Here is a 57,671-nt window from a genome sequence, read left to right as displayed (position 1 = left end):
TCGTCCGGTACGTACCCGATCCGCCGGGGCGTCCGATCGGCTTCGACGAGGCGGTGTCGCTGGCGCTGCAACGCGTGCGGGACGCGCAGGTCACCACGAGGTGGTCGTCGGCCTCGGTGCCCGGCGCGCCCAGCGATCCGCTCCCCACCGACCCCGACTGGGCGGGCGGCAGCCTCTACACCGACCATCGCGGGCTGGCCGTGGACGCGCCGCGCGAGGCGTTGTGGAGGGTGATCGAGGGCATCGGCGGTGACAACGGCTGGTACTCCTTTCCCCTCGCCTGGGCCGTCCGCGGCTGGCTGGACCGTCTGGTGGGCGGTGTCGGTCTGCGGCGCGGGCGGCGCGACGCCTCGCGGCTGCGGGCGGGCGACTCGCTCGACTTCTGGCGGGTCGAGGAGATCGAGCCCGGTCATCTGCTGCGGCTGCGCGCCGAGATGCGGCTGCCGGGGCTGGCCTGGCTGGAGATGTACGCCGAGACGGGCGACGACGGCGGGTCGCGCTACCGGCAGCGGGCCATGTTCCATCCGCACGGGCTGCTGGGGCACGCCTACTGGTGGAGCGTGTCGCCGTTCCACGCCGTCGTGTTCGGCGGCATGGCCCGCAACATCGCGAAGGCCGCCGTCAAGCAGGCGGCCGAGAGCACCCCGACGGCGAAGCCGGGATCCGCTCCCCCTCCCTGACCACCGAGCCGTGTCCGCCGACCCGTGTCCGCCGACCGGTCCCGCCCGGGTCCGGTTCCCGACGCTCCCGCGGTCTCCGCATCCGCGGGAGCCCGTCGGACCGAAGCGGGAGGCGTCGTCGCTCTCGCGACGGTGACCCTCGTACCCACGCCCGTCAGCCCAGCCGACCCCGGAGCCACACCATGAACGTCTCGGTCGTCCTGTTCACCTCGGACCTGCGTCTGCACGACCATCCGGCGCTACGGGCGGCCCACGACGGTTCGGCCGCGCTGGTCCCCCTCTTCGTGCGCGACGACGCCGTCGCCGCGGCCGGGTTCACGGCTCCCAACCGGATGGCCTTCCTCGCGGACTGTCTCGCGGACCTCGACGCCGGACTGCGCGAGCGGGGCGGCCGGCTGGTGGTGCGTTCCGGTGACGTGATCGCCCAGGTGTGCAAGGTGGTCTCCGAGGCGGACGCCGACGAGGTGCACATGGCGGCGGGCGTCAGCGCCTACGCGCGCCGCCGCGAGGACCGGCTGCGCGCGGCCCTGGAGGCCGAGGGGTGCCGGCTGCACGTGCACGACACCGTGATCACCGCACTCGCGCCCGGTGCCGTCACCCCGGTCGCTTCGGACCACTTCGCGGTCTTCACCCCGTACTTCCGGCACTGGTCGCGGCAGTCGCTGCGCGGCGCGGTCCCCGCCCCGCGGACGATCCGGGTGCCGGACGGTGTCGGCTCGGAACCGGTTCCCTCCCGCGAGGGCCTGTCCGGGGTCTCCGAAGGACTGGCGCGGGGCGGCGAGACGGAGGCCCGCAGGAGACTCGCCTCCTGGCTGCGGAGCGGGATCACGTCGTACGAGGACCGGCACGACGACCTTCCCGGCGACGCCACCTCCAGGTTCTCCCCGCACCTGCACTTCGGCTCGCTCTCCCCGGTGGAGCTCGTGCACCGGGCCCGTGCCGCGGGCGGGGCGGGCGCCGAGGCCTTCGTACGGCAGCTGGCCTGGCGGGACTTCCACCACCAGGTCCTCGCCGCGCGGCCGGACGCGGCCGTGGCCGACTACCGCACCCGGCACGACCGCTGGCGCTCGCAGACCGAGGCACGGGAGGACGTCGCCGCGTGGAAGGAGGGCCGCACCGGCTTTCCGGTGATCGACGCCGCGATGCGCCAGCTGCGCCACGAGGGCTGGATGCACAACCGGGGGCGACTGCTGACGGCGAGCTTCCTCACCAAGACGCTGTACGTGGACTGGCGGGTCGGGGCCCGGCACTTCCTGGACCTGCTGGTGGACGGCGACGTCGCCAACAACCAGCTCAACTGGCAGTGGATGGCCGGGACGGGCACGGACACCCGGCCCAACCGAGTCCTCAATCCGGTGATCCAGGCGAAGCGTTACGACCCGGACGGGGTGTACGTCCGGCGGTGGGTGCCCGAACTGGAGGGGATCGAGGGCGCCGCCGTGCACGAGCCGTGGAAGCTGCGGGGCCTGGACCGCGCGGACTACGATTACCCGGACCCCGTGGTCGAACTTTCGGACGGACTGGCCCGCTTCAAGAACGCCCGGGGCCGTGACTGAAGGAAGTCACCAGGGATTTTACTATTGGTAGAGATTTTTTCGTCGAACGCGTGCGTACTGGTGGGCGTCAGAATCAGTCGTCAACCGGATCCACTCGCACCGGATTCACCGTGCGGCACGACGGGGCTCCCCGCTCCGCGCTGCCGCCCCGCCAGGAGGCTCGATGCGCATTGCACGGAACGCAGGAACGCTCTTCGTGGCAGGTGCGTTGACCATGACACTCGCCGCGCTCGCGTACCCTGCCGTGATCGGCGTGCAGACCACATCCAGCGCCCCGAACCGCGTGATCGCCAACACTCCGACGGGCCCGCTGACCGAGGCCGACCGTGACTTCGTCGTCAAGGTGCGGGCGGCGGGACTCTGGGAGTACCCGGTCGGACAGCTGGCGCTCCAGAAGGGCACCATCCCAGCGGTCAGAACCGCCGGTGACCACCTGATCAGGGGCCACGCCGCGCTGGACGACACCGACCGCAAGGTCGCCGCCACGCTCGGCATCACCATCCCCAACAAGCCGTCTCCGCAGCAGCAGGGCTTCGTCGCGACCCTGAGCAGTGACACCGGCAAGCAGTTCGACACGGACTTCGCCAACATCCTGCGGCTGACCCACGGAACGATCTTCCTCACCGTCGCGAAGATCAGGTCCACCACCGAGAACTCCCTGGTGCGCCAGCTGGCCGACCAGGCCAACGACACCGTGCTGGACCACATCACGGTGATGGAGAAGACCGGGCTGGTCAACTTCGATCAGGTGTTGTTCCAGGAGACCACCCCGCCGAAGCTGCCCTCACAGAACGTCACGCCGCCCGCTCCCGTGCCGGGCGAGCCGACCGTCGTCCTCACCCCGCCCGCGGGGAGCTCCGCGTCACCCTCACCGACGGTGCGGTGAGCCGGGAACGTCGCCCCGGCCCGGGACCTCAGCCTCCCGGGACCGGGGCGGCGCCGTCGTAGAGGCCCCTCAGGGACCCCAGGGCGTCCCGCAGTCCCGGCGGCCTGAGCATGCCGCGCAGCGGGCGACCGGCCCAGCCGGGACCGCCCAGCACGACGGCCGGATGGTTGCGGGCGCCCTTGACACCCCAGTGCGTGCCGGCGACGTGCCGGGCGAGTGGGACGTCGGCCGTCGACCGGGTCTGGGCCCACAGCACGACGGCCGTCGGACCCAGCCGCCGTACCGCCGCGGTCAGTGCCTCGGTGGGCACGGCAGCACCGAACATCCTTGTGGGCAGCCCGAGTTCGGCGAGTCCGGCGTGCAGCGCCTGCAACGGCAGGCTGTGCTGCTCGCCGGGGACGCACGCCAGCACCACGGGCCCCGGACCGGTGGCGGGGGCGTCGGGCCGGGCCGGCCCGGTGGCCCGGTGGAGGGTCCGGGAGATGTGCCAGGACAGCAGGTGCTCCACCTCCACGTAACGGTCCCCCGAGGACTCCCACTTGCGTCCCACGGCGTGCAGGGTGGGCACCATCACCTCGTCCCAGGCGACGACCAGGCCGTGCCGTTCCACGAGCGAGGCCAGCTGGTCGTCCATCGCGGGCGCGTCGAGGCGTACCGCGGCGCGCGCGAGGCCCCTGCACTCCTGCCGGACGTCACCGAGCGGCAGTGCGCCGGCCGCCCGTGACCGCTGCCGGCCGAGACGGGCCCCCTCCGCCGGATCGGGGCCGTGGGGGATCCGCTCGACGCCCTTGCGCGCTGTCCTGGCCGCCTCGGCGGGCGGCACCCCCGCGGAGGTCAGCCGGCACATCTCCTCGAGCATCGCCACGTCCTGCGGCGTCCAGCGGCGGTGCCGCCCGTCGGAGCGGACCGCCGGTCCCACCCCGTACCGCCGGTCCCAGGAGCGCAGCGTGGTGGGCGACACGCCAAGCCGGCGGGCCAGCGCGCCCGTGGTGACGCCCGCCTCGGCGGGCTCCGCGGCCGGTTCTGACACCTGTGTCGGTCGGTCCTCGCCCATGGGACGACTATACGACGCAGAAACGATGCAAGTTGTCCCGGATGTCCTGCGGTTCACACGATGGAGCCCACAGCGCGCCGCACGGAAGGCGCCCCGTGAGCCCCGTCCGAACGGAGGAACCGTGGTCATGGCCGCAGATCCGACCTCCACGGGGCGTCCCGTGGAGTGGACACCCGTGGCCGAGACGTTCACCGACGCGCAGATCGCCCAGGGGCTCGCGGACGGTGACGAGCGCTGCCTGACCGCCGCGTACCACCGCTGGGGAAAACTGGTGCACACGCTGGCCCTGCGTTCACTGGGCGATGCTCGGGAGGCCGAGGACGTCACCCAGCAGGTGTTCCTGGCCGCGTGGCAGGGCGCTCACGGCTATCGCCCCGAGCGCGGCGCCCTGGCCGGCTGGCTCGTGGGCATCGGCCGCCGCAAGATCGCCGACGCGCTGTCCGCGCGCACCCGCCGCACCGAGCTGGTCGTGGCCGCCGGAGCCCTGCTGGGTCCCGCCGACGACACGCGCGCCCGCCCCGAGGCCGCCGTGCTCGACCGCGTCCTCGTCCGGCACGAGCTCGCCGGACTGCCCGCGCCCCAGCGTCAGGTACTGCACCTCACGTTCTACGAGGACCTGACCCAGACGCAGATCGCGCAGCGCACCGGCTGGCCCCTGGGGACGGTCAAGAGCCACTGCCGGCGGGGTCTGCGCCAACTGCGACGCTGCCTGTCCGCGCGGGTCGACGGGTGAGGGCCGGCGGCGCCGCCCGGCCTCGGGACCGGCTCTCCCGCGTCCCGCGCCGGCGCCCGGCCGCCGTACCCGGGATTTCACCCGTCCCGGGCCAATCCGCGGCCGGACCTGCTCCGGATCAGTCCCGTACCTTTCGCCCTGCTTGGAGGACCACCCCGTGAAGGAAGCCGTGGAAATCGGGAGAAACCCGGCGGCTCAACCAGGTCTGCCGGACCTGATGGCCGACGTCGCCCGCGGCGACCAGGAGGCTTTCTCCGCGGTGTACGACGTCGTGGCGGGTCCGGTGCTCGGCATCGTGCGCAGGGTGCTGCGCGACCTGGCCCAGTCGGAGGAGGTGGCCCAGGAGGTACTGGTCGAGGTATGGCGGACCGCCGCCCGCTACCGGCCCGAGCGAGGTTCGGTGATGAACTGGGTGCTCACCCTCGCCCACCAGCGGGCCGTCGACCGGGTGCGCTCGGCCGAGGCCTCCGCGGCACGTGAGCACAAGGCGGCCCTCCTCGACCGGACGCCCGAGTTCGACGAGGTGACCGAGCAGGTCGAGGCGCGGCTCGAGCGGGAACAGGTGCGGCGCTGTCTGCGGACGCTGACGGAGCTCCAGCGCCAGTCCGTGACCCTCGCGTACTACCGCGGCCTGACCTACCGCGAGGTGGCGGAGCTGCTGACGCTGCCGCTCGGCACGGTCAAGACCCGGCTGCGCGACGGCCTCATCCGCCTCCGTGACTGCCTGGGGGTCACCGCATGACCACGTCCGACCTGCACACCCTGACGGGCGCGTACGCGCTGCACGCCCTCGACGAGGACGAGCGCGGCCGGTTCGAGCGGCACGCCGCCGACTGCGAGGCCTGCGCCCAGGAGGTCCGCGAGCTGACCGCCACGGCCGCGCGCCTCGGCCTCGCCGAAGCCGCCGTCACGGCCCCCGAGCTCAAGACCCGGGTCATGCGGCACATCTCCACGGTCCGGCAGGAAGCACCCCTGACGGCGCCCTCCGAGCCCGCGGAGCCCTCCACGGCCGCCGCACCCCCCGAGCCGGCTATCCGGCGCCTGCGCCGTGGCCGCGGCCTGTCGCGCTGGGCCCTGGCCGCCTGTGTGGCCGCCGCGGCGGCGTTCGGCGGCACGGCGGTGTGGCAGCACGACCGTGCGCGGGAGGCCCAGAACCAGGCACGGGACGCCGAGCGCCGGACCGCCGACCTGACGGCGGTGCTGGCCGCCCCGGACGCGAAGAGCCGTACCGCGCGACTGGCGGGCGGCGCCGGCGGCACGGTGGTCGTCTCCGCCGGCCGTGACAAGGCCGTCTTCATCTCCTCCAGGATGCCGAAGCCGCCGAGCGGCAAGGTGTACCAGCTGTGGTTCGACGACGCGGGCACCATGCGCTCCGCCGGTCTGATGGACCCGCACCGGACCAGCGAGGCGGTCCTGCTGGACGGGAAACTGGCCAAGGCCTCGGGCATGGGCATCACCGTGGAACCGGCCGGAGGCTCGGCCCGGCCGACCTCGGCCCCGCTGGCGCTGCTGGACTTCCCGGCCTGACGGGGCCGGCCGTCCCCCCGCGCACTCCCTGAGGGACCAGCCGGTCCCCCCGGGTTTCGGACCGGCTCGTCCCTCTCCCGGGACGAGCCGGTCCCCCCGGCGTCGCCCACCGGTCCTCCCCCGGCGGGCGACGCCGAACGCGGCCCCGTCAGCCGCGCGACTTCGGCGGCAACGGAAAGAAGCCGCTGGTCCTCGCCGTGTACTCGGCGAAACCCGCGCGCCCCGCCAGGTGCCTCTCGAGCAGCGCCTTCCCGCTGCCGTTGATCAGCAGGTAGCTCATCACCAGCGGCGAGAGCACCGACACCGCGGCCGCCGCGCTCGAGTCGCAGGCGAGCAGGAACAGGCCCCACCACACGCAGAAGTCGCCGAAGTAGTTGGGGTGCCGGGTCCAGCTCCACAGGCCCCGGTCCATCACCCGGCCGCGGTTGGCGGGATCGGCCTTGAACCGGGCCAGCTGGGCGTCACCCACCGCCTCGAAGAACAGCCCGACCGCCCACAGCGCGGCGCCGGCCAGGGTGAGTCCCGTCAGGCCGGTGGAGACGTACTGCGCCGCCTGGACGGGCAGCGAGACCAGCCAGACCAGGGCGCCCTGCAGGAGGTACACCATGCGCAGGGCGTAGACGTGGCGGTTGCCCGGCGCCTTGGCGAGCATCGCCTCGTATCTCGGATCCTCCCCGTGACCACGGCCCCGCCGCGCGATGTGCAGGGCCAGCCGCAGCCCCCACACCGAGGTCAGGACGGTCACCAGGATCCTTCGCCCCTCGTCGCCCTCCCCCGCGGAGGCCAGGAAGGACACCACGGCCACCGCGGTGAACCCGATGCCCCAGGCGGCGTCGACGATCCGGTGCACACCCTTGCGTACGGCGACCGCGAAGGTGACGAGCATGACGGCGAACGCCGCGGCCGCCGCGAGGCCGAGGTTCTGGGCGAACGCCCCCCAGGGGAAACCACTCATCGCTCCTCCGCCTGCGTGTACCAGTCCGCCGGCACGGCGGGCATGCCGCTGCTTCCTCCGGGAGCGGGCCGCACGCTCAGGATCTGGTCGACGCCCATGCGCCGCTCCTGGAAGGCGAGAGCCCCGCCGACCAGGTACAGCCGCCACACCCTGGCCGTCTCCACCCCTACGAGCCGTACGAAGTCGTCCCAGCGTTCCTCCAGGGTGCGGTGCCAGGCCTCGACCGTACGTACGTAGTGCTCGCGCAGAGACTCCACGGACCGCACTTCCAGGCCCGCGGTCTCCAGCATGCCGACGGTGTCGCCGAGCGGCCTCATGTGCATGTCCGGGGCGATGTACGCCTCGATGAACGCGCCGCCGCCCGGGGCCACCGAGCCCCGCGACATCTGCTGTACGAGGACGCGCCCCCGTGGACGGACGAAGCGGTGCAGGGCGGCGGCGAACGCCGGGTACTCGGCGTCCCCCACGTGTTCGCCCATCTCGATCGCGGTGACGGCCTCGTACGCGCCGCCCGCGATGTCCCGGTAGTCCTGACAGACCACGTCGACCTGGTGTTCGAGACCTCGCTCGCGCACCTGCTCCCGTACGTACGCGGCCTGTTCCCTGGCCAGTGTGACCGCGGTGACCTGGGCCTTGTACCGCTCCGCCGCGTACAGCGTGAGGGAGCCCCAGCCGCAGCCGATGTCCAGCAGCCGGGCACCCGGGACGAGGCCGGTCTTGCGGCAGATCAGCTCCAGCTTGGCACGCTGGGCGTCGGCGGGGCCGAAGTCCGGTTCCTCGCCGGTCCAGTAGCCGCACGAGTAGGCCATGGTCTCGTCGAGGAGCAGGCGGTAGAACTCGTTCGACAGGTCGTAGTGGTGACTGATGGCCGCCCGGTCCCTGGACCTGCTGTGCAGGCCGCCGCGCAGTCGCGCCTGCGAGGCGGGCGTCGGGGGCCGCGGACCCACGGCTCCCAGGCGCAAGGCGGTGCCGGCGGCGCGGACCCGGTCGGCGGGCGTGAGCCGGGGCGCGTGCAGAGTGCGCTCCCGTACGGCACCCCACATGGCGCGCAGGCCCGCCGCCAGGTCGCCCTCGACATCGATCTCTCCGGTGATGTAAGCCTGGGCCAGGCCCAGTTCGCCGGGCTGCCAGAGCAGCCGTCGAAGGGCGCGGCGGGTGCGGACGACGACCACGGGGGCGTCCTGGGGGCCAGTCTCGCTGCCGTCCCACGCGCGCAGCCGCAGGGGCAACGGACCGCCGAGGGCGTCCTCGGCCAGCGCGGCGAGCCGGTGGGCGGCGCCGGGACCGCCGGGGCGGGCTGTGGTCACGGTGGTCACGGGGTGGAGCCCTCCTTGGTGAACAGGTACTGCTGGACGTCGAGGTAACCGGCGCGGAATCCCGCTTCGGAGTAGGCCAGGTAGAAGGTCCACATCCGGCGGAAGGTCGCGTCGAAACCGAGCCCGTCGACCTCGTCGGCGCGCTCGGTGAAGCGTTCGCGCCACAGCCGCAGGGTCTCCGCGTAGTGCGCGCCGAAGGGGTCCCTGCGGGTGATCCGCAGCCGGGTGTGCTCGCGGGTCACCTGCTCCACGGCCTCCACCGAGGGCAGCAGGCCGCCGGGGAAGACGTACTTCTGGATCCAGGTGAAGGTGTCGCGGCTGGCCAGCATCCGGTCGTGCGGCATCGTGATCGCCTGCAGTGCCGCGCGGCCACCGGGGGCGAGCCGGGCGTCGAGCGCCGCGAAGTAGACCGGCCAGAACTCCGCCCCGACCGCCTCCACCATCTCGACGCTCACCACGGCGTCGTACGTGCCCTCGGCCTCACGGTAGTCGCGGAGCTGGACGGAGACGCGGTCGGCCAGACCTGCCTCGCGCACCCGCCGGCGAGCCAGATCCCGCTGCTCGTGCGAGAGGGTCAGCGAGGTGACCTGGGCGCCACGGGCGGCGGCGCGTATCGCCAGCTCGCCCCACCCGGTGCCGATTTCGAGCAGCCGGGTGCCGGGTCCGACCTCGGCGAGGTCCAGCAGCCGGTCGATCTTGCGGTGTTGGGCGGCCGCCAGCAGGGGCCACGAGGCGGGGAACCCGCGGAAGAGGGCCGCCGAGTAGCTGAGGGTCTCGTCGAGGAAGAGCGCGAACAGGTCGTTGGAGAGGTCGTAGTGGCGGCTGATGTTGTCGCGGGCGCCGGTGGGTGTGTTGCGCTGCGCGTCCGGGCGGCGCGGCGCCCACAGGCCGCGCAGCCGCTGGAGCGGTTCCGGGATCAGCCGCGCCGCGTGGTCGGCGAGCACGGTGAGCGCGGCGACCAGGTCCGGCGCGTCCCATTCGCCCGCCATGTAGGACTCGCCGAAGCCGACCAGTCCATCGGTGCCGATACGGCGGTGGAAGGCCTCCGGATCGTGGATCTCGATCACCGGGCCGCCGGTACCGAGACGGCTCCCGTCGGCGAACCGTGCCCGCAGGGGCAGGCGTCCCAGCGCTCTGCCCAGCACGGCGCGGGTGACGGCGGTCCGGGTGCGCGAGGCCTCCGGCGGCGTCACCACGTCCGGCCAGCGGGCGGGATCCACGTCCCGGCGCTGCGCGGTGGCGGAGCGGGGCTCGGCTGTCCTCATGTGTCACTCTCCTGGCTTCGGTGGCGTGGGCGGGGCTGGACGGGCAGTCCCCGCAGGTACAGGCGGATGCCGTGGACGCGGATGGCGGCCGAGACGGCGACGGTGGACCACGGGTGGCGCAGCGCGGCACGCAGCAGCGTCCCGACGGTCGCCTCACGGCGGGTCCCGCGCACGGTCGCGGTGAAGGGCCGGGTGCCCTCGCGCTCCAGGCGCACCATGAGGTCGAGGCGGTCGTCGGGGAGGGGAAGGCGCATGCGGTACTCGCCGTCGACGGGGAAGAAGGGCGAGACGTAGAACTGCTTCTCCGTGCGGTAGAGCCGCTTCTCGGCCCGGCGGGTCTGCCTCCCGGGCGGATGGTCCACCCGTCCGGGAGGCTCGGCCCGGCGGCTCGTCGGCTCCGACGGCCGGGCGGGCTCCGCCGACGAGGCGGGCCCCGAGGGCTCGTGGGCCGCGACGGCGTGGTGGTCGTCCCGCCGCTCCCGCATCGTCCCGGCGTCGTCCGGGAGCAGCAGATAGCAGTGCCGTTCGCCGTACGTGTTGTGCACCTCGGCGACCACGCAGCGGGGTGCGCCGCCGGGGTCGTGGCACCAGTAGAGGATGAGCGGGTTGAAGACGTGACCGAGGACCCGCGCGTGGGCGAGCATCGTGACCGGGCCGCCGCGCAGATCGATGCCGTGCCCGGCGAGGAAGCGGTCGAGCCCCGCGCGGATGGTCGGCTGGTCCCCGTCGAAGTGGTCACGGGGGTCGAACCCGGCCAACGGGCGCAGCGGAAGGGGCAGTCGGGGCGGGTGATCGGGGTCGGTCAGCCACATGTACGTGCGGTGGCGCAGCGCGTACCGGGTCGGCGCGGTCCGCACGTGCGAGACCGTGCAGGGGTAGAGCGCGGGGGTGCCGCTCACCACGTCACCCCCAGGGCCGCGGCGGCCGCCGCGCCGGAGCGGCAGCCGTCCTCGTGGAATCCCCAGCCGTGGTAGGCGCCCGCGTAGGCGGTCACCGCGCTGTTCAGTCCCGGGAGCCGGGCCTGCGCGGCCACGGACTCCGGTGTGTAAACGGGGTGTTCGTACACCATGCGGGCCAGGACACGGTCCGGGTCGACGCGGTCCTCGCCGCCGAGGGTGACCACGTAGTTCTCGGGTGCGTCGAGGCGCTGGAGCCGGTTCATGTCGTAGCTGACGCGGACCCGGTCCGCGTCGGCGTCGCACGACGGCATCAGGTAGTTCCAGGAGGCCCTCGCCGACCGGGCGCGCGGCAACAGCGCGGTGTCGGTGTGCAGGAGGGTGGCGTTGCGGGAGTAGCGGAAGGCGCCGAGCACCTCTCGCTCGCGCTCGGTGGGGTCGGCCAGCAGCTTCAGGGCCTGGTCGGGATGGACCGCGATCACCACGGAGTCGTACGACGTGGTGGCACCGTCCGCCGTGGTGACGTCCACGGCGTCGGGGTGCCGTCGCACGGCCCGGACGGGGGCGGAGGTGTGCACGGCGTCGAGCTGTTTGGCCACGCGGTCGACGTAGGAGCGGGAGCCCCCGCTCACCGTGCGCCAGACCGGGGAGTCGCTCACCGAGAGCATGCCGTGGTGCTCCAGGAAGCGGAACAGATAGGCGGCCGGGTAGCGACCGGCCGTGACGGGGTCGCAGGACCAGACCGCCGATACCAGCGGGGTCGCGAAGTGCTGTACGAAGTACGGCGAGAAGCGCTCCCGGGTCAGGAACTCGCCCAGCGTCAGGCTCTCTTCGCCGCCGGCGGAGAGCAGTCGCCGGGCTGCCCGGTGGAAGGCCGGCACTTCGGTGAGCATCCGGAGATAGGAGCCGCGAAGGGCGCTTCGCGTGCGTGCGAACAGGCCTGCCGGACCGCGTGCGCCCGCGTACTCGAGGCCGCAGCCCTCGCAGCGCACCGACATGCTCATCTCCGACTCCTGGGTGGCGACGCCGAGTTCGTCGAACAGCCTCAGGAGGTTCGGGTAGGTACGGCGGTTGTGCACGATGAAGCCGGAGTCGACGCGGTGCACCCTGCCGTCGGAGGAGGCGAGGTCATGGGTGTGCGCGTGGCCGCCGAGCCGGTCGTCCGCCTCGTACAGGACCACCTGGCGTGCGCGGCCCAGCACGTGGGCGGCGGTGAGTCCCGCCACGCCCCCGCCGATGACGGCCGTCCGCCTCCCCGGACGCCGCTGTCCGTGCTGTCGGTGTTGTCCATGCAGTCCGCGGTCCGCGGTCCCCTCGCCCGCACCCGAGGCGTCCCCTGACGCTTGCCGCACCATGTCTCCTCCCACCCGGCTCGCCTGTTTCGGCTTCAGAGCTCTCGGCCCTATTCCGAAGCTGCGGCGGTGATGGATTGGCCGGAACGGACTCTTCCTCCGATCGGGTGAGAGGCCGGTGCGCGCAAGGGCGAAATGCCTGGTCGGCGGGGAGAGGGAGAGTGGACGGCGGTCGCACGGAGCGTCGCTGAACGGCTACCGTGGGCTACACCCCAGGGTCGCGGCCACGGGACGCTCCCCCGCCCGGCACGCGGACCTCGTGGAGCGGCGGAGCGTGTCGGGCCGGTGGATCGGCGGGACGGGGTCCGGCTCGTCATCCACCCCCGGGCCGCGGCCGCTTGAAGCCGAGCAGCGTGCGGTAGCGCTCGCGCGTCGCGAACTCCAGCAGAGTCCAGATCACCGGCCGCCCCACCTCGGCACAGAGATGAAGGACCCGGCCCTCCCCCACGACGATCCCGACATGGGCGCCCCATGCCTGGTCGCCGGAGCTGAAGAGGGCCAGGTCCAGCGGCCGGGACTCCCGTACCCGCTCGGTGAGTACGGTGTCGTCCCACAGATCGCTCGAACGCCAGGCGGGCAGGCGCGGGCCGAAATGGCGCAGCACCTCGTAGGCGAAGTACTGGCAGTTGGCGCCGTCGGCGAGGCCCGGCCTCTCGGCGACGGACCACGAACCGGGAAAGCGCCGGCTCACGTAGGGAGTGGACCAGATCCGCTCGGGGAGGCACGCCGCCAGTTCGCTCTCACTCGGTTCCCGCACTCGCGCCTCCGTCCGTCCACCGGGCCGTTTCCGAGGGGTCGTGCGCGCTGGAGACCTCCGTCATGTCGTCGTGCGGGCGCGTCAGTTCCCTCAGTCGGGCATGGTCGCCGAGCCGCAGCGGCCCGTCCACCCCGGTGACCCGCTGGAGGGCGTCCGGACCCGCCGGCCGACAGTGCCGATCCCGAACCGGGCCACGGCTCCCGAGAGAAAACCGGCTCTACACATAAAGAAGAAATAAGCGCACAATAGGCACAAGCAGCACTTACCGCACACCACACCAGAAGCGGTCAGGCCTGCCGAGACCGAAGGAGTCGACTCATGGCCAACGTCTCGCACCCCAGGAACGACATCACGACCCACCCGGACGCCTCCGAGATGCGCGACCGGTACGCCCGCGTGATGGGCGGCCGCGATGTGGCGCTCGTCGACGGACCCGTGTTCCTGCTCGGTCTGTACTGCGCCGTGTCCCCGTGGATCCTCCACTACACGACGAGTCAGCCCGCCCTGATGACCCACAACCTCGTCATGGGTATCGCGATCGCCGTGCTGGCACTCGGATTCACCGTCACGCCGGAGAGGATGTACGGCCTGAGCTGGGCCATCTGCGCGATGGGCGTATGGATGATCGTCTCGCCGTGGGTGGTCGGCACCAGCCCGGACACCGGCGTGGTGCTCAACAACATCATCATCGGCGCGCTGGCCGTGGTGCTGGGGGCGGTGTGCGCGTTCACCGCGACGAAGAACACTTCCCGGACGTAGGCCCGGCCGCCACCCCCCGGACACCGACGCGTTCGCGGGAAAGGAAGCGGACGTCAGCCCGAGGCCGGTCCGCCCGTGCGGGCCGGCCTCACCGCGCGCCACCGTGAACCGCCCCCGACGACCGCCCGGCTCGCGTCAGAGTCCCGTGCCGAGTGACCAGGTCGGAGCACTTCCCGCGAGACGGCAGGTGAGGAAGTACAGCGGAATCGGTGGCGTGTAGGGCGACTCGCCCCCGGGGCGGTGGATCAGACGCGGGCGGCCGGAGCGCGGGCGCCGCAGGACCCGCGTCCAGGACGGGTCGGACAGCCGGGCGCCGATCGCGTAGCGCGTGGAGGACGGCCAGGTGACACCTATGTGGGATCCGGACGGGACGATCCACCACCAGCGCTCGTCGTCCGCGAAGACGCAGCCGACGCGGGGCAGGCAGTCCATGATCCGTTCACCGTGTTCCCGGGAGGTGCCCACGGCGTCGTACCCCAGGCTCGGGGACAGTTCGGCGGGAATCACCAGGCGCGGCGGGTGCTCGGGCGACGGCGACGCGGGCGGTTGCGTGCGCGGTTCGGGGACGAAGGCGTGCCCTCGCGGGTCGGCTGACGGAGTGTGCGCAGGGGGGCCGAGGGCGGTGCCGCACTCGCGTGGGCCGAGGGCGCCGCACTCGCGGGGATCGAGGGTGACACCGAACTCGGGTGGATCGACGGCGGTCACGTGATCGAGGGTGACACCGAAGTCGTGTGGATCGACGGCGGTCACGTGATCGCGGGGGTCGCGGGCCGAGGTGTGTTCACACAGGTCGGGAGTGTGCTGTCGTTCCATCAGACGGGGATCCTTCGGCCGAGTGGGGGATGGGCCGGGCGGGGTTCGTGGTCGGCGGACGGCCGATGGAGGCGGGACCGCCGCTCCGCGACGGCAGGACGGCCCAGACGATGCGGCCGGACCCGTCGGCGGTGTCCCTGACGCCCCAGTCGCTGCTCAGGGCGCCGACCAGCAGGAGCCCGCGACCACGCTGGTCCTCGGATCCCGGCCGGCGCGCCGCCGGGAGGGTCCAGCCACGGTGCTGGTCCTCGACCTCGATGTGGAGCGGCCCCCGGGCGATATGGAGTCTGCACACGATCCACTCGCTAGCCGTGTGCGTCAGAGCGTTGGTGACGAGTTCGGAGATGAGCAGGACAGCGTTGTCATGCGTCTCAGGATCGACGCCCCACTCACTCAGCAGGTCACCCACATGTCTTCGGGCCACACCTACTGACGCGGGGGCCGCGCGCAGGGCGAACACGCCGGCTCGGTGGGGGTATTCGTCCCCCGGCAGTCGGTCCAAAGGCTGGGGGAGGGAGGGCGGGGTCATCGCCGTTCGCCTTTCGTCTGCCTGCACCACAGGCGGTGCCAGTGCCGCCCCCGGAGGCCGGGTACCGCCACGAGATGCGTCCATCTCGTCGCGCAAGGCGTCGTGCCACAGCCCCGTCTCCCCCAACTGGGCTGTGTGGCCTCTCCCTTGACCGTTCCAAGGACGACAGGACCACTGTCGCAGCTGCCGACAGCACCCCGCAACCGACAAGCTGAAATTTGCAGAGTGCCAGGTGCACGCTTCCCTCGTCGCCGGATGATCGGCGATCGGGGTCCGCCGCTCCACCGTCCGCCGGACGGAAGCGGCCAAGGTCGCCCGGCTCCGGCTCGCGGACGCCGAGCGGACGCCGAGCGGACGCCGAGAAGCCCCCGCGGACCCGCAAAGGGCGTGTCGGACCGTGCTCGCGGGAGGTTTACGGTGCGCACGACCCGTCACGACGCGTCGTGGAGTTGCCGGATCACCCGCGTGCACACCCGGGCCGTGCGCGGGCGACCTCCGCCGTGCGACGCGCCGCACCGGACAGCGCCCGTCGGTCCGGCGCCACCTACCGAAGACACCTGGGCGGCGCGCCGGCCATCCACCGGTTCCGCGTCGGTGGCTCCCTGCCGGCGGGAATCGCGGCAGCCCTCACGCGTCTGCCGTCGAGTCCAGCAGGGTCGCGCACTCCACCGCGAGGGCCGCCATCCCGTAGGCCTGTGCCACGCGCAGCGCCTCCCGCAGGAGTCGGGCGGCGTGGGCGGCGGTGCCTGGGCGGCCCGTCCTGCGCAGCGCGCGGGCGCGGGCCAGTCGCAGTCGGGCCAGTTGGGGCTGGGAGGAGCGCACCGGCTCGGCTGCCACCTGGAATTCCGCGAGCGCGGTGTCCGGCTCCCCCGCGGCCAGCGCGAGCAGCCCACGGGCCCGCGCGGTCGGGCCGACCAGCACGGTGGGCCAGCCCGCGAGGGCGATCTCCTCGCCGTCGTGGGCGGCCAGACGGTCGCGCAGCCCTGGCACGACCTCGCGCAGTTCGCTCTCGAATCCGCCCCGCGCGTCGAGTGCGGCGCTCACCTCGGCGAGCAGGACCAGCGTGGGCACCGCCCACCCGGAGGGCGGGAACCGGGTGAAGTCGGCGGTGTCGTGCGCGAATCCCACGAGCCGGTCCGCCCCTTCGGCGTACTGACCCGTCTCGCACAGCGCGAGCGCCAGACCGGCCCGCCAGACCGGGAAGTAGCCGTGCCGCTCGACGGTGTCGGCCAGGCCCGAGGCGAACAGGTCCGCCATCCGCCCCTGTTCCCGCAGCAGCCAGTAGGCCTGTCCGAGGCGGGTCTGCTCAAGGTTGTCGGCGGGGACGGCCAGATCGGCGGATAATCGCTCGACGAACGTCACCGACTCGCCGAAGATCCAGCCCGCCGCCTGCTCGAACCGGCCGTGCCAGAGGTCGAGCAGGGCGTCCAGGGTCCGCTGCTGCCAGACGGCGAGGACACTGCGGGTGTCGGCGGCGTGCTTGCGGTACTGGTTCGCCGTGGCCAGCGCGCTGTAGACCTTGCCGACGCGCAGCTGGTCGATGGCGAGCGCCATCAGTGCCTCACCGCGGAAGTACGCGGAGTCGTGCCCCGCCGCCGCGTCACGCAGCCGTTCGGAGAGCGACAGGGACTCGGCGGTGGGTACGAAGTCGTACAGGCCCCAGCGGCATTCGGTGAGCACCTCGCAGCGCACCTCGTCGTCCGTGCCGTCCACGGCCAGCCGGCGCAGCGTGCCACGCGCCAGGCGCGCTCCCTGCTCAGGCCCCGCCCGGCCCGCCGCGGTGTCCTCACTGACGGCCATGGCCAGCTTCTTCGCCAGATGCGCGTTGAGCCGCAGCCGCAGCCCGGCGGCCTCCACTCCCCCGTTCTGACCCAGCGCGGCCAGGCTCTCCCTGATCCGTTGCAGCAGTTCGTGGTCGACCTGTCCGGGATCCGACCAGCGGCGGGCCATCCTGATCACGGCCTCCGCCTGGGCAGCGGGATCGCCGTCGGCACGCGCGTACGCCGCGCGATAGAGACGCTCCGCCTCCCGCATGTCCCCGGTGGCATGGCTGAGGTCGCCGCGCCTGAGCAGCCGGTCGAACTCGTCGCGCCGCCGGGCGACGTCCGAACCTCCATGAACCGCCGATGACTTCACCAGTTTTCCGGTCCGCTCCCGCGGACCGGCGCCGACCGTCTTCGAGATGCGCTCGAAGGAGGGATCGGGAACCAGGGCGAGCAGCGCGCCCCTGGCGTCCAGCCGCTCGTCGCAGAGTTGCGCGAGTTCGCGGGTCACACGCCGCTGGCCCGTCTCGATGCGGCTCAGGAAACTGCGGCTGCAGTGCACCTCTTCGGCCAGTGCGCTCAACGACTTCCCGGCCGCCGTCCGACGCCGGCGCAGTTCCGCGCCGAACGCGTTCTCTTCGATCGTCATCCCTCCAACGGCTCGCGCCCTGGCACCTGTTGCCAGAAATCGTTGGCAACAGCCGACCGCTCCGCGTTGGCGCGGAAACCCACCAGTCTGTGTGCGAGCGAGCTTACAGGGAGCAAGCGCGCGGACACCGGCAGACAGGAGCCTCGGGCATGGGTGCGGACGGTCCCAAAGTGGTGGCGGCGGTCGACTTCGGCACCCATGGCACCGGCTTCGCCTGGGCGGTGAGGACTCCGCTGAACGATGATCCGCGCACCAGGAGGGTGCAGTTCTTCACGCGCTTCCCCGGCCGCCAGCTGGACTACCCGAAGAACCTGACCGCGATCCTGCTGTCCGCCGGGGGCGGGACGGTCGCCTGGGGCCACCGGGCCCACGTTCTGTGGGCCGAGGCCCTCGCCAAGGGGGAGGCCGACGGGCTCGGCTACGCCTACGCCTTCAAGACGGCGTGGAAGTGCGGCGGCACGATGTCGGACATGCCGACCGTGGGCGGTTTCGTCGACCTCGACGACCGGGGGCGGGTGCGGGAACTGACCACGGCGTACCTCAAGGAGATCCGCGAGCTGGCGATGGCGGAGATCAGGGGGATGAAGTACACGGAGCGGGAGGTCCGTTGGTGCATCACGGTCCCCGCGATCTGGGACGACGAGGGCAAGGCGTCGATGCGCCGGGCCGCGGTCGACGCGGGGTTCCCCGACGATCCGGAGCGGCTGTTGCTGGCCATCGAGCCGGAGGCCGCCGCGCTGTACTGCTACTTGCGGATGGCGGACGCGGACGCGGCTCCCTCCGCGCCTGCCCGGCTGCCCCTGCATCTCGACGGGTTCCGCTTCGTGGTGATCGACTGCGGCGGCGGTACCGTCGACATCACGGCCTACGAGTCGGACAGCGGGGCCGGACCGTCGATCGCGCTGCGCGAGATCGGCCTCGCCACCGGTGGACATCTGGGATCCGAGTACGTCAACCAGGCGTTCCGGGAGACGACACTCGGCGAGCGGTTCGGGCCGGCGGCCTTGAAGCGCATCGAACGGGACCACCCGGGTGAGTTGTTGAGGATGTCCCGGCAGTGGGAGCACGCCAAGCGCACGGTCGAGGTCGAGCGGGACGCCTCCTCGGTCGCGCACGTGCTGGATCCGGTGCGCATCGAGGTTCCCGCGGTCGTGTGGACCCTCCTCGACGAGCCGGTGCGGGCGCGGCTGGTCCGGGACGCGGGTGGGCTGCCCCGGCAGCTCGTCCTCCCGCCGGACGAGGTGGAGGCACTGCTCGACGAGATGGTGGACGGCATCCTGGACAAGGTCGCGGAGCAACTGACCACCATCGCACGGACCGCGGGGACGGGTCCCGAGCCGGAGACCCTGGTCCTGGTGGGCGGGTTCGCCCGGTCCGAGTGGCTGCGCGAACGGATGCGCGCCCGCTTCGGCGGGCGGCATCGCGTCCTGGTCCCGCCCGATCCGGCCCTCGCGGTCCTGGAGGGCGCCGTCCACTTCGCCTACCGGCCCGACGTGTTCGTCTCCCGGCAGGCCAAGTACACCTACGGGTTCGAGACGGCCCAGCCCTTCGAGGAGGGTGTGGACTCCACGATGCGCATGTACCGCGACGACGAGGGCGAGGTGCTGTGCGTCGGCCGTTTCGGCATCGCCGTGCGCCGTACGGACGGCGTGCGGGTGAAGGACGCCTATCCCTTCCGCATCGTGCCGGTCCGTGAGGAGCAGCTCGAGTTGGACGTACATCTGTATCGCACGGCCGAGCCCGATCCCCGGTACGTCGACGAGGACGGGTGCGAGGAGATCGGCCGGCTGACCGTCGACCTGAGCAGCACGGTCGGCAGGCCGCTGCGGGAGCGCGCCGTGATGCTGTTGTTCTACTTCGGCGCCAGTGAACTCCGGGTAGAGGTGTTCGACCCGGCCACCGAGGAGACCAGCCGGGTCTCCGTCGACTTCGACCGGATGTAGCCGTGGCCGCACACCCCGAGGGAGGAACCGTGTTCTTCAACCGTCACAAGGCCGAACCACCGCAGGACGCCGGGGGCGGTTCCGGCGACCGCCCCGCCGTCGGCGGCCCGCGCCTCGTGGAGGAGGAGACGGCCTTCCTGATACCGCAGTCCGAATGGAAGCAACTGGCCGTCAGGCTGGACGGACTGGAGGCGCTGGAGGCGCGGGTCCGGAAACTTGAGGCGGAGGCGGACGCGGGGTGGGCCGCGCTGCGTTCGCGGACACGGTCCGAGATGGGTGAGTGGGCCGACCGGGTGGAGCGCCGGATGCGGGGCTTCGACACCAGGCTGCGGGACACGCTCGCCGGACTGGGCCCGCTCGGCGACCGGCTCACGGAACTGACCGGGCGTCATGAGGAGGTGGACGAACGGACTCTGGCGCTGGCGAGCACCGTCGCCGACACCCGCCGTCTCCTCGACGAGTTGGGTGAGGTGCTCGACCTGGTGCGCGTCGCCCAGGTGGAGGAGCGCACCGATCTCACCCGGGAGGACTTCCTCGTCCACTACGACCTCGCCGGACGGCTCAAGGCGCTGTACACGCAGCGCATGCCCGATCTGATCCAGCCCCGGCTGGCCGCGGAGCGGCCCCGTGATGTCGTGCGCCGTCAGGCCGAGTTGATCCGCCGGTTGTGCCTGGCGCTCTTCGGCCCGGAGGAACACGACGGGGCCGGGGACCCTGACCTCGACGAGCTGACCCGCATCACCACCGACGACGGGCGAGTGGGGCTCGACCAGCAGCACCAGAGGCTGTTGGAGCGGGTGGGCGCGGAGGCCTCGAACCTGTCCCGCGCCATGAACGAGAGCGGCTATGCCAGCCGTTTCGACTTCTCGGTGGAGCCCGGCATCGCGGCGGACCCGCGGGAGCACGCTCTCTGGCTCTCCTGCGAGGCGGGCCGCCCCGTCGCCTTCGTGGTGTGTCCGGGTTACCGGGCGGCGGACCGGCGGCTCCTGGAACCGTTCGTCTTCACCGAGTCCGGCGGGGAGGGCTGAGGACCGTGCGGGAACCGCTCGACCCGGCGGAACATCGGTCAGGTGTCCATGAGTCGACATCCGGCAGCCGCTCCCCCGCGGGGACCGGCGCCCGGGTGACGTCCTGTGCGACCGGGGTTCGGACCCGGCACAGGAAGGTTTCGGTCCGGGGCGCGCGGGGGGCGCTCCGGCCCGGAAGCCCGTACACGCGCGGGTGGGCCGGCCGGTCGGCGACGTGCCGGCCCCCGGCCGGGGGCCGCTCGCGCGGCGGCGGGTGACGCACGGCCTCCGGACGCGTGCGGCCGTGGACAGAACCCGCGGCGGGCCGCGCCGGAGGCCGGCACAGACCACCGGGCCCGAGGGGGGACGGGGGAAGGAGGGGGAGCGGAGTGCCCGATGTACGTCCGACGGGGGAAGGTCGGACCTGCGGTGACGGGCCGCGGCCATCGGATCCGCTCCCCCTCCGGCGTGTGCGGATCCGGCCCGATATTCGCTCGCCGGGGCCGCCAGGCTCGCTCACACTGTCGCCGTGACGAGAACGGTGAGTGCGTGGGTGAGTGCGGGTGACGAGGTGCTCGGGGGCGTAGGGCCGTTCCCGGTGGACATCCCCTGGTGGTCCGAGGCGGCACCGGTCGTCGACCGGCTGGAGAAGCTGCTCGGCGTGCCCGTGCTGGTGCTGCGTCTGCTGCACGTCGACGGGGGCGAAGGCGGCCGGGACGGTCATGTGACCTATCACGTCGAGGCGTTGGGGCGTCCGGCGCCCGGCACCCTGGAGCAACGGGCCGTCGGTCCGGATCTGTTGGACGGCCACGTGGTCTTCCGGTCGCCCTGGGCGCGTACGGACGGTCTGCGCGAGCTGCTCGGCTGGGCCGAGGAGACGCTGGCCTCGGCGGGACGGCCCGTGACCGGTCCGGTGGAGCAGCGTCGTACCTGGAACCTGGCCGGCCTCTTCCGGCTGCCCACCGCGCGGGGCCCGGTCTGGCTCAAGGCGACACCGCGCTTCGCCGCCGACGAGGCAGCCGTCATCACCGCGTTCGCGCGGGTCGCCACCGGTCTGGTCCCGGTACTTCTCGGTGCCGGCGAGCATCGCATCCTGATGGAGCACGTCCCGGGCGTGGACTGCTGGGGGCCCTCCGCGGAGACGGTCGGCGCGGCGATGGAGCGCGTCGTGGCCGCGCAGGCCGCGCTCGCGGACCAGGGTCCCGCGTGTCTCGGGGACGGCTCACCGCCGACGTGCAACGCGGACGGCCCGGCGCCCCGTTGCGTCCAGGGTCCGTCCCCCTCCGGTGCCGGGGGCGAGTGGACGTCTCCGTCCGGCGTCCCGGACCGGCGCACACCGGGGCTGGTCAGCGCGGTCCACGCACTGCTCGACGGCCCCGCCGCCGCGGAGCTGACCCGGCAGGAGCTGCTCGGGGCGAGGGAGTTGACGCGGCGCTGGGAGCCGCTCGCGGAGTGCGGTCTGCCCGACACCCTCGTGCACGGCGACTTCCACCCGGGCAACTGGCGCAGTGACGGCGGGCCGCCGGTCATCGTGGACTTCGCCGACGCGCACTGGGGTCATCCCGTGCTGGACGGCCTGCGTGTCCACCATTTCCTCCCCGAGGCCGGCCGCGCGGCGGCCGCCCGTGCCTGGGCCGACGCCTGGAGGGCCCGGGTGCCCGCGAGTGATCCGGCGCGCGCCCTCGTCCTCGCCGAACCGCTCGCCCAGCTCATGTACGCCGTCCGGTACCAGGAGTTCCTGGACGGCATCGAGCCGTCCGAGCGGGTCTACCACGAGGGGGATCCGGCGGACGCGATCCGCGCGGCGCTGCGGTCCGCACGGAACCCGAGCCCGTACCTGGCGGCCGCGGGGACTCCCACCGGGACGAAGTGATCCCGGGCGGGCCCGTGGCCGGGCGACGGGAGGAGTTGCGCGAACACGCCAAGGGTGCGGGCCCTGACGGTCGCTGATCGGTGTGGTCAGGGACGGGACATGGGAGGACGTCCGCACCCGCGCGGCTTCCAGCGACCCGGAGAGCCCGCACCGACCTGTTCGACCTTCACACCGCGATCAGGTCGCGCGGCCTTCCGAGCATCCCCGCGGGCACCGGCCAAGATCGGTCGCAGGTCGGCCCCATAGGGTCCGAGGCATGACGTCACCCCCCGCCGGCAGTGCCTTCGACTCGCTCCGCCTCGACGCCGTGGCCGACCAGGAGGCGCTGCGCCGGGCCTACGGACTGCCCGGCGAGGCGGCCGTGCGGAAGCAGATGACCGAACTCACCGAGCAGACCCGGCGGTTGATCGGCTGCTCGTCGCTCGTCCTGGTCGCCAGCACGGACGCCGAGGGCAACTGTGACGTCTCCCCGCGCGGCGGCCCCGCCGGGTTCGTGGCCGTGCTGGACGCGCGGACGGTGGCGATACCGGACGCGACCGGCAACAAACGTCTGGACACCCTGCGGAACGTCGTGGCGACCGGACGGGCCGGGCTGCTGTTCCTCGTCCCTGGGCGGACCACGACCCTCAGGGTGAACGGCCGGGCCTGCGTCTCCACCCGCCCGGAGCTGCTGTCGCGGCTGACCGCCGTGGGCAAGCCGCCGGCCAGTGCGCTGGTGCTGGGGATCGAGGAGGTCTACCCGCACTGCCCCAAGTCGCTCCTGCGCAGCGGGGCCTGGAAGCCGGACCAGTGGCTGCCGGCGGACGCCCAGCCGACCTCCGCCGAGGTGACCCTGGCCCAGCTGCGGATGCCGGAGCTGACGATCGCCGACATCGAGCGGGCGGAGGCGGACTCGCTGAAATACCGCTATGAGTAGCGGGCGGACCCGCGCCAGGACGGTGGGGGTGAGACCGGCCCGGCAAGCGGCGCTGTTCACCGGATGGGGGAGGCCGGGGCCTACGTGCGGACGGTCCGGCCCCGGCACAGTGGCTCAGTGATCCCCGTGAGATCCAGATCGAGCCCATCCGGCCGCGACGACGAGCAGGCGTCCGCACCGGGCGACGCGGGACGGGCCCGCCGGCACGCGTCGGTGCGGGCGGCCAGGAGCAGCGCCCACACGGTCCACGCGAGGCCGGCGCGAGAGACTCCCCGTGAGCGCGCCCGGCGGTGAGGAACCTGCGAGCTTCGCCTGAGGTCGGACGGGTGAACTCCGTTACCGGACCCGTCGAGGGAGTTTCCTTCCGCCAATCCTCGCCCTGCGAGGTGCGCTCCGGACGCCCGCGGGACGAGATGCCACGGCGTGCGGGGCCGGGGTCACCAGGGGATGACGCCGTCGTCCTCGGAGAACGAACCGGTCGGGCCGCCGTCGGGCAGCGTGGCGAGCCGGATCGCCGTGGCCGCGCCCTGCTCAGGGGTGCGAGGTCCGTGGAAGCCGGTGAAGTCGGTCGCGACCAGGCCCGGACAGGCGGCGTTGATCAGGATGTTCGTACCGGCGAACTGCCTGGCGTACTGCACGGTGACGGCGTTGAGGAACGACTTCGACGGCGCGTAGGCCGCCATGACGGGGCCGATCTCGATGTCCGGGTCCGCCTGCCGGGTCAGGGAGGCGACGGCGCTGGAGACGTTGACGACGCGCGGCGACGTCGAGCGCCGCAGCAGCGGCAGCATCGCGTTGGTCACCCGGATGACGCCGATGACGTTGGTCTCGACGACCGTACGGACCACGCCGAGGTCGAGGGTGGTCGGGTCCTGCACCCATCCCGGACCCGTCTCTCCCGAGATGCCCGCGTTGTTGACCAGGACGTCCAGGCGACCGGCCCGCTGACCGACCAGTTCCGCGGCGGCGGTGGCACTCCGGTCGTCGGTCACGTCCAGGGGCACACCGAACGCGTCCACCCCGGCGGCGCGCAGCTTCTCGACGGCCGCCTCACGCCGGGCTCCGTCGCGGGCTCCCACACCCACGCGGTGCCCGAGGGCACCCAGGCCGGCCGCGATCTCGTACCCGATTCCCTTGTTCGCGCCGGTCACCAGCGCGATCTTCGTTTCGCTCATGCCGTTGATGTTCGCTCGCGGACCAGCGGCGCATCCAACACCGATGCGGTGCCCTGTGATACCCGGCAAGTATCACTGAGGTACTCTGCCGCCGTGGACACCCTGGAGACCCGCGAGTTGAGGTACTTCATGGCCGTCGCCGAGGAACTGCACTTCGGCCGTGCCGCCGAGCGCCTCGGCATGGCCCAGCCGCCGTTGTCCCGGGCGATCCAGCAGCTCGAGCGGCGCCTCGGCGTCTCCCTGTTGAAACGCAATCGGCGCGGCGTCTCCCTGACCGGCGCCGGAGAGGTCCTGCTGCACGAGGGCCGCGCGGCCCTCGACGCGACCACCGCCGCCGCTCGCCGCGCCCGTCGCGCCGGTGGAGCCGACGGCCCGGGTGGCCCCCGCGACCGCCTGGCACTGGCGGTGAAGGCCGCCGCCTCCCACGAGCTGCTGCGAAGGCTTCTCGACGCCTACGCGGCCGAGCCCGACGCCGCCGAGATCGAGGTGCTGCCGTGCGGCATGTGCGAGCAGGAGGAGCTGCTGCGTGACGGCCGCGCCGATGTGGCGCTCATGCACACGCCGTTCAACTCCCTCGCCGGGTTCGACAGCGAGCCGCTGCTGGCCGAGGGGCAGATCGCCGTCCTGCCCGCGAGGCACCCCCTCGCCGCGCGCGAGGCGCTGTCCCTGGCCGACGTCAGCGACGTCCCAGGTCTTCCGATCGCCCGCTGGCCCCGCCACGGTACGTACCCACCCGGCCCCGGCCCCGAGGTCCACGACCAGACACAGCTGGCCCAGCTGATCGCCCTCGGACGCACCATGGCCGTCTTCCCCGACTCCGCCCGCGCCTGGCTGTGGGCCGAGCACAGCGCCGTACCCCTGACCGACGCGCCTCCCGTCGTCACCCACATCGCCTGGCCCCCGCACAGCCGCTCCCTCGCCCTCGCCGGACTGGTCCGCGCGGCCGCACGGCTATGACCCGTTCCCGCCCCCGACCGGGGCGGCCCGCTCCGACGGCCTCTTGGCCGCCGCGCGGGGGCGGGCGGGCGTCCTGCTGACGTGATGCCACCCCGGCGACGGCCGCCGGCCGGACGGTGGCGCCCGGCCCGCCGCGGTCGCGTCATCCGGCCGGGGGACGGCCGGGGGACGGCGGCGGGCCGGAGCACCCGCTCAGGTGGCGGCCGGCTCCGCCTCCGGCGCCGGCCCGGTCAGGTACTCCTCCGAGATCTCCTTCGGCCCGAAGGGCCACACCTTCTCCAGCCGAGCCCACACCACGAAGGCGACGCAGCCGAGAGCGACCCAGGCCAGGGACCACTCGATGGGGTGGCGGCCCGGAGAGTTCTTGTCCGCGTAGCCGTAGATGGTGAGCCAGCCGATCAGCGCGATGAGACTCGGGAGCGGATAGAGCCACATCTTGTACGGGCGCCGCAGCGCCGGTTGACGTCGGCGCAGCACCGAGAGGGCGACGATCTGCGCCAGCGCCTGGACGATCACCATGACCGTGGTGAGGAGCTGGATCAGGGTGGCGAGGTCGGTGTGGCGGCCGATGAGGAAGCCGATCGCGGTGATGACGCCCATGGTCGCCAGGCCCAGCATCGGGAAGCGGTGTCTGGGGTGCAGTTTCGCGTACGGGCGGAAGAAGACGCGTTCGCGGGCGGCGTCGTAGGGGACACGCGAACCGCCCAGCAGTCCGGTGAAGACGGAGGCGAACGCGGTGATGAGGATGAGCACGGTGACCGTGTCGGCGGCGCCCTTGCCCCAGGTCTCCTCCAGGACGGCCGAGGCCACGGAGGTGGAGGCGATGTCGCCGGGATCGGTCATCCGGTGCCAGTCGACGACGCCGAGCGTGCCGATCTGGAGCAGGAGGTAGATGGCCATGATGCCGAGGATGGAGAAGATGATGGAACGGGGCAGGGTGCGGCCGGGGTCCTTGATCTCGGCGCCCATGTACGCGGTGGTGTTGTAACCGAGGTAGTCGTAGATGCCGATGGTCAGGCCGGCGGCGAACCCGATCCAGAAGTGACTGCTGGTCAGCTGGAAGGCGTGGGCCGGGTAGGTGAAGGCCAGATGGGCGCTGAAGTCGGTGGCCGCGGCGACGATCACCAGGAGCACCGAGGTGATCATGACGGCCCACATGACGGCGGTGATGCGCGCGATGTGCTCGACCCCGCGCCACAGGAGCGCCACGACCAGGACGATGACACCGAGGCCGATCAGGTCGCCGGTGGTCCGGCCCATGTCGGGGGCCAGGTATCCGAGGTACTGGACGAAGCCGACCACGCCGGTGGACATGATCAGCGGAATGAAGAGCATGGCCGTCCAGACGAACAGGAACGGCATCAGGCGTCCGGAGCGGTACTGGAACGCCTGGCGGAGATACACGTAACTGCCGCCGGAACCGGGCATGGCGGCCCCGAGTTCGGCCCAGATCAGGCCGTCCGCGAGGGCGAGTACCGCACCCGCGACGAAGCCCATGATCGCCTGCGGGCCGCCGAACGCGGCGACCATCAGCGGGATCGTCACGAACGGACCGATCCCGCACATCTGGCTCATGTTGATGGCGGTGGCCTGGAACAGGCCGACGCGGCGGACGAAACCGCCGGTGGGTGGCGGACTGCCGGACATGGGGCCTCCTGTGATCGGGACGAGCGGGAGAGGGACGGCGTACGGGAACGGCCCGGATGGCGGCCGACGGATCAGGGGCGGCGGGTGACCGGCCGGCGCTGGGCTCCCCTTGGCTCGCCCGGCAAGGCTGACTGGGCGATAAAGTTAAGGAGCCTTACTAGATGCGTCAAGGGGGTGTCATGAATGCGTGAGAATGGAGCGATGTCCGCCCGCGACGCCATCGAGCAGCCCGAACAGCCCTGGAACCGCCGACGGCTGCGCAGCACCAACGAGCGACTGCTCCTCGACAGGTTGCGCGCCGGCGGTCCCGCGTCGCGGGCCCAACTCGCCCGCGAGACAGGGCTGTCGAAGCCGACGGTCTCCAGCGCGCTCGCCGCGCTGGAGGAGGCCGGACTCGTCCACGAGGTCGGCACGCACGCTCCGGAGCGCGGCCGGGTGGCCGTCCTCTACGCTCCGGACCCCGCGGCCGGCCACGCGCTCGGCATCGACATCGGCCGGGGCTGGCTGCGGGTGGCGCTCGCGGATCTGGACGGCGCGGTGGTCGCACGCGCCGACGTACGCAACCGGGCGCGCAGCTCGGGGGCGATGGCCGACCTGGTGGTCGCCACCGCCCGCCAGGTCGTCGCCAACTCCGGCCTCGGCACCGACGAGGTGGCCCACGCGGTGGTGGGCACACCGGGCGTGTACGACGAGAAGCAGCGCCGGGTGCGGTACGCGATGCATCTTCCGGGCTGGGGCCGGGCGGGCCTGTTCGACCGGATGCGCGAGGAGCTGGGCATCCCCCTGGAGGTGCACAACGACGCCAATCTCGCGGCCCTCGGCGAGTACACCTACGGCGTCGGCGCGGGCAGCCGGCTCTTCGCGTACATCATGATCGGCACCGGTCTCGGCATGGGTGTGGTCAGCGAGGGGCGGCTGTTCACCGGGGCGCACGGCGGGGCCGGAGAGATCGGGTTCCTGCCCTGGCCGGGGCAGCAGAAGCCGGAGACGCTGGAGGACGCGGTGTCTGGCGTGGCCGTGGTCGAGGCGGCGCGGCACTTCGGCATGACCGGCCAGCTCACCGCGAAGGCCGTCTTCGACGCGGCGCGCGAGGGCCATCCCGCGGCCGTGCGCGCCGTCCACCTGGAGGGCGAGCGGATCGCGCACACGGTGGCGGCAGCGGCGGCGGTCCTCGATCCCGATCTGGTGGTGCTGGGCGGCGGGGTGGGTCACAGCATCGACCTGCTGCTGCGACCCGTACGCGAGACCCTGCGCACGCTCACACCGCTGCGGCCGAAGATAGTGCCCAGCCGGCTGGGCGAGGACGCGGTGCTGCTCGGCGCCGTGGCCACGGCGCTGGGGACGGCCCGCGACGTGGTGTTCGACCGGCGGTCGGCCTCCTGATCACCGGATCCGCGGCGCCCGGCTGATTGACACCACCGACTCGGCGACCTAGCTTGTGGGCCCAGTTAGTAAAGTTTCCTAACTTGCAGTGCCGTAGCGCGGATGATCCCCCACCCCCAAAGGAGACCACCGTGTTCGACCGCTCTGCCCCCGGCCGGCGCCTGGCCACGGCCGTCGTCGTCCTCGGCCTCCTGGCCACCCTCTCGACGAGCGCGTGGGCGGGGGCCCGTGACACCGGAGCGCCCACCGCGACGGCCGCCCGTGCCACCCCGGTGCCGTCCGTGGCGGGCACCACCACCGCGCTCTCGGGTTACGCGATCCAGTCGACGGCCGAGGTCACGGACTCGGCGGCCGAAGTCTCCAGCCCCGGCTATCGGGCCACCGGCTGGTATCCGGCGGGCTCGCGGTCCACGGTCCTCGCGGCACTGCTCGCGGACGGCGTGTACGCGGACCCGTTCTACTCGACCGACCAACAGCGCATCCCGAAGGCCGACTTCACCGTGCCCTGGTGGTACCGCGCGGACTTCACGGTCGGCGACACCACCGAGCGCAGCCATCTGGACTTCAGCGGAGTGATCTCGGCCGCCGACGTGTACGTCAACGGGGAACGCGTCGCGGACGCGACGAAGGTGGCGGGGGCCTACACCCACCACGAGCTCGACATCACCTCGCTGGTACGGACGGGTACGAACACGGTCGCGTTCCGCATCAGGCCCAACCGTCCCGACCAGAACCTCACCATGGGCTGGATCGACTGGATCCAGCCACCGCCCGACGAGAACATGGGCATCGTGCGCGACGTCCTCGTCCGTCGCGGGGGCCCGGTCGCGCTGCGCGACGCGCACGTCGTGAGCAGGCTCGCCGTCCCCTCGCTCGCCTCCGCGGACCTGACCGTGAAAGCACGGGTGCGCAACGACTCGGACACCGCGGTCACCACGACGGTCTCCGGAACCGTCGGCTCGACAGCGGACTTCAGCGCGGCCGTGCCGCTGCGCGCGCACGAGACGAAGACCGTGACATTCACCCCCGCGGACACCCCCGGCCTGCGTCTGAACGCGCCGAAGGTGTGGTGGCCCGCGGGCATGGGTGGCCAGCCGCTGTACGGCCTCGCCCTGACCGCCTCCGTCGCGGGCGTCGTCTCCGACACCGCGCACGAGGACTTCGGCATCCGCGACGTGAAGGCGCCGCTCGACGCCGACGGCGCCCGGCAGTACCGCATCAACGGCCGCAAGCTGCTGATCAGGGGCGGCGGTTGGTCTCCCGACGAGTTCCTGCGCTGGGACCGGACGTACGTGGCGGACCGGCTGAAGTACGCGCTCGACCTGGGCCTCAACACCATCCGCCTCGAGGGGCACCTCGAACCGGACGAGTTCTTCGACCTCGCCGACCGGTACGGCATCCTCACGCTGCCCGGCTGGGAGTGCTGCGACAAGTGGGAGGGGAACGTCAACGGCGGTGAGTCGGGCGACCCGTGGACCGCCGCCGACCATCCGGTCGCCAGGGCTTCGATGGCCGCGGAGGCCGCCCGGCTGCGCGACCACCCGAGCGTCGTCTCCTTCCTGATCGGCAGCGACTTCGCGCCGGACGCGACGATCGAGAAGGACTACCTCGACGCCCTGGGGGCCGCGGACTGGGCGACCCCCGTGATCGCGGCCGCCTCCGACAACTCCGCGCCCGTCAGCGGCCGTTCGGGCATGAAGATGACCGGCCCCTACGACTGGGTCCCGCCGGACTACTGGTACGCGAAGCGCGAGGGCGGCGCCACCGGCTTCAACTCCGAGACCAGCGCGGGCCCCGACGTCCCCACCCTCGACACCCTGCGCCGCATGATGTCCCCCGCCGAACTCGACACCCTCTGGAAGAACCCCGGCGCCCCGCAGTACCACCGCTCACCGTCGGCGACCTTCGGCACCCTCAAGATCTACGACGCCGCCCTGGCCGGCCGCTACGGCCCGCCGACCGGCCTCGCGGACTACGTACGCAAGGCGCAACTCGCCCAGTACGAGAACACGCGCGCCCAGTTCGAGTCCTACGGACGCAACGCCACCGACTCCACGAGACCCTCGACCGGAGTCGTCTACTGGATGTTCAACAGCGGATGGACCTCACTGCACTGGCAGTTGCTGGACCGCTACCTCGACCAGGGCGGAGCCTACTTCGGGGCGAAGAAGGCGAACGAGCCGCTGCACGTCCAGTACTCCTACGACAACCGCGCGGTCGTGGTCGTGAACAGACGGCACACTCCCGCCTCCGGACTCACGGCCCGGGTCACGCTCTTCAACCCCGACGGCGCCCGGAAGTACGACCGGACGGCGACCGGGGTGAAGGTGGACGGGGACGGCGCGCACAGCACCGCGCTCACCGTGCCGGCCTCGGTCGGCGGCCTGTCGGCGACGTACCTCGCGCGCCTGGTCCTCACCGACTCCCGGGGCAGGACGGTCAGCCGCAACGTGTACTGGCTCTCGACCCGGGCCGACACCCTCGACTGGGCCCGCACGGACTGGTACCACACGCCGACGACGAGCTACGCCGACCTCAAGGGGCTCGCTTCCATGGCGCGGGTGCCGGTCACGGCGACGGCTTCGACCACGGGCGGCCCCGGTGGCACCTCCACGACGACGGTCACGGTACGCGGCCCCCGGACCGGGAGGACGCCGTCGCTGCTCACCGACGCGCATCTGGTGGACACGAAGGGCCGGCCCGTGCTGCCGGTCCGGTGGTCCGACAACCAGGTCAGTCTGTGGCCCGGGGAGTCGGCGACACTGACCGCCACCTACCGGACCGCGGACCTGCACGGCTCCGCCCCCAGGATCCGGATCTCGGGGTGGAACACGCCGCGGACGACGGTTCCGGCGACCTAGAACCGGCGAGAAGGCGGGCCCGTTCCTGGGCCCGCCCCCTCGCTCACCCGGCTCGTGTCAGCTCACGTTGAGCGCCGTGTCGTCGAGGACGAACGACGTCTGGAGCATGGAGCCCTCGGTGCCGGTGAACTTGACCGTGACCGTCTGCCCCGCGTAGGCGGACAAGTTGAAACTGCGCGGCGTGTACCCGGACGCGGCGTTCAGGTTCGAGTACGTGGCGAGGGTCGACAGCACCGTGCCACCGCTGTTCAGGACCTGGGCCTTGAGGGTGTCGTACGCGGTGCTGGTGGTCGTCTCGGCCGTGTCCACGTGGAGATGGAAGTTCAGGGTGGCCGCGCAGCCGGACGCAATGGTGACCGTCTGGGCGAGCGTGTCGGTGCGGGCCGAGCCGTACCCGTCCAGCCATGCCTTGTACGAGCCGGTGCGGGCGGCCTCGCCAGTGCTGTTGGTGATCACACCGCTGGTGGCGGTCCAGGAGCCGCTGCCGGACTCGAAGCCGGGGTTGGCCAGCAGCTGCGTGGCGGTGCAGGTGCCGCCACCGCCTCCGCCACCACCGGTGCCGCCGCCACCCGCGAGCCACTCGGTGGCGTTCAGGGCGAGGGCGGCGTTCGTGGCACCGGTGTCGTTCCAGCCGTCGTACAGCGTGTTGCCCGACGAGCCGGTGCCGTCGTCGATCGGCGAGCTGTCGCCCCAGAAGGCGACCTTGCCGCTGCCGAAGGTACTGGTGGCGAAGAACGCGCCGCTGTTGCCGGAGTAACCGCTGCGGTAGACGAGCCCCTTGACGGCGGAGTTGTCGGCCGGCTTGAGGGTGGCCGTCGTGCCGTCGGCGAACAGGCTCTTGGTGACGGTGCCGAACGAACCGTGCAGGACCGGGTCGGTGCTGTCGGTGACGGCCGCCGGGTATCCGGAGCTGACATCGAGCGTGTCAATCGAGAAGCCGAACGGGTCCGTGGAGTCGACATTGTTGTCGGTCATCAGGTCGTTGAAGATCTCGACCGCGTCGTAGCCGTCGTTGTTGCGGTCGGCGCCGGTGTGGTCGGAGACCATGAAGAGGCCGCCGCCGTTCTTCACGAACGTCATGATCGCGGTCTTCTCGGCGCTGGTGAAGAGCGTGTTGGGCTCCGGCAGCACCAGTTCGTCGAAGTTCGACAGGTCGTTCGCGGCCGAACCGCCGTAGGTGAGGCTGGAGCCCGGGGGCAGCGTCCTGAGGCTGTAGTCGCCGGTCTTCTGCAGGGCGACGCCCCAGGAAGAGAGGGCCCCGGTCCAGTCGGTCTCGGACGACGGCGAGGAGTCCTGGCCCAACGGGTCGGGCTGGCTGGTGGAGATGACCCAGTCGGCGTTGCCCGCCGTCTCGGCGTGGCCGTTGTCGAACAGGACGCGGTGCTGGGTCGCCGCGGCGGCCGGCGTGGACGCCTGGACGGCCACGCCCGTGACGACCAGTGCGAACACGGCCAGCCCCGAGGCGAGTCTGTGGCGGGACTTCCTGGATCCAAGCATCCGGCGAACCTCCATGGGTGTGGGGAGAGGCGGTGCGGGCGCCCAAGTCTCCGCGCGTAGAACGGTGATCAGCCGTCTTCCGCGCGACAGATTATTGAACGGTACATGGCAATCTCCGGGGTGCACAGGAGGCCACCGGACCGGATCGAGGACGGCCGGCGGGTCGAGCGGACTGTCTCCGCCCGCAGGGGGAACACCCTTAGATGCACGGGTCCAGACTTGAAGGGGCGGACATGGAGATCTCAGGCATCATCAGTGCCATTGTCATCGGCATCATCATCGGCGTACTGGGTCGGCTCGTCGTCCCGGGACGCCAGCACATCGGCATCCTGTGGACGATCGTCGTCGGCATCGTCGCCGCGTTCATCGGCGCGGGAATCGCCTCCGCGTTCGGCGTGGCCGACACCAAGGGCCCGGACTGGATCGAGTGGTTCATACAGATCGCCGTCGCCGCGGTCGGCGTCGCGGCGCTCGACCGGGTGAAGGTGCGCCGCTGACGCGCGGGGCGGGCACACGCCCGCGCACCGCCCGGCCGCCCAGCCGATCAATTCCCTTGCGGGTCCCGGAGCGTCGCGCATAGGTTCTGCGGACTTCACCCCCGCACCGCGGACGCCACGGAGAGACCTTGTCCCTGCTCATCACACCGCTCGCCGACCCCGAGCCCGCACCGTCGAGTCGCCGCCTGGCCTGGCTGGCCACCGACTCGGCGGGCGTGCCCGTGGGCGCCGCGTTCCTGCGGCTGTTCACCAAGGAGGGGCAGGAGCACCTCGCCGAGCTGGAGGTGACGGTCCATCCGGCCGAACGGCGTCGGGGGGCGGGCGGCCGCCTCCTGGACGCCGCCGTCTCGGCGGCGCGTGCCGAGGGACGGCGCTCGCTCGTCGCACAGGCCGCGCACGGCTCACCCGGCGACCTGTTCCTGGCGGCCCGCGGCTTCCGCCGGGTGCTGGCACTGACGTACGCACGGCTGCCGCTCGCCGCCACGGACCTCGTACGGATCGACGAGATCGCCGAACGGCCGCATCCGGGGTACGCGTTGACGCACTGGGACGGGACCGTGCCGCCCCACCTGGCGCGGACCTACGCCGACTCCCGGCGGGCCATGGACGACATGCCGATGGAGGAGACGGACTACGGAACCGTGGTCTGGGACGTGGCGCGGGTCGTCGCGGCCGCCGAAGCCGTGGCGAAACGTGGGGAGTCGCTCCACACGGTGGCCGCGGTGGACCGCGCGGACGGCTCGATCGTCGGGTTCAGCGAGCTCGTGGTGCCCGGCGACGGCCGGGGCGACGCCCAGCACTACGGCACCGGGGTGCTGCCCGAGCACCGGGGCCACGGACTGGGACTCTGGATGAAGGCCGAGTCGATCCGCACCGCTCGCCGGCGTCACCCCGAACTCGAAGGCCTGCTCACCGACACCGCCGACAGCAACGCGCCGATGCGCGGTATCAACGACGCCCTCGGCTATCTGCCGACGCACCAGGCGGTGGAGTACCAGTTCGACCTGTGACGGCCTGGTGGCGCCGGGTCCGGCCGGGTGACGCCCGGTGAGGAGTGCGGCCCTTCAGCCGGTCGCCCCGGGCGCCACGGGCCTGCCGTACGTGGCCGGGTGGGACGGGGCCCGGCCGAGTGCACGCTCCGCATTCGTCGCCCTCGCCATCGCCCTCACCCTCGTCGAGGACACCCGCATCGCCGTCGCCGTCCCGACGTGCGCGTACGTCATCGGGCTCGCTCCCCACCGCGGTGCGGCCACCGGCTCCGGCCGCCCGCGAGAGACCGCCGCCCGGCCCGCGGCACTACCTGTAGACGTACGGCGTCGTCGTGGTCAGCGGCTGGAAACCCAGGCGGGCCAGGACGGGGCGGCTCTGGCTGGAGGCGTCGACCTGGACGTAGCGGTAGCCGCGGTCGGCGGCCACCCGGGCACGGTGGGCGACGAGCGCCCGGTAGATGCCCCGGCCGCGCCAGGACTCGACGGTGCCCCCGCCCCACAGACCGGCGAACCGGGCGCCGGGCACCATTTCCATGCGGGCCGCGCTGACCGGCTCGTCGCCGGCGAGGGCGACGACCGCCACGACGTTGTCCTCGTCACCGGTGAGCTGGGCCAGCAACTGGTGGCGCATACGGGTGCTGTCGGTACCGAAGGCCTGCTCGTGGACGTCCGCGACGAGGTTCACACCCTCACGGTCGGTGACGGGCAGGAGTCGTACGCCCTCGGGCGGTTGGGCGTCCAGCGCCAGATCGCCCAGCTCGGCGATCATCAGTGTCTCCTCGGGCTGCGCGACGAACCCCGCGTCCCGCAGGCGCTGTCCGAGGTTCTCCGGCTTGTCGTGGCCGTACAGCTTCCACTCGAACTCCCGGCCGAGCTTGCCGAAGTACCGCACCTGTTCGGCGATGGCCGCGTCGGCGCCCGGTTCATCCAGATCCGACCAGATCACCCCGTTCCAGTCGTGCTCCGCACCGACCTGGCGCACCACCTTGTCGACGCGCTCGACCCGGGCTCCCGGGCCGTCGGGGCGCGCGTCCTCCCGCATGTCCCGGTCGAACAGGGCCAGTACCGCAACGTGATCCATGGGCTCACTCCAGCACCCTGCGGCGCATACGGCAATGGCATTCCTCCGAGGGTGCCGGCCGCTCGCCCCCACCTCAGAGCATCACCGCAGGTCAAGACCGGTGGGACGAGGTCCGGTTGGGCCGTCGGCGCCGGTCGGATCCACCGCCGCACGACCGGAGGCCGATCGGCCGGGTCCACGCGGCGCCGGAAGCCGGCGCCGACGCTCGGCGTGCCGGGGGCGCCCGGGACGGCCCGCACGGTCACGACGTCGATGCCGCGCACGGTACCGGAGGCCGCGCCGACCGGGGTGTCCGAGCCGTGCGCGGGAGAGGCCGGTCCGGCGAGGGCCCGGCGGCCGCTCACCGACCCCGTGGGCGAGGCCGCCGGCATCCGTGGGTCAGGCACGGCCGACGAGGGCGCCGATCGCGCGCCGGCTCGCGCGCGATACCTTCGCCCTGACATGGCCCGGCCCGGCGCAGCCGGCCGGGACGGGATCTCAGGCATCGGGGTGGTCATGCGCGAGGACGCGATCGTCGAAGTAGCGACCGGAGTTCATCTGGTGCACGGCAGCAACACCAACTGGGTGATCCTGAGCGAGGGGGACGCCGTCACCCTGATCGACACGGGGTACCCCGGCGACCGCCTGGACGTCCTCGCCTCCCTCGACGCGCTCGGCCACTCCCCCAAGGCGATCGGCGCCGTCCTCATCACGCACGCGCACAACGACCACCTCGGCTCGGCCGAGTACCTGAGCAGCGCCTTCGGGGTCCCGGTCCATCTGCACGAGGAGGAACTCCCGCACGCTCGGCGTGAGTTCCTCCAGCAGGTCAGCGTGGGGTCGGTGATCCGCCAGGCGTGGCGCCCCGGTGTACTGCCGTGGGCCGTGCACGCCATCCGGTCCGGCGGCACGGCGGACGTCCGGATGACCCGGCCCGAGTCGTTCCCCGGTGAGGGGCCGCTGGACCTGCCCGGCCGTCCGGTACCGGTGCACACACCCGGACACACCGCCGGACACTGCGTCTACCACCTGCCGGACGCCGGCGTCGTGATCTCCGGCGACGCGCTGGTCAGCGGGCATCCCACCTCGCGGACCCGCGGCCCGCAGCTGCTGCCGAACATGTTCCACGCCGAGCGTGAGATGGCCATCACCTCGCTCGCCCGCATCGAGACCCTCGCGGCGGACGTCCTGCTGCCCGGCCACGGTCCGGTCCACCACGGCTCCGTGGGCGACGCCGCGCGCCGCGCCCTGGAGCTCGCCAACTGACACCTGCGGTGCCCCCGCTCCCGGCCGCACGTCCGCGAGACGGACCCGCGGCGCGTCCCGGTCGCGGGCCGGACGGCCGGTACGGCTCTGGACACGGCCGATCTCTGCGTGCGGCCGATCCCGTCGCGCGGGAGCGCTGATCAACCGGGCCCCGCTCCCGCCGATCGTGGCCGCACCGGGTGTCGTGGCAGCGGGTCACCGACTGTCGTTCCCGGCGCGCCGCGCCGACGCCGGCCGCTGTGCCGCCGCGTCGGTCCGGCGCGTGCGGTCAGCCGAGTTCGAGCGTGGTGATGCCGTAGACCCGCTCGCGGGCGAACGGCCTGACCGGTCCGGTGTACATGCGGGCCGTCTCGAAGGAGGGGGTGAGGCCGACCTCCTCGGCCAGGGCCACGCCCGCCGTGTTCGTCCGCGGGACGTCGACGGTGATCGCGCGCCCTGGGGTCTCCTCGGCCAGCGCGAGCAGCAGGGCCCGTGCGTCCTGGGAGGTGTCGGCGAACAGCGGGCCGACGCGCGGACGGTCGAGGGCGGGCCGGACCACCGCGTAGCCGGTGAGCCTTCCGTCCGCGACACGGACGAACGTGCGGTGGCCCGGTCCGGCCAGCCACCGGGTGAGGAAACGGGCGCGGTCGGCCGGGCAGCAGGCGCTGTCGTAGGCCGCGATGTCCCCGAGGTCGGCCGCCTCGGCGGGCCGCACTCCCAAGGGCGCCGGCGCCGTGGGTACGTTTCCGGTGAACCGGACGGTCCGGTGGGCGGGTTCGAACCCCGACCGGCGGTAGTTGTCCTGCTGCGCGACCACTCCGTCGAGCCCGACGGTCCGGCCGCCCGCGTGCGCCAGAGCCGTCTTCCACGTGGTGAGGCCGTGACCACGGCCGCGCAGGTCCGGTCGTACGAGATAGAAGCCGAGGAAGGCGTAGTCGGCGTCGTAGTTAACGACCGAGACGGCCGAGACCGGTTCCGCCCCGATCCTGCCGATGAAGAAGCCCTCGGGATCCTGGGCGAAGAAGCTCGGGGCGTCGGACAGCCCCGGATTCCATCCCTCGTCCCCCGCCCACCCGGACACCACCGACCAGTCCTCGAGCGAGGCCCTGGTGACGACGAGATCCTCGGAACCCGGGAAGGTCATCTGTGCGCTCCGTTCGCTGGGTGGTGCCGGGTGCCGGCCGCCGAACGCCGGTCACCGGGGTACGCGCGGCCTCGGGCCGGGCCCCCTCCATCCTTCCGGATCTCCGCGGGGATTTCATCGCCCACCGGTCCGGCGGGCGCCCGGTCGGCCGGAACGGCTCGGCCCGGCTCACCGGCGACGGAACGCTCCGGGCGGACACGGAACCGGACACGACCGGACACGTACGGGGCCCCATCGGTCACGCGCTCGGTGGGGGCCTTCCGTCGCCGCTGGACCGCCGGGTCAGCGGAGCGCGGCGGGCCTGAACCGCCGGTAGAGCACCGCCCCGCCCAGCAGCAGCGCCGCGCTCGCGGCGATGGCGGGCACCGTCTGGTCCGCGCCGGTGTGCGCGAGGGACGCCATGGGTTGTTCAGCTGCCCGGTACGGCGCCTTCTCGGGTACGGCCGCCTTGGCCGGGGGCACCGGGGTGGGCGCCGCGGGCTGGTGGGGCACACCGCCCGAGGTGTTCGTGGCCGTGTTCCCGACCGAAGCGTTGCCGAGGCCGACCACGTTCACGGAGTTGCCGCTGACGTTCACCGGAAGGTCGATCGGCAACTGGAGACCGTCACCGGAGAGCAGACCGGGAGAATCCTTTCCGCTTCCCTGTGCGAGCGCCCCGCCCGCCGCCGCGCCCGAGGCCCTGTCGGTGTGCGCGCCGACATTGCCGGAGCGCGTGCCGGCCGTCGCCGGGCCGTGGCCGCCGGCACGGCTGCCGCCCCGCGAGCCGCGAACGGCGCCGCCGTCGCTCACATTGGCGCAGCTGTTGCCCGCCGCGGGGTTGAGGAGACCGACCACGTTCACGGTGTTCCCGCACGCGTTCACGGGGACGTGCACCGGGAGCTGGATGGTGTCGCCGGAGATCAGTCCGGGTGAACCCGCCGTACCGCCGTGCGCCGCCGAGTCGGCGTGCGCCGGCATCGTCACGGCCAGCGCGCCTGATGCGGCGGCCGCGGCGATCAAACCATTCCGGGTAACCCGTTTCATAGGTTCCCTCACCTTCCAGACTTGGTCGCGGGCACTCACCCGCACCGCGTAAAACGCGAGAGAACCATCCGAGTTATGGCTTATCGGGCTTTCACTCCATCGAGCGTCACGCTTATCGAACTGCCCCGGGCGCGCCCCGTGGGAGCGTCACCGCCCGAGCACCGGAGTCTCGGGCGGCGGGGCTCCTCCGCGAGACCCGGTGACCGTGGCCGGACGGCGCGGACCACTCGCCCGGAGGCGCGCTCCCGGACCCCCGCCTATCGTGATGCGTGTCGTGGCCGGGAGGGCATCCCGGTCCGGCTCCCTCTGTCCCTGGAGGCCCGCATGCTGTCCGTGCACCAACGCTGGACGTGCGTCGGAGCCGGCGCGGCGACACTGGCTCTGCTGACGGCGGGACTGCCGTCGGTGGCCGTGGCCGCCGATGCCCCCGACCTCTCCCGCTTCTACCACCAGAGGATCACGTGGGGCGCCTGCGCGGGCGACGGGATGCCGGGCGACCTCCAGTGCGGGAAGGTCACCGTCCCGCTGGACTACGCGCACCCGCGGAACGGGACCCTGGACCTCGCGCTGGCGCGGTACCGCGCGACGGGCCCCTCGCGGGGGTCGGTACTGCTGAACTTCGGCGGTCCCGGGGGTGCGGGAATCCCGGAGCTCGCCGTGGACGGCGGCAAGGACTTCATGGACCTCACCAACGGCTACGACGTGGTGACCTTCGACCCCCGGGGCGTCGGCCGGTCCTCGCCCGTCAGCTGCGGGGACGGGGCCGGCCAGGCATCCGGCGCGGCGGGCTCCGTCACCGACGGCAGCGATCCGCAGGCCGTCCTCAAGGCACTGCGGAAGGTCGCCGGCGAGTGCGCCGCGCACTCCGGTCCGGTGCTGGCCCACATAGGCACGGTGAACGCCTCCCGGGACCTCGACGTGATGCGACAGGCGCTCGGCGACAAGAAGCTCAACTACCTGGGCTTCTCGTACGGAACCCGCCTGGGCGCCGTGTACGCGGCCCAGTTCCCGAAGAAGACGGGCCGGATGGTGCTCGACGGCGTGGACACGCTCACCGAGTCGATGGCCGAGCAGGGACTGGCGGGCGCCGAAGGACAGCAGACCGCCCTGGACGACTTCCTCACCTGGTGCACCCAGGACATCTCCTGCCCCTTCGGCGAGGATCCGCGCGAGGCCCGGCAGCAGGTCGTCCGGCTCGTCGACTCGCTGGACCGGGATCCGGTGCCGACCAGCCTCGGACAGACGTTCACGGGTCAGGATCTCGCGGGCGCGGTCGGTCAGGCGCTGTACAGCCGGCGGATGTGGCCCATGCTGGAGCGGGCCCTCGCCTCGCTCGTCCAGGACGGTGACACCCAGGGGCTCATGCAACTGTCGGTCGGCGCCTCCCTGCCCAGCTCCCACGCGGTGGGCACACCACACGCGGCGGGCACCCCGCAGGCCGGACTCGTCGACCCCGCGGACATCCCCGTCGACAACCTCCCCGCCGCCTTCATGGCGATCAACTGCGCGGACGACCCGGACCGCCCCAGCGCCGAGCGGGCCGCCAAGGACGTCGACGCCCTGCGCGCCGCCTACGAGCAGGCGTCGCCGGTCTTCGGCCGGTACCGGCTCACCCAGGTACTGCTGTGCCACGGGCGTCCCAAGGGCACCGACTACATCCGCGACGACGTGCGCGACGTGCGGACCCCGAAGATGCTGCTCGTGGGCACCCGCGGGGACCCCGCGACCCCCTACCGCTGGACCGAGGAGACCGCCGCCCGGCTCGGCTCCTCCGCCGTCGTGCTCGACAACAGGGGTGAGGGCCACACCGGGTACACCTCCTCCAAGTGCGTGCACCAGAAGGTCGACGACTTCCTGCTGTACGGCTCCCTGCCGGACAACGGCAGTTCCTGCGGTCCGGAGAGCGGCAGGGACAACCCCTGACGCACGTCACGGAACCGGCGTGACCCGGTGACACCGACAAGTCGGATACAACCCCTTGTGCTCCCGGGCCGTCACACTGGGCAGGCGTCGCCCCGCGCGCGCCGCACCGTGAGCGATCGACCGCCGTGACCGAAACAGGGGAACCCACCGATGCGCATCCGCTCCGTTCTCGCCCTCCCGGCCGCCGCCGCGGCCCTGCTCCTCGCCGTGCCGCAGAGCGGTTCGGCCGCCGCCGGGTCCGCCCGGCCGGCCGCCGCGGCCCAGCCCGCCAAGTGCGCCGACAGGTCCGTCGTCGTACGCGCCCACCGGGCCGCCGACCCCCGGGTGCTGCACATCAGTGTCACCAACCGGTCCGCGCGGACGTGCACCGTCGACCGCATCCCCACGGTCGTCTTCGGGGATCTCGACGGCGCTGCCCTGCCGGTGCCCGCCGGCGACAGCGGGCCGTACCCGCTCGGCGCGGGCCGGACCGCGTACGCCGCCGTGCGGACCATCGCCGACCCGGCCGACCCCGAGGCCCGCCGGGTGGGGTCGATCAGCGTCTCGGCGGACCCCGCACGGTTCGGGCGTTCCTTCACCGCGCGGGAGCTGGGCGCGGGGGACGCCGTTCTCGTGTGGGAGCCCGTCACCACGTGGTGGCGGCCCTCGCAGGCCGCCGCCGACCGGCAGCTCAGGCGGCTCAGCTGAAGGACACCTCCGGGGCGTAGAGGTCCAGCCACAGCGCGAGGTCCAGGGTCCGTTCCAGGCCCCGCCGCGACGCCTGGGTGATCTGCGGGGTGTCGCTGTGGGCGGCCCGGCGGAGCCGGTCCGGGTCGACGAGGTCGAACACCGGGTGCGTCGGCTGGGCCAGCAGGTCCTTCGCGTGGTCCTGGAGGGCGATCGCGTACTTGGGGTCCTGGGTGGACGGGTAGGGACTCTTGACCCTGTCGTAGACGGACTTCGGGATCACGTCCGCGGTCGCCTCCCGCAGCAGGCTCTTCTCCCGGCCGTCGAAGGACTTCAGGGACCACGGCGCGTTGTACACGTACTCGACGAGCCGGTGGTCGCAGTACGGCACCCGCACCTCGAGGCCGACCGCCATGCTCGTCCGGTCCTTGCGGTCGAGCAGGACGCGTACGAAGCGGGTCAGATGGAGGTGGCAGATCCGCCGCATCCGGTACTCGAAGTCGCTCTCGCCGTCCAGGCGCCGGATTCCGGCGACGGCCGTGCGGTAGCCGTCCGCGACGTACGAATCCAGGTCCATCGCCTCGGTGAGGTCGGGGCGCAGGACGTCGGCGTCGTCCCCGAAGTCGCGCCGGAACCGGACGAGCCACGGGAAGGTGTCGGCGCTGCGGGCCTCCTCGTCGAAGAACTGCAGATAGCCGCCGAAGACCTCGTCGGCCGACTCCCCGGAGAGCGCGACGGTGGAGTGCTCGCGGACGGCCTGGAACAGCAGATACAGCGAGGCGTCCATGTCGCCGAAGCCCGTCGGCAGGTCCCTGGCCCTGATCACCTTGGCCCGGACGTCCGGGTCGGCCAGGGCCTGTGCGTCCAGGACGATGTCGCGGTGGTCGGTGCCGGAGGCGCGGGCCACGTCGTGGACGAAGGGGGTGTCCGGGGTGGCGCGCAGTTCGTCGGCGACGAAGTGGTCGGTCTGGCCGACGAAGTCGACGGCGAAGCTGCGGACCCGCTCCCCGTGCTCGGCGAGCTGCCGGGCGGCGAGTGCGGTCATGGCGGAGGAGTCGAGGCCGCCGGAGAGCAGGGTGCAGCGTGGCACGTCCGCGACGAGCTGGCGGCGCACGATGTCGTCGAGGAGGGTGCGCACGGTGCCGATGGAGGTGTCGCGGTCGTCGGTGTGCGGCCGGGTCTCCAGCTGCCAGTAGACGTGCCGGCGCAGGCCGGAGCGGTCGACGGTGACGACGGTGCCGGGCTCGACCTCGTGCATGCCGTCCCAGATCGCGTGCCCGGGCGTCTTGACGAAGGTGAAGAGCTCCCGCAGACCGTCGAGGCGGACCCTCGCGCGGGCGAGGGGGTTGGCCAGGATCGCCTTGGGTTCGGAGCCGAACAGGACGCCGTCGGAGGTCGGGTAGTAGTAGAAGGGCTTGATGCCCATGCGGTCGCGGATCATCACGAGCTTGTCGTGGCGGCCGTCCCAGAGGGCGAACGCGTACATGCCGTTGAGCCGTCCGGCGAGCTCCGCGCCCCACTCCAGGTAGCCGCGCAGCACGACCTCCGTGTCGGAGTCGGTCGAGAAGCGGTGACCGCGCCCGGTCAGCTCACGGCGCAGCTCGGTGAAGTTGTAGGCCTCGCCCGAGTAGACCAGCGCGACCGTGCCCTGCGGGGTCTCGGCGGTCATGGGCTGCCGTCCACCGGGCAGGTCGATGATCGCCAGCCGGCGGTGTCCGAGGGCCGCGGGGCCCTCGGCCCAGGTGCCGCGGTCGTCCGGGCCGCGGCAGGACATCGTCTCCGTCATCGCGTCCAATGTCTCGCCCTCGGCACGCAGATCGCGATCGAAGGAGACCCATCCGGTGATGCCGCACATGCGTTACCTCCTGCGTCCGGTTCTCCGGGAGCACCGGGCTCACCTGCACCTCCAGGGTCGCGCGTTCGCTTCCACAAAACCAGTTGTATCCAGCATCTACACCTTGAGGCTGTTCCCCGCGGAAGGGGCCGTCAACACGGACGCAACCCGGCCGGCACACCGACCCCGGCGGTTCCGGCCGCGTTTTGCCCGCGGCGGACCCGCCGGCCCGCTCGCCACCTGGCCCTTCTCGGACGAAATCGGCCATAAGTAAAGAATTAACCAACAAGCGGAGGGCACCCTCGGCACCCTTACCCCCTTTCGCCCCTTTCCGTCCCGTGCGCTTCACTCATGATGTGTGCCGGATGCTCTCGCTGCTGCTCGTGGTCCTCGGACTGGCCGGGGCCCTGGTCCTGGCGTGCGCCGTCTCGGCCGGGTGGTGGTGCGCGGTGGGCGTCCTGCTGGCGCTGGCTGCGGTCGGAGTGCGGGACCTGATCCAGACCCGCCACTCGGAGCTGCGGAATCTCCCTCTGCTGGGCCATCTGCGACTCTTCGCGGAAGCCCTGCGGCCCCATGTGCAGCGCCATGTCGTCGAGCGGGACCACGACGGGCGTCCGTACGACCGTGCGGTGCGCGGCTTGGTGTACGCGCGGGCCGACGGCGCCGAGGCGCCGGAGCCGTTCGGCACCGAGCGGGACGTGTACGGCGCGGGGCACGAGTTCCTGGTGCCGTCGATGAGCCCGGTCGAGGCGCCGGAGGGACCACCCGTGATCCGCGTCGGGGGCCCCGACTGCACCCAGCCGTACGACATGGCGCTGCTGAACGTCTCGGCCATGAGCTTCGGGGCGCTGTCCGCGAACGCGGTCCTGGCGCTCAACAGGGCCGCGGCGCTGGGCGGTTTCGCGCACGACACCGGCGAGGGCGGCCTGTCGGACCATCACCTGCGCGGCGGCGGCGATCTGGTCTGGGAGATCGGCACCGGGTACTTCGGCTGCCGGACGGCCGAAGGAGGCTTCGAGGAACGGGAGTTCGCGGACAAGGCGGCTCTGCCGGAGGTCCGGTGCGTGTCGCTCAAGCTGTCCCAGGGCGCGCACCCGGGCATCGGCGGTGTGCTGCCCGGGGCGAAGGTGAGCACCGAGATCGCCCGGGTCCGGGGCGTCACGGCGGGGCGCACCGTGCTCTCGCCGCCCCACCACCAGGTCTTCTCCACCCCCCGTGAGCTCGTGGTGTTCGTCGCCCGGATGCGACGGGCGGCGGGCGGCAAGCCGACCGGTCTCAAACTCTGCGTCGGGTCGCGCCGCCAGTTCCTCGCCGTGTGCAAGGCGATGCTCGCGGAGGGGGTCACACCCGACTTCATCGTGGTCGACGGGGCGGAGGGCGGCAGCGGGGCCGCTCCACCGGAGTTCTCCGGCCGGCTCGGAACGCCGCTCACCGAGGGGCTGATCACGGTGCACAACGCCCTGGTCGGCACCGGCCTGCGCGACCGTGTGCGCGTCGGCGCGAGCGGCAGGGTCGCGACCGGCGCGGACCTCGTCACCCGGCTGCTCCAGGGCGCCGACTACACGAACGCGGCCCGCGCGATGCTGTTCGCCCTCGGCTGCCGCCAGGCGCAGCGCTGTCACACCAACACCTGCCCGGCCGGCATCACGACCCAGGATCCGCGCCGCGTCCGCGTCCTGGACGTGGCCGACAAGTCCGTACGGGTCCACCGGTATCAGCGGGCCACGGTCAGCAGCGCCACCCGGATCATGGCCGCGATGGGGGTACGGCATCCCGGCGAGCTCACACCCGGCCAGCTGCTGCGGCGTACGGATCCGACGACCGTACGGTCGTACGCGGAGCTCTACGAGTGGCTGGAGCCCGGGGTCCTGCTCACCGAGGCGCCCGCGTCCTGGGAGCGGGACTGGGCGGCGGCGGATCCCGACTCGTTCTGACATCGGAACCCCACCGGGTCCCGCGGATCAGGGTCCGGGCGAGGCGGACGCCCGGCACGGAGGCGGTCGGGCCGGCGCGGGCCATGCCCGCGGCCCTGGTGACGAAGCCCCCGCCCCCGGTGGTGAGCGTCAGCGGTGTCGGTCCGGCGGCGGTCGCCCCGGTGTCCGTGCCGCCCCTGATCACGGGCGTCCGCGACAGCGTCACGGGGGTCCTGCGACGGTCCCGGGACCAGGCCGGACGGACCCCGGCCGCCACCAGCGATCGATTACCCCAAATGCCCGACAGGTGAATCAGTCCTATGGTGCTCATATGGAGCATGCGCTGAGTCCCGCAACCCTCTCCGAACTGCGTCGGCCGCGGCCCTACCCCGCGGTGTCCGTGCTGACGCCGACGCACCGCCGCGAACCGGACAACGCCCAGGATCCGGTCCGGTTGCGCAATGTCGTGGCCGAGGCCAAGAAGCAGATCGAGTCCGATCCGGCGGTCACCCGTCAGCGGCGGGCCGAACTGGTCCAGCAGCTCGACCTGGCCCTGGCCGAGGTCGACCTGGCCCACGCCGAGGACGGTCTGGCGATCTTCGCGGCGCCCGGCGAGCACCAGGTGTGGTCGCTGGCCCGGCGGGTCCCCGAGCGCGTCGTGCTCTCGGACACCTTCCTGACCCGCAACCTCGTCGCCGCCCAGTCCTCCGAGCGGCCGTTCTGGGTGCTCTCGGTCTCGGCGGACCGGGTGACGCTGTGGAACGGCGGCGGCGACCGGGTCACCGAGGAGCGCACCGACGACTTCCCGCTGACCCGCAGCCTGGAGGACCCGGACGCCGAGCGCCAGGAGCGCGTCGGTGACCTGGCCAGCACCTTCCGCGCCGAGCGGACCCGGAACTTCCTGCGTGAGGCCGACACCGCGATGAGCGCCGTGCTCCGTGAGCAGGGCCGGCCCTTGTACGTCACCGGTGACACCGCCGCGCTCTCCCTCCTGGACGAGGTCGGCACGGTCACGAAGGACGCGTGGCACCTCCAGCACGGCGGTCTCGCGCACGGCACGCCCGAGGCCGTCTGGCAGGCGGTCCGCCCGCTGGTCGGCGCGGAGGAGCGGAGGAACGCCGACGCGGTGGCCCGCGAGCTCGAATCGGCCCGTGGCCGCAAGGAGTTCGCCGCCGGGGTCGACGAGCTGTGGCAGAACGCGTCGCAGGGCCGGGTCCGGCTGCTCGCCGTGGAGGAGAACTACCGCGAGACGGTCCGCGACGGCGGCGAACACCTCGTACCGGCCGACAGCGGTGACCTCGACGCCCGCGAGGACATCGTCGACGAGATCGTCGAACAGTGTCTGGAGACCGGCGCCGAGGTCCGTTTCGTCCCCGACGGCAGTCTCGGTGACGCGAAAGGCATCGCCGGGGTGCTGCGTTACTGATCTTTCCGGCCGACAATCTCCTGGAGAACTGTCGGTCGAGAGGTGAGCACGTGAGCGAGTTGTTGGGTGTGGCGGTACTTGGTGCTGGCCACATGGGAGCCGACCACATACGACGGATCGACCGAGTGGTGAACGGTGCTCGGGTCGCGGCGGTGGCCGATCCCGACACCGGGCGGGCCGAGGACGCCGTCGCCGGGATCGACGGCGTCTCGGTGCACACCGAGGTGTCGGCCGCCCTGGACGCGCCCGGCGTGCGGGCCGTGCTGATCGCCTCCCCCGGTCCCGCGCACGAGGAAGCGCTGCTGGCGGCCTTCGAACGCGGCCTGCCGGTGCTGTGCGAGAAGCCGATGGTGCCGGAGTCGGCGGGGGCCCTGCGGGTGGTGGAGGCCGAGGCACGGCTCGGGCGGCGGCTGGTGCAGATCGGCTTCATGCGCCGGTACGACGCCGAGTACGTGCGCCTGAAGTCCCTGCTGGACAGCGGGCGGCTGGGCCGTCCGCTGATGCTCCACTGCACGCACCGCAACGTCTCCTCGCCGGCCGGCTTCACCTCGGCGATGCTGGTGAACAGCTCCGTCTCGCACGAGATCGACGCGGCGCGCTGGTTGCTGGGCCAGGAGCTCACGGCCGTGACGGTACTGCGTCCGCGACCGTCGTCGCACGCGCCCGCGGATCTCCTCGACCCCCAGTTCGTGCTGTTCGAGACCGCGGAGGGCGCCCTCGTCGACGTGGAGGTCTTCGTCAACACCGGCTTCGGCTACCAGGTGCGCTGCGAGGCGGTCTGCGAGTCCGGGAGCGCGCGGATCGGGGACGAGAACGCGATGCGGGTGACGACGGCGGACGGCGCCCGTCAGGAAGTGGCGCAGGACTACCTCGTACGCTTCGCCGACGCCTACGACCGCGAGGTGCAGGCATGGGTGGACGCCACCCGTGAGGGCCGCGTCACCGGGCCCAGCGTCTGGGACGGCTACGCCGCGTCCGCGGTGGCCGAGGCGGGTGTCCGGGCGCTGGAGAGCGGTGGCCGGGTGGCCGTCGAACTCGCCGCGCGCCCGGACCTCTACGCGTGATCAGCCGCTGACGCTCGCGGCGCCCGTCTCGATGTGCCCGGTGAACCGGCGTGACCAGCTCGCGTCCGAGTCGACGGTGACCGTGAAGTCGTACCAGCCGTCCTGGTACGCGACGGCGTTGAAGTAGTCCTCGGCCCAGCCGCCCGCGGCGACGGTGTACGTCCACGGCCCGTCGCCGCGGTACTGGTTCGCGGTGATGGTGAACCTCACCGACGAGGCGGAGGAGTTGGCCATCCTGAAGTAGACGGCCGGCTTCCCGGTCCCGGGCTCGGTGGCGTAACGAGCGCTCACCTCGGCCGACTTGCCCGCCTGCGTCGCGTCGCCCCGGAACCGGCGCAGGAAGCGGTTGGGCCCGGTCATGGTGAGGTCGTACTTCCCGTCGCCGTACCCCGAGCCGATGTTGAAGTAGTCGGAGGCGGTGCCGCCCGCGTCGACCGTGTACTGCCAGGGCGTGGTGTCGCGGTAGGCGTTCGGATGGATCGAGAAGTGCGCGGCGCTCCTGGCCGGGGTGCCCTGGTTGGCCATGGCGAACCAGGCGAGGATCTTGCCGCCCGAACCGAACTCGAGGTGGTCCAGGTAGCCGTTCGGCTGGTAGGGCAGGGCGCGGGCGGGCCGGGTGCCGGGCTCCTGGACGGGCAGGGCGTTGGTGGTGGGGACCGGGTTGGGCAGGGGACCGCAGGTGGCGATGCCGATGACGCTCGTGGCGGGCAGCGCGACGGCGCCGTACACCGGGTGGGCGAAGTCGAAGACGCCGGTCAGGTCGCCGGTGACCTTGCGGCGCCAGGCGCTGATGTTCGGGCAGGCGGCCGGTCTGCCCAGCGAGGCCGTCCAGGTCTCCAGGAAGCGGAGCACGGACGTGTGGTCGAAGACCTCCGACGAGACCCATCCGCCGCGCGTCCAGGGTGAGACCACCACCATCGGGACGCGGAATCCGAGACCGTACGGGGTGCCCCCGAGGAACTCCCCCGCCGTGTTCGCGGGCGGCACCGGCGGCGGCACGTGGTCGAAGAAGCCGTCGTTCTCGTCGTAGTTGAGGAACAGGACGGTGGAGTCGAAGACGTCGGGGTCGGCCGCGAGGGCCTTGTACACCAGGTCGACGAAGTGGGCGCCGTCCCCGGGCGGGGCGTACGGGTGCTCGGAGAAGGCCTGGTTGGCGACCACCCAGGACACCTGGGGCAGGGTGCCGGCGAGGACGTCGGCCCTGATGGCGGCGGCTATGTCGTCGGGGGTGGAGCCGGTGGCCTTCGGCACGGAGGCCATGCCCCGGTCGTACAGTGGGTCGCCGGCCTTGGCGGCGGCGAACTTCTTGAAGTAGGCGCAGGCGTTGTCGCCGTAGTTGTCCTGCGCGTTCTGGTAGACCTTCCAGGTCACTCCGGCCGTCTGGAGCGCCTCCGCGTAGTTCTGCCAGGTGAGGCCCGACTCGTCGCCGCCGTCGTAGCTGGATCCGTCGACCTTGCCGGACCAGAGGTAGGTGCGGTTGGGCCCGGTGGCGCTGAGCGTGGAGCAGAAGTAGGCGTCACAGATCGTGTAGGCGTCGGCGAGCGCGTAGTGGAAGGGGATGTCGGAGCGGTCCAGGTAGCCGAGCGAACGGATGTTGCCGACGCCCGAGACCCAGTTGTCGAGGCGTCCCTTGTTCCAGGCGGAGTGCTGCGAGGTCCAGGAGTGCGGGAGGTCGCCGTTGCACTGCGCGAGGGTCTCACCGTCCTTGCCGCCCGCGGCGGGTGTGGAGCTCAGTTTCCACGGGTACTGCCGGCCCCCACCGTTGGGCTGGTTGAAGACGGGATACCCGCCGGACAGCGTGATGCCGCTGCGGTCGCCGAATCCGCGGACGCCCTTGAGGCGGCCGAAGTAGTGGTCGAAACTGCGGTTCTCCTGCATGAGGACGACGACGTGCCGTACGTCCGTGATCGTGCCGCTCGCCGTGCTGGCCGCCACCGCCGGACGTGAGCCGAGGCCCAGCGCGGTGCCGGCCGCCACGGATGCCCCGAGCCCCACGAAACCTCTTCGGCTGATCGGTGTCATTCGCCCGCCCTCGTCACTGGCGTGCCCCTGCGGCACACCGCGGGCCAGCGTGCACGCGGGGATCGCCGAGATCCATACCCGCGCGGTGAGTTGCGGGTGAACAGCGGCCGAACCGTGACGGTCGGCGCCGGCCTCCGCTGGGCCGTTCACCGACGCCGAGTGCCAGGACGGACAACGGGCTGTGGTCGCCTCACGCTTCTGGCCGGGTCCGGGGGTCAGGGACGAGGACGACCTTGCCGGTGACGGTGCCGGATTCCGCCAGGCGGACGGCTTCCGCGGCCCGGCCGAGCGGGACGCGGGCCGCGACCTGCGCGGTGATGGCGCCGTCGGCGAGCAGCCCGAACACCTGCCCGAGGTCGGTGCGCAGCCGGTCCCGGAAGGCCGCGGCGCGGCGCTTGCCCGCCCAGATGTTGTAGAAGTGCGTGCGCCGGCCGTTGGGCAGCGCCTTCCACAGGAGGAGCCGGCCGACGAGCTTGAGCACCGGCAGTTTGGAGGATCCGGCGACGTCCCGCGTCGAGGCCGTGCCGTACGACACGAGCATGCCGCCGCGGGCCAGCAGCCGGAAGGAGTCGACGATGCCGTCACCCCCGACGTGGTCGAAGACCGCGTCGACGCCACCGGGCGCCAACTCCCGCACCCGGGCGGACAGATCGCCGGCACGGTAGTCGAGCGGCGTGGCGCCGAGCGCGCGGACCGCGTCGTGGTGGCGGGGCGAGGCGGTGCCGATGACGCGGATTCCGGCGTGGGCGGCGAGCTGGACGAGGGTCGAGCCCACTCCGCCGTTCGCCCCGTGCACGAGCACGGTTCCGCCGGCCCGGACGCCGGCGACGCGGTGCAGCATCTGCCAGGCGGTGATGCCGTTGACGACGACCGTCTCGGCGTCGGCGGGGTCGAGCCCCCCGGGCACCTCGACCAGGTCGGTGACGGGCAGCACGACCAGGCTGGCCCAGCCGCCCACCTTGGTCAGCGCCGCGAAGCGGCGGCCGGCCAAGGACGCGTCGACCCCCGCGCCGACCCGGAGCACGACGCCGACGAGGTCGTAGCCCGGCACGAAGGGGAAGGGAGGCTGGTCGTAGTACTTGCCACGGCGCATCTGCTGCTCGGCGAAGGAGACCCCGGAGGCCTCCAGCGCGAGGAGGACCTCGCCGGCCGCCGGCTCGGGCGCGGGGCGCGTCCGGATCTGCAGTCCGGCGGGCTCCACGACACCCGGGAGGACGACTTCGGTCACCAGGTTCGCGGTGGTGTGGGTGTCCATGACGGTCGACTCCTCTGCTCGGCGGAAACTTTCGTTAGAGAGTCACGCTTGCGTTATAGGTTCTAACGAAAGCTTGCCCCTCTACACTGGGTACGTCAAGTCCCATCCCAACGAGCGACAGAAGAGGCGATGACGTGACCACGGAGAGCCGGACGGGACCGGGCCCGCGCGATCGGTTCCGCGCACAGGTCCGGGAGGAGGTGAAGGCGGCGGCCCTGCGCCAGCTGGCCGAGGGCGGCCCGGAGGCCCTGTCGCTCAACGCCGTCGCCAAACAGCTGGGCATGACGGGACCGGCGCTCTACCGCTACTTCGCCAACCGGGACAGCCTGCTGACCGAGCTGGTCGTCGACGCCTACGAGGCACTGGCGTCCGCCCTCGCCCGCGCGGCCGGCGCCCCCGCACACGACGGGGCCGAACGCCTGGCCGCGGTCGTGCGGGCCTACCGGGACTGGGCACGGACGGAGCCGCACCGCTACCGGTTGCTGTTCCGGGCCCCCTTCAAGGGCTACGACGCCCACTCCACCCGCCTGGTCGAGGCGGCCCAGCGCGCGATGAACGTCGTGCTGAACGTGGCGAACGCGCCGGCGGCGCCGGACGCGGCCGTTGCGGAGGGTGCGGGCGACCAGGTCCAGGAGTGGATGAAGCGCCGCGGAGTCGACGACGTCCCGCCGGCGGTCGCCTCACGGACCATGATGCTCTGGGCCCATCTGCACGGTCTGGTGAGCCTGGAGATCGAGGACAACTTCGCCTCCATGGGCATCGATCCGGACCCCTTCTACGAGGCGGAGGCAGGAGAGTTCACCCGTGGCCTCTGAATCCGAACATGCCCTGGACATGACCCGCACAAGTGACCCTCGAACACACGATTGAGGAACGGCCCCAGCCACCCCGGCGAACTGTCAAGTCGCGTACTCCGTCTACGACTTGCACAAGCGACGGGCGTACCTCATCGGTCCCGGGCGACCCCTCCGAATGGACGGCGGCATATGCCATAAGCACCACCGGATCGTGTGTTGCCAAATCCCTTACAGGGCGTCGCGGGCTGTGCCACAGTCGTAACGGTCCTTCCGCCCAGCCCTGGTCGTACCGTCCCCTCATCGGAGTGCGTCATGCCGCCCCATCTCTCCGCGGACCGCCCCGCCGCGCAGCCGCCCCGGCGCGGCGCGGTCGACGCGCTGATCTCGCAGACGCGGCAACTGCGCGGCGAGATGGACGCCGTACGACGTGACGCACCCGTCGACGGCGCGGACGCCCAGGGACGCTGGCAGCGCGCACTGTGCGATCTCGCGATGCATCAGCTCAACGACCTGGACCAGCACCTGGCCCAACTCCGGGACGGCCCCCCGCCGGCCCCCGTGGAACCCACCCCCGCGCCCACCGCACCCGGCGAGGGGTCCCTGCTCAGCCGGGTCGGCAGCGCCGAGTGGAACCTGCTGACGGACGAGGCCAGTTGGTCCGGGGAGCTCTACCAGATCCTGGGCCGCGACCCCGGCGCGCCCCCGCTCACTCTCGACGAGCTGCCGTCGCTGGTGCTCGACGAGGACCGGCCGATGCTGACGGCGATGGTCACCGACTGTCTCATCGACGCGAAGCCGATCGACGGAGAGTTCCGCGTCGTGCGCCCGGACGGTGGAGCGCGGACCGTGCACATCATGGGTGAGCCCGTGCTCGACGCCGACGGGAGTACCGCCGCGATGTGGGCGGTGCTGCGCGACGTCAGCGAACTGCGGCGCAGCCAGCGGACGGTGAGCGAGACACGCGACTCGCTGCGGCACGACCGGCACGTCGCACAGAACGAGCACCGGCTCGCGGTCGAGCTGCAGGAGGCCGTCCTGCCGCCTTGGCACGGCAGCCTGCGGTCCACCCTGCGTGGCCGGGAGGCACTGGACCTGGCCGCCAGCTATCTGCCCTCCTCGGCCACCGCCCTGATCGGCGGCGACTGGTACGACGCGCTGGAACTGCCGGACGGCGAAACCCTGTTGAGCGTCGGAGACCTGACCGGGCATGGCGTCACCGTGGCCTCCGGCATGGCGATGCTGCTGGGCGCCCTGCGCGGCATGGCCATGGCGGGCACCCAGCCGGGTCAACTCCTCTCCTGGCTGAACCGATTGGTGGACGCCTCGGTGCAGCCGGTTCTCGGCAGCACCGTCTGCTGCCGCTACCGGCCCGGGACCCGCACCCTCACCTGGGCGCAGGCGGGACACCCCGCCCCCCTGCTGTTCCGCAACGGGACGGGGCGCATTCTCACGCCACCGCAGGGCGTGCTGCTGGGCGCGACCTCGGGTGCCGCCTACGGGCAGGCCGAAGAGACCCTGGAGGACGGCGACCTGCTGCTCCTGCACACCGACGGACTGGTCCCCCGGTGCCACGGTGCGGCGGCCGTCCAGAGGCTGCTCGACCTGGCCCCGCGCCTCGACGGAGCCCGCACGGCCCAGGACTGCGTACGGATGGTCGTCGAGGAGTTCGGCGAGACCCGACGCGAGGACGACGCCTGTGTGCTCGTCGCCAGGGTCGGCGGCTGAGCGGTCGGCCGGGCAGTCGGTTCGACAGTCGGTCGGCCACGCCGAACACCGGACTCGGCCCACTGGGGGCATCCCACCGGATCTCCTCGCACAGGCGGCTTCAGACCTGTGCGTCTCCCCCGCGGCGCGGCTTCAGCACCGGCTTGGGAAGGGCGAGTTGGATCTCCTCACGCAGTTCGTGGATCTTCGGGTAGCCGGAGTACTGGCCGGTGAGCCGGTACATCTCGCGCAGCCGGTCCCAGGTGCGGTGGGAGGAGTTCGCCCCCATCGACACCAGCGCCAGCCGGGCATAACGGTCCGCCTGCTCGGGATCGTCGGCGATGAAGCACGCGGAGGCCAGTGACAGCCAGTCGAAGATCTGCGACCGCTGTCGTCCGTTCTCCCGCAGGTGCAGTGCCTCCTTGGCGTGGCGTTGCGCCGTGGCCGCCGCGGCCGCGTCGTGCTCCGCGAGCGTCCGGTAGGCCAGGGCCTGCATGCCGTGCATGTCCGCCTCGTCGAACATCTGCATCCAGCTCGGCGGCGGCACGTCACCCCGGTCGGAGACGAAGAGGTCCTCCGCCTCGCCCAGGGTGCGCCGCATGGCCTGCCCCTTGCCCATCGACGCCTGTGCCCAGGCCTCGATGGTGTAGAGCATGGCCCGGGTGCGCGGCAGCATCTCCGAACCCGAGCCCGACTTGGCGAGCTTCATCAGGTCCAGGGCGTCGTCCGGCCGGCCCAGGTGCACCATCTGGCGCGCGGCACGGGAGAGCGCCTCCCCGGCACGGGGCCGGTCACCGCCTTCCCTGGCCGCGTGGGCGGCGATGACGAAGTACTTCTGTGCCGTGGGCTCCAGGCCGACGTCGTGCGACATCCAGCCCGCGAGTACGGCGAGATTGGCGGCGACGCCCCACAGGCGCCGCTGCAGATGGTCGGGATGCCGGTAGGAGAGGATACCTCCCACCTCGTTGAGCTGGCCCACCACGGCCTTGCGTTGCAGCCCGCCGCCGCGGGCCGCGTCCCAGGCCCGGAACACCTCGACCGAGCGCTCCAGTTCCTCGATCTCCTGCGACCCGATGGGGGCGGCCTCGTAGCGGTCGAACCCGGCGGGGTCGGCGTGCAGGGGATTGTCGAGGTCAGGTGCGTCGGCCACCAGGGCCGGATCGGTGTGCAGCCAATCGTGCATGGCACTGCTGAGTGCGGATCCCGCGGCGAGCGCGGCACCCGCGCCCACCAAGCCGCGTCGGTTGAGCATGAGGTCCATTCCCGTGAATTCGGTGAGGACCGCAGCAGTCCGCTCGGGCGCCCACGGCACTCCGTCGGGATGTTCCACATTCCCGCCGCCCGGCCGTTTCCCCACACGCCCGTGCCGGACCAGACCGAGGTCCTCGATGGTCACGACACGGCCGAGACGCTCGGTGAACAGAGCCGCCAGCACCCGGGGAACCGGATCGCGCGGGATCTCTCCCACGTCGATCCAGCGCCGCACCCGAGAGGTGTCGGTCGCCAGCTGGGGGTGGCCCATGGCCGCCGCCTGCCTGTTGACCAGCCTCGCGAGTTCGCCCTTGGACCAGCCGGCCAGGCCGAACAGGTCCGACAGACGAGCGTTGGGTTGTCCGTTCACATCAAGCCCCCAGGTTCTCGGCTGAGTTGACAGTAACCCTCTGTCAGTTGCTGAGCGACTATTCGCCAGGGTTCGCCAGGGTGCGCCAGATGGTGTGCCACTGGGCACCCGGTGTCAGGTAGGAATGTGCCACCCCGACCCGGTTGCCAGGGACATTCCCCCAGGGTGTTCCCGGGCGGCCGGGACGGGCGGCGCGGCAACTTGCAGGCACACGAAGGGATCTGTTTCGCCCATGTACACAGCATCGTCCTCCGTGTCCGCCCCGCCCCGGCCGCTGCATCCCCGTCCGGCGGGCAGCGGCCCCTACCTCGACCCCGCGCGACCGGCGGCCCCCGTGCTCGGAGCCGCCAGGACACGGCGCGTTCCGGGGATCGGCACCCAACCGCTCAGCGGGAGACTCGACTTGTCCGGCCCCCAGGGCGCGCAGCTGCGCACGGCGATCGCGTCGGTGCACCGGATCTGTCCCGAGTTCGCCCCGGTCCAGGTCCTGCGCCGCAGCGGGCGCTCCGTGCTCCTGGTCGGTACGACCGGGCGCAGTACGGCCGTCGCCAAGTGCTTACTGGACCACTCCCCCATCTGGGCCGAGCGGGTCAGGCACGAAATAGCGGCATACCGGTCGTTCGTGCGGCACCGGCCTCCGGTCCGGGTGCCCCGGCTGATCGCGGCGGACCCGGACAACTGCACTCTGGTGATCGAGCGGATGCCGGGCAGGGTGGCCGCGCTCCAGCGGCACCCGGCCGAGGCTCCGCCCCGCGCCGACATTCGCGCGGCGCTCGGCGCGGTGTGCCGGCTGAACGCGTGGCGGCCCCCGGCGGGGACGTTCGACGCCCCGCTGGACTACGCGGAGCGGATCTCCCGTTTCCATGAGCTGGGTCTGCTCACGGACCGGGACATGGGCGATCTGCAGAAGCTGCTGCACGGCATCGCCCACTCGTCCGGCCGTCAGGGCATGGGCCAGTTCTGTCACGGTGACGCGCTGCTGTCGAACATCCTGCTCTCACCGGCCGGTCCAGTGCTGGTGGACTGGGAGCACGCGGGCTGGTACCTGCCGGGCTACGACCTGGCGACCCTGTGGGCGGTCCTCGGTGACGCTCCCGTGGCGCGCCGCCAGATCAGTCAGCTCGCGCAGTCCGCGGGACCGGCCGCGCGTGACGCCTTCCTGGTGAACCTGATGCTCGTACTGACCCGTGAGATCCGTACCTACGAGACAGCGGTGCAGCGCTCGATGCACGACGCGGCCCCGGCGACACCGGGACCGGCCCACCCGGGCACCGTGCCGTCCGGCGAGGAACAACGGCTGCTGCTGCGACGGCTGCACGACGACTGCCAGATGGCCCGCCGGGCCGTACGGGCGGCGGTCGGTACTCGCTGAGGGCGGCGGCCGGGGAGGGGCCGAAAGGGGGACGGAGGTCCGCGGTGCGCCAGGGTCATCGGCGCGCCGCGGGCCTTCGCCGTGGACACCGAGCTCCCCGTACGCCGCCGGGACGCGCACGGGAGGGACCCGTACCGCCGGAACACGCGCGAAAGGCACCCGTACCGCCGGAACGCGCACGGGAAAGACCCGTGTGTGGCGTGGCCGTACGGCCGCCACGTCACCCGCGTCCGAGCGGGCCCACGCGTTCGCGTCGAAATCTTCACCCGATCGAGCCACTGGTCCACTCCACTGACGCCTCGCAGGCCCCCGCGCCGCCGCCACGAAATCCCTTCGGCCCCGCGCTGACATGGGAAATCAGCTGTTCCTGGGCATGATTGACGGATCGTCGGAGACCCGATACGACTGACCTCGTTCGGCCCCGCACGCCCCACCGCGCCCGACCGTTCCAGGAGGCTGCATTGCGAGGATCTCTCATCGACCCCGAGGCCACCGCCGGGCACAGACGCGCGCGCAGAACCGCGGGCGCCCTCGTCTCCGCGGCACTGATGTTCCCGCTGCTCGGCGCGGCCCCCGCGGCCGGCGTCGACCATGCTTCCGCCGGGGGGCTGCAACAGGCCTTCACCGGTGCGGCCGCCGAGTACCACGTGCCGTTGAGCGTCCTCCTGGGCGTCTCCTATCTGCAGTCCCGCTGGGACGCGCACGCCGGTGCGCCCAGCGTCGGCGGCGGCTACGGCCCCATGCACCTCACCGACGCCCGGACGGCGATCGCGCGGGCACCCCACCACAGCGAGGGCACCGAGGACGCCCGTGGCGACAGCTCCCGCGCGCCCGTCGTCCCCACGACGAAGGTCCCGGAGAACTCCCAGCTGCCGGCCCGGCTCAAGACCTTGACGAAGGCGGCCGAACTCACCGGGCTGCCGGCCGAGCGTCTGCGCACGGACGCGGCCGCGAACGTCGAGGGCGGCGCCGCACTGCTGGCCGCCGCGCAGAAGGACCTCGGCGAACCGCTGAGCGAGAACGCGGCCGACTGGTACGCCGCGGTGGCACGCTTCTCCGGCGCGGACGACAGCGCGACCGCGGCGGCATACGCCAACGATGTCTACGGAGTGATCCGTGCGGGCGCCGAGCGCATCACGGACTCCGGCCAGCAGATCAGGCTCGCCGCCCAGCCCGCCATCGGCCCCGACACGGAGCAGCTGCGGCGGGCCGGGCTGCGGACGCTCTCCACCGCCGGCACGGAGTGCCCCACGACCGTGTCCTGCGAGTGGATCCCGGCTCCCTACTCGGAGTTCGGCGACGGCGACTACGGAAACCACGACCTCGGCAACCGGCCCTCGTCGCAGAGCATCAGATACATCGTCATC

46 protein-coding genes (2 of these 46 running past the window's edge) are annotated in these 57,671 nt (G+C 72.3%); 26 read left to right on the top strand and 20 right to left on the bottom strand.

The features are described 5' to 3' along the window. From ACFVTC_RS03740 to ACFVTC_RS03730, 3 genes are all read left to right on the top strand, one after another. A protein-coding gene (locus tag ACFVTC_RS03740; protein WP_390123531.1) for an SDR family oxidoreductase crosses the window boundary here: on the top strand, window positions 1–680 show its final stretch. 856 nt of this gene lie to the left of the window's left edge; the window shows 680 of its 1,536 coding nt (coding positions 857–1,536); its start codon lies off the left edge, out of view; the stop codon is at window positions 678–680. Window positions 681–862: 182 nt separating this feature from the next. Beyond that, window positions 863–2,236, top strand: coding sequence for a cryptochrome/photolyase family protein (locus ACFVTC_RS03735; RefSeq protein ID WP_390123529.1), 1,374 nt, complete (start codon window positions 863–865; stop codon window positions 2,234–2,236). A gap of 163 nt (window positions 2,237–2,399) precedes the next feature. Next, entirely contained in the window at window positions 2,400–3,122 is a 723-nt protein-coding gene (locus ACFVTC_RS03730; protein ID WP_390123527.1) for a DUF4142 domain-containing protein, read from the top strand. Between the two features lie 28 nt (window positions 3,123–3,150). On the opposite strand, the gene ACFVTC_RS03725 is transcribed toward ACFVTC_RS03730, so the two are convergent. Further along, window positions 3,151–4,176 (bottom strand): MerR family transcriptional regulator, encoded by a 1,026-nt coding sequence (locus ACFVTC_RS03725; RefSeq protein ID WP_390123525.1) that lies wholly within the window; start codon window positions 4,174–4,176, stop codon window positions 3,151–3,153. A 127-nt stretch (window positions 4,177–4,303) separates the two neighbouring features. Between ACFVTC_RS03725 and ACFVTC_RS03720 the strand changes: the two genes are divergently transcribed. The 3 genes from ACFVTC_RS03720 to ACFVTC_RS03710 all read left to right on the top strand — a co-directional run bounded on the left by ACFVTC_RS03720 (window position 4,304) and on the right by ACFVTC_RS03710 (window position 6,436). Then, entirely contained in the window at window positions 4,304–4,909 is a 606-nt protein-coding gene (locus ACFVTC_RS03720) for a sigma-70 family RNA polymerase sigma factor (protein WP_390123523.1), read from the top strand. Window positions 4,910–5,066: 157 nt separating this feature from the next. Continuing rightward, window positions 5,067–5,651 carry a sigma-70 family RNA polymerase sigma factor gene (locus tag ACFVTC_RS03715; protein WP_390123521.1) on the top strand — a complete coding sequence of 195 codons (585 nt, stop codon included), beginning with the start codon at window positions 5,067–5,069 and terminating at the stop codon, window positions 5,649–5,651. After that, window positions 5,648–6,436, top strand: coding sequence for an anti-sigma factor domain-containing protein (locus ACFVTC_RS03710; protein ID WP_390123519.1), 789 nt, complete (start codon window positions 5,648–5,650; stop codon window positions 6,434–6,436). The genes ACFVTC_RS03715 and ACFVTC_RS03710 overlap by 4 nt, the downstream gene beginning before the upstream one ends. 148 nt (window positions 6,437–6,584) lie before the next feature. On the opposite strand, the gene ACFVTC_RS03705 is transcribed toward ACFVTC_RS03710, so the two are convergent. The 6 genes from ACFVTC_RS03705 to ACFVTC_RS03680 all read right to left on the bottom strand — a co-directional run bounded on the left by ACFVTC_RS03705 (window position 6,585) and on the right by ACFVTC_RS03680 (window position 12,977). After that, window positions 6,585–7,391: a DUF1295 domain-containing protein gene (locus ACFVTC_RS03705; protein WP_390123517.1), complete on the bottom strand. Its 807-nt coding sequence runs from the start codon at window positions 7,389–7,391 to the stop codon at window positions 6,585–6,587. Then, window positions 7,388–8,698 carry a class I SAM-dependent methyltransferase gene (locus ACFVTC_RS03700; protein ID WP_390123775.1) on the bottom strand — a complete coding sequence of 437 codons (1,311 nt, stop codon included), beginning with the start codon at window positions 8,696–8,698 and terminating at the stop codon, window positions 7,388–7,390. The genes ACFVTC_RS03705 and ACFVTC_RS03700 overlap by 4 nt, the downstream gene beginning before the upstream one ends. Window positions 8,699–8,703: 5 nt before the next feature. Continuing rightward, a complete protein-coding gene (locus tag ACFVTC_RS03695) occupies window positions 8,704–9,972 on the bottom strand; it encodes a class I SAM-dependent methyltransferase (protein WP_390123515.1) in 1,269 nt (422 codons plus the stop codon). Beyond that, window positions 9,969–10,871: a DUF1365 domain-containing protein gene (locus ACFVTC_RS03690; protein WP_390123513.1), complete on the bottom strand. Its 903-nt coding sequence runs from the start codon at window positions 10,869–10,871 to the stop codon at window positions 9,969–9,971. The genes ACFVTC_RS03695 and ACFVTC_RS03690 overlap by 4 nt, the downstream gene beginning before the upstream one ends. Beyond that, the gene (locus tag ACFVTC_RS03685; RefSeq protein ID WP_390123773.1) at window positions 10,868–12,163 is read right to left on the bottom strand and encodes an NAD(P)/FAD-dependent oxidoreductase; all 1,296 of its coding nucleotides are present in this window, start codon (window positions 12,161–12,163) and stop codon (window positions 10,868–10,870) included. Before ACFVTC_RS03685 ends, ACFVTC_RS03690 begins: the two co-directional genes overlap by 4 nt. A 370-nt stretch (window positions 12,164–12,533) precedes the next feature. Then, a complete protein-coding gene (locus ACFVTC_RS03680) occupies window positions 12,534–12,977 on the bottom strand; it encodes a hydrolase (RefSeq protein ID WP_390123511.1) in 444 nt (147 codons plus the stop codon). Window positions 12,978–13,295: 318 nt separating this feature from the next. On the opposite strand from ACFVTC_RS03680, the gene ACFVTC_RS03675 reads away from it, so the two are divergent. Further along, complete coding sequence (locus tag ACFVTC_RS03675; protein WP_390123510.1) at window positions 13,296–13,736, top strand: SPW repeat protein; 441 nt, start codon at window positions 13,296–13,298, stop codon at window positions 13,734–13,736. Between the two features lie 135 nt (window positions 13,737–13,871). Here ACFVTC_RS03675 and ACFVTC_RS03670 read toward each other — a convergent pair whose 3' ends face one another. From ACFVTC_RS03670 to ACFVTC_RS03660, 3 genes are all read right to left on the bottom strand, one after another. After that, window positions 13,872–14,549 carry a hypothetical protein gene (locus ACFVTC_RS03670; RefSeq protein WP_390123508.1) on the bottom strand — a complete coding sequence of 226 codons (678 nt, stop codon included), beginning with the start codon at window positions 14,547–14,549 and terminating at the stop codon, window positions 13,872–13,874. Then, window positions 14,518–14,958, bottom strand: a complete 441-nt coding sequence (locus ACFVTC_RS03665) for an ATP-binding protein (protein WP_390123506.1) — start codon at window positions 14,956–14,958, stop codon at window positions 14,518–14,520. Before ACFVTC_RS03665 ends, ACFVTC_RS03670 begins: the two co-directional genes overlap by 32 nt. 747 nt (window positions 14,959–15,705) lie before the next feature. Continuing rightward, the gene (locus ACFVTC_RS03660; RefSeq protein ID WP_390123504.1) at window positions 15,706–17,490 is read right to left on the bottom strand and encodes a helix-turn-helix domain-containing protein; all 1,785 of its coding nucleotides are present in this window, start codon (window positions 17,488–17,490) and stop codon (window positions 15,706–15,708) included. A 149-nt stretch (window positions 17,491–17,639) separates the two neighbouring features. On the opposite strand from ACFVTC_RS03660, the gene ACFVTC_RS03655 reads away from it, so the two are divergent. The 4 genes from ACFVTC_RS03655 (at window position 17,640) to ACFVTC_RS03640 (ending at window position 23,229) form a co-directional block, all read left to right on the top strand. Beyond that, the gene (locus ACFVTC_RS03655; RefSeq protein WP_390123502.1) at window positions 17,640–19,433 is read left to right on the top strand and encodes an Hsp70 family protein; all 1,794 of its coding nucleotides are present in this window, start codon (window positions 17,640–17,642) and stop codon (window positions 19,431–19,433) included. Between the two features lie 29 nt (window positions 19,434–19,462). Beyond that, window positions 19,463–20,461 carry a hypothetical protein gene (locus ACFVTC_RS03650; RefSeq protein ID WP_390123500.1) on the top strand — a complete coding sequence of 333 codons (999 nt, stop codon included), beginning with the start codon at window positions 19,463–19,465 and terminating at the stop codon, window positions 20,459–20,461. 508 nt (window positions 20,462–20,969) lie between these two features. Continuing rightward, window positions 20,970–22,313 (top strand): phosphotransferase family protein, encoded by a 1,344-nt coding sequence (locus ACFVTC_RS03645; protein ID WP_390123498.1) that lies wholly within the window; start codon window positions 20,970–20,972, stop codon window positions 22,311–22,313. 256 nt (window positions 22,314–22,569) lie between these two features. Continuing rightward, window positions 22,570–23,229 carry an MSMEG_1061 family FMN-dependent PPOX-type flavoprotein gene (locus ACFVTC_RS03640; RefSeq protein ID WP_390123496.1) on the top strand — a complete coding sequence of 220 codons (660 nt, stop codon included), beginning with the start codon at window positions 22,570–22,572 and terminating at the stop codon, window positions 23,227–23,229. A 437-nt stretch (window positions 23,230–23,666) separates the two neighbouring features. On the opposite strand, the gene ACFVTC_RS03635 is transcribed toward ACFVTC_RS03640, so the two are convergent. After that, window positions 23,667–24,404 carry an SDR family oxidoreductase gene (locus tag ACFVTC_RS03635; protein ID WP_390123494.1) on the bottom strand — a complete coding sequence of 246 codons (738 nt, stop codon included), beginning with the start codon at window positions 24,402–24,404 and terminating at the stop codon, window positions 23,667–23,669. 93 nt (window positions 24,405–24,497) lie between these two features. Between ACFVTC_RS03635 and ACFVTC_RS03630 the strand changes: the two genes are divergently transcribed. Next, window positions 24,498–25,361: a LysR family transcriptional regulator gene (locus tag ACFVTC_RS03630; RefSeq protein ID WP_390123492.1), complete on the top strand. Its 864-nt coding sequence runs from the start codon at window positions 24,498–24,500 to the stop codon at window positions 25,359–25,361. A gap of 192 nt (window positions 25,362–25,553) precedes the next feature. On the opposite strand, the gene ACFVTC_RS03625 is transcribed toward ACFVTC_RS03630, so the two are convergent. After that, entirely contained in the window at window positions 25,554–27,008 is a 1,455-nt protein-coding gene (locus ACFVTC_RS03625; protein ID WP_390123490.1) for an APC family permease, read from the bottom strand. Window positions 27,009–27,209: 201 nt separating this feature from the next. Here ACFVTC_RS03625 and ACFVTC_RS03620 point away from each other — a divergent pair, with 201 nt between their 5' ends. Beyond that, the gene (locus ACFVTC_RS03620; protein ID WP_390123771.1) at window positions 27,210–28,391 is read left to right on the top strand and encodes an ROK family protein; all 1,182 of its coding nucleotides are present in this window, start codon (window positions 27,210–27,212) and stop codon (window positions 28,389–28,391) included. 131 nt (window positions 28,392–28,522) lie between these two features. Beyond that, window positions 28,523–31,252: an exo-beta-D-glucosaminidase gene (locus ACFVTC_RS03615; protein ID WP_390123488.1), complete on the top strand. Its 2,730-nt coding sequence runs from the start codon at window positions 28,523–28,525 to the stop codon at window positions 31,250–31,252. 57 nt (window positions 31,253–31,309) lie between these two features. Here ACFVTC_RS03615 and ACFVTC_RS03610 read toward each other — a convergent pair whose 3' ends face one another. Continuing rightward, entirely contained in the window at window positions 31,310–32,749 is a 1,440-nt protein-coding gene (locus tag ACFVTC_RS03610; RefSeq protein WP_390123486.1) for a hydrolase, read from the bottom strand. Between the two features lie 233 nt (window positions 32,750–32,982). Here ACFVTC_RS03610 and ACFVTC_RS03605 point away from each other — a divergent pair, with 233 nt between their 5' ends. Further along, window positions 32,983–33,246, top strand: coding sequence for a GlsB/YeaQ/YmgE family stress response membrane protein (locus ACFVTC_RS03605; RefSeq protein WP_168526278.1), 264 nt, complete (start codon window positions 32,983–32,985; stop codon window positions 33,244–33,246). Window positions 33,247–33,374: 128 nt separating this feature from the next. Beyond that, window positions 33,375–34,256: a GNAT family N-acetyltransferase gene (locus tag ACFVTC_RS03600; protein WP_390123484.1), complete on the top strand. Its 882-nt coding sequence runs from the start codon at window positions 33,375–33,377 to the stop codon at window positions 34,254–34,256. A 286-nt stretch (window positions 34,257–34,542) separates the two neighbouring features. Here the strand turns inward: ACFVTC_RS03600 and ACFVTC_RS03595 are convergent, their stop codons facing one another. Continuing rightward, window positions 34,543–35,316 (bottom strand): GNAT family N-acetyltransferase, encoded by a 774-nt coding sequence (locus ACFVTC_RS03595; protein ID WP_390123482.1) that lies wholly within the window; start codon window positions 35,314–35,316, stop codon window positions 34,543–34,545. 495 nt (window positions 35,317–35,811) lie between these two features. On the opposite strand from ACFVTC_RS03595, the gene ACFVTC_RS03590 reads away from it, so the two are divergent. Then, window positions 35,812–36,561, top strand: a complete 750-nt coding sequence (locus ACFVTC_RS03590; RefSeq protein ID WP_390123769.1) for an MBL fold metallo-hydrolase — start codon at window positions 35,812–35,814, stop codon at window positions 36,559–36,561. Between the two features lie 268 nt (window positions 36,562–36,829). Here ACFVTC_RS03590 and ACFVTC_RS03585 read toward each other — a convergent pair whose 3' ends face one another. Then, a complete protein-coding gene (locus ACFVTC_RS03585; protein ID WP_390123480.1) occupies window positions 36,830–37,684 on the bottom strand; it encodes a GNAT family N-acetyltransferase in 855 nt (284 codons plus the stop codon). A gap of 282 nt (window positions 37,685–37,966) precedes the next feature. Further along, entirely contained in the window at window positions 37,967–38,707 is a 741-nt protein-coding gene (locus tag ACFVTC_RS03580; protein WP_390123479.1) for a chaplin, read from the bottom strand. A gap of 324 nt (window positions 38,708–39,031) precedes the next feature. Here ACFVTC_RS03580 and ACFVTC_RS03575 point away from each other — a divergent pair, with 324 nt between their 5' ends. Next, a complete protein-coding gene (locus ACFVTC_RS03575; RefSeq protein WP_390123477.1) occupies window positions 39,032–40,630 on the top strand; it encodes an alpha/beta hydrolase in 1,599 nt (532 codons plus the stop codon). A gap of 150 nt (window positions 40,631–40,780) precedes the next feature. Next, the gene (locus ACFVTC_RS03570; protein WP_390123475.1) at window positions 40,781–41,317 is read left to right on the top strand and encodes a DUF4232 domain-containing protein; all 537 of its coding nucleotides are present in this window, start codon (window positions 40,781–40,783) and stop codon (window positions 41,315–41,317) included. On the opposite strand, the gene asnB is transcribed toward ACFVTC_RS03570, so the two are convergent. Continuing rightward, complete coding sequence (asnB, locus tag ACFVTC_RS03565; protein WP_390123474.1) at window positions 41,310–43,151, bottom strand: asparagine synthase (glutamine-hydrolyzing); 1,842 nt, start codon at window positions 43,149–43,151, stop codon at window positions 41,310–41,312. The two genes, ACFVTC_RS03570 and asnB, sit on opposite strands and share 8 nt — an antisense overlap. Window positions 43,152–43,495: 344 nt before the next feature. On the opposite strand from asnB, the gene ACFVTC_RS03560 reads away from it, so the two are divergent. The 3 genes from ACFVTC_RS03560 to ACFVTC_RS03550 all read left to right on the top strand — a co-directional run bounded on the left by ACFVTC_RS03560 (window position 43,496) and on the right by ACFVTC_RS03550 (window position 47,533). Further along, on the top strand, window positions 43,496–45,064 hold the full coding sequence (locus ACFVTC_RS03560; RefSeq protein ID WP_390123768.1) for an FMN-binding glutamate synthase family protein: 1,569 nt from the start codon (window positions 43,496–43,498) through the stop codon (window positions 45,062–45,064). A gap of 310 nt (window positions 45,065–45,374) precedes the next feature. Further along, window positions 45,375–46,469 (top strand): chemotaxis protein, encoded by a 1,095-nt coding sequence (locus tag ACFVTC_RS03555; RefSeq protein ID WP_390123472.1) that lies wholly within the window; start codon window positions 45,375–45,377, stop codon window positions 46,467–46,469. Window positions 46,470–46,519: 50 nt separating this feature from the next. Continuing rightward, window positions 46,520–47,533, top strand: coding sequence for a Gfo/Idh/MocA family protein (locus tag ACFVTC_RS03550; protein ID WP_390123470.1), 1,014 nt, complete (start codon window positions 46,520–46,522; stop codon window positions 47,531–47,533). Here the strand turns inward: ACFVTC_RS03550 and ACFVTC_RS03545 are convergent, their stop codons facing one another. Then, window positions 47,534–49,555, bottom strand: coding sequence for a phosphocholine-specific phospholipase C (locus ACFVTC_RS03545; protein ID WP_390123468.1), 2,022 nt, complete (start codon window positions 49,553–49,555; stop codon window positions 47,534–47,536). A 190-nt stretch (window positions 49,556–49,745) separates the two neighbouring features. Continuing rightward, window positions 49,746–50,810: a medium chain dehydrogenase/reductase family protein gene (locus tag ACFVTC_RS03540; protein ID WP_390123466.1), complete on the bottom strand. Its 1,065-nt coding sequence runs from the start codon at window positions 50,808–50,810 to the stop codon at window positions 49,746–49,748. Window positions 50,811–50,944: 134 nt separating this feature from the next. Here ACFVTC_RS03540 and ACFVTC_RS03535 point away from each other — a divergent pair, with 134 nt between their 5' ends. Further along, complete coding sequence (locus ACFVTC_RS03535; RefSeq protein ID WP_390123464.1) at window positions 50,945–51,625, top strand: TetR/AcrR family transcriptional regulator; 681 nt, start codon at window positions 50,945–50,947, stop codon at window positions 51,623–51,625. A 294-nt stretch (window positions 51,626–51,919) separates the two neighbouring features. Further along, complete coding sequence (locus ACFVTC_RS03530; RefSeq protein ID WP_390123462.1) at window positions 51,920–53,332, top strand: PP2C family protein-serine/threonine phosphatase; 1,413 nt, start codon at window positions 51,920–51,922, stop codon at window positions 53,330–53,332. Between the two features lie 100 nt (window positions 53,333–53,432). Here the strand turns inward: ACFVTC_RS03530 and ACFVTC_RS03525 are convergent, their stop codons facing one another. Next, window positions 53,433–54,932 (bottom strand): hypothetical protein, encoded by a 1,500-nt coding sequence (locus ACFVTC_RS03525; protein WP_390123460.1) that lies wholly within the window; start codon window positions 54,930–54,932, stop codon window positions 53,433–53,435. 232 nt (window positions 54,933–55,164) lie between these two features. Between ACFVTC_RS03525 and ACFVTC_RS03520 the strand changes: the two genes are divergently transcribed. Together ACFVTC_RS03520 and ACFVTC_RS03515 are read left to right on the top strand one after the other, a co-directional pair. Next, window positions 55,165–56,304, top strand: coding sequence for an aminoglycoside phosphotransferase family protein (locus ACFVTC_RS03520; protein WP_390123458.1), 1,140 nt, complete (start codon window positions 55,165–55,167; stop codon window positions 56,302–56,304). Between the two features lie 461 nt (window positions 56,305–56,765). Beyond that, window positions 56,766–57,671, top strand: partial view of an N-acetylmuramoyl-L-alanine amidase gene (locus ACFVTC_RS03515; RefSeq protein ID WP_390123456.1) — the 5' end (the start) only. The gene runs 1,074 nt beyond the window's last position; 906 of the gene's 1,980 nt are visible here — the first part of the coding sequence; the start codon lies at window positions 56,766–56,768; its stop codon lies beyond the right edge, outside the window.

It is taken from the genome of Streptomyces sp. NPDC057950, from assembly GCF_042887295.1.
Lineage (GTDB): Bacteria > Actinomycetota > Actinomycetes > Streptomycetales > Streptomycetaceae > Streptomyces > Streptomyces kaempferi.
The sequence above is the reverse complement of the archived record's forward strand: the minus strand, read 5'-3'. Positions and strand labels throughout refer to the sequence as shown.

Coding starts and splice junctions, on each gene's coding strand:
- ACFVTC_RS03735 (WP_390123529.1), top strand. CDS start 863: ATGAACGTCTCGGTCGTCCTGTTCACCTCGGACCTGCGTCTGCACGAC.
- ACFVTC_RS03730 (WP_390123527.1), top strand. CDS start 2,400: ATGCGCATTGCACGGAACGCAGGAACGCTCTTCGTGGCAGGTGCGTTG.
- ACFVTC_RS03725 (WP_390123525.1), bottom strand. CDS start 4,176: ATGGGCGAGGACCGACCGACACAGGTGTCAGAACCGGCCGCGGAGCCC.
- ACFVTC_RS03720 (WP_390123523.1), top strand. CDS start 4,304: ATGGCCGCAGATCCGACCTCCACGGGGCGTCCCGTGGAGTGGACACCC.
- ACFVTC_RS03710 (WP_390123519.1), top strand. CDS start 5,648: ATGACCACGTCCGACCTGCACACCCTGACGGGCGCGTACGCGCTGCAC.
- ACFVTC_RS03705 (WP_390123517.1), bottom strand. CDS start 7,391: ATGAGTGGTTTCCCCTGGGGGGCGTTCGCCCAGAACCTCGGCCTCGCG.
- ACFVTC_RS03695 (WP_390123515.1), bottom strand. CDS start 9,972: ATGAGGACAGCCGAGCCCCGCTCCGCCACCGCGCAGCGCCGGGACGTG.
- ACFVTC_RS03675 (WP_390123510.1), top strand. CDS start 13,296: ATGGCCAACGTCTCGCACCCCAGGAACGACATCACGACCCACCCGGAC.
- ACFVTC_RS03670 (WP_390123508.1), bottom strand. CDS start 14,549: ATGGAACGACAGCACACTCCCGACCTGTGTGAACACACCTCGGCCCGC.
- ACFVTC_RS03660 (WP_390123504.1), bottom strand. CDS start 17,490: ATGACGATCGAAGAGAACGCGTTCGGCGCGGAACTGCGCCGGCGTCGG.
- ACFVTC_RS03655 (WP_390123502.1), top strand. CDS start 17,640: ATGGGTGCGGACGGTCCCAAAGTGGTGGCGGCGGTCGACTTCGGCACC.
- ACFVTC_RS03640 (WP_390123496.1), top strand. CDS start 22,570: ATGACGTCACCCCCCGCCGGCAGTGCCTTCGACTCGCTCCGCCTCGAC.
- ACFVTC_RS03635 (WP_390123494.1), bottom strand. CDS start 24,404: ATGAGCGAAACGAAGATCGCGCTGGTGACCGGCGCGAACAAGGGAATC.
- ACFVTC_RS03625 (WP_390123490.1), bottom strand. CDS start 27,008: ATGTCCGGCAGTCCGCCACCCACCGGCGGTTTCGTCCGCCGCGTCGGC.
- ACFVTC_RS03620 (WP_390123771.1), top strand. CDS start 27,210: ATGTCCGCCCGCGACGCCATCGAGCAGCCCGAACAGCCCTGGAACCGC.
- ACFVTC_RS03610 (WP_390123486.1), bottom strand. CDS start 32,749: ATGCTTGGATCCAGGAAGTCCCGCCACAGACTCGCCTCGGGGCTGGCC.
- ACFVTC_RS03605 (WP_168526278.1), top strand. CDS start 32,983: ATGGAGATCTCAGGCATCATCAGTGCCATTGTCATCGGCATCATCATC.
- ACFVTC_RS03595 (WP_390123482.1), bottom strand. CDS start 35,316: ATGGATCACGTTGCGGTACTGGCCCTGTTCGACCGGGACATGCGGGAG.
- ACFVTC_RS03590 (WP_390123769.1), top strand. CDS start 35,812: ATGCGCGAGGACGCGATCGTCGAAGTAGCGACCGGAGTTCATCTGGTG.
- ACFVTC_RS03585 (WP_390123480.1), bottom strand. CDS start 37,684: ATGACCTTCCCGGGTTCCGAGGATCTCGTCGTCACCAGGGCCTCGCTC.
- ACFVTC_RS03580 (WP_390123479.1), bottom strand. CDS start 38,707: ATGAAACGGGTTACCCGGAATGGTTTGATCGCCGCGGCCGCCGCATCA.
- ACFVTC_RS03575 (WP_390123477.1), top strand. CDS start 39,032: ATGCTGTCCGTGCACCAACGCTGGACGTGCGTCGGAGCCGGCGCGGCG.
- ACFVTC_RS03570 (WP_390123475.1), top strand. CDS start 40,781: ATGCGCATCCGCTCCGTTCTCGCCCTCCCGGCCGCCGCCGCGGCCCTG.
- asnB (WP_390123474.1), bottom strand. CDS start 43,151: ATGTGCGGCATCACCGGATGGGTCTCCTTCGATCGCGATCTGCGTGCC.
- ACFVTC_RS03560 (WP_390123768.1), top strand. CDS start 43,496: ATGCTCTCGCTGCTGCTCGTGGTCCTCGGACTGGCCGGGGCCCTGGTC.
- ACFVTC_RS03555 (WP_390123472.1), top strand. CDS start 45,375: ATGGAGCATGCGCTGAGTCCCGCAACCCTCTCCGAACTGCGTCGGCCG.
- ACFVTC_RS03545 (WP_390123468.1), bottom strand. CDS start 49,555: ATGACACCGATCAGCCGAAGAGGTTTCGTGGGGCTCGGGGCATCCGTG.
- ACFVTC_RS03540 (WP_390123466.1), bottom strand. CDS start 50,810: ATGGACACCCACACCACCGCGAACCTGGTGACCGAAGTCGTCCTCCCG.
- ACFVTC_RS03530 (WP_390123462.1), top strand. CDS start 51,920: ATGCCGCCCCATCTCTCCGCGGACCGCCCCGCCGCGCAGCCGCCCCGG.
- ACFVTC_RS03520 (WP_390123458.1), top strand. CDS start 55,165: ATGTACACAGCATCGTCCTCCGTGTCCGCCCCGCCCCGGCCGCTGCAT.